Genomic DNA, 40,879 nt, shown 5'->3' with positions numbered 1-40,879 from the left:
CGGCTCTCGCTGTACGCTTACGTTTACCAGTAGTTACCGCCCTTATCTCTCCTCCGGCCCCGCTTCCCGGTGGTACAAAATGGGCATATGATAAAGCCTACCAAAGACCGAAATGGCACCTACTATACAGTGGGCACATACCGGATTGCTCAGGGCCTCCGAAAACGTCCAGTCGTGCTGCACATCCGGCCTGATTGATGGTGAAATTCCCGACAAAAACGGCTGGCTTTCCGCTGGTGTTGCCCTTTCCCTACTACAGCGGCCACTCAAGCCAGAACGGGCTTCTCATTGATGCCATTGAGCAAAAATCTGGCCTGATACTTCCGGTGATGCCCGGTGAAAGCCGTATAGTCGGCCGAGGTGTGTAGCTGCAAAAAGCGACTTCTGCTTCAGACCCCGTAACCACATTGCTACTATATTATGCATGCGTTGGCACGCATGGCAGTCAGAGGGAGTCGTTTATCAGTCTAAACAGACGCCGGTAAAGCAATTGAGAGGAATTACAATGGATGCAGCATTGCTTAACATGATGCAATCAGGTGGAAGAAATAAAGCCTGGGCGGAAACGATGGTGAATATGGAAGCCAGGAAACTGGTAAATACAGCCAACACTCTGTCGGCTTTTCATCTCAGGGATGGTCTGACTCGAATGAAGTTCATTCAGGAAATTCGGGACCTCATAGAACAGCAGTTTATGCTAGCTCGTCAGGCTAAATCAGATAAAGAATGCATGGACTGCGTTAAAATACTTAGAGAAGAAAACTATAACCTCCTGGAACAAGCTCGTTTATTACGAACGAAGGCAGCGAAGCTTTACGCGAAAGTCGAGTTCATCCGAGAGAATAACAAAATTGTTGGGTATGTTATCTCGGCAGTTAGTGTTGTCCTGGCCGGTGCTGAAATAGCCGCAGGATTTACACTGATTGGCACTATGACCCCTCTCGGAGTTCTTGCTGGTGCGATTCTGGTTACTGACGGGGCAAACAGCATCAGTAAAGAAGTGGCTCGCTACGCAACGAACAACACTACCAGTGAAGGGCTGGTCGCGAATGCCGCGATGTCTACAGCTGAGTTTATGGGCTTTAGTCGTGAGAATGGTTTAGGTGTCTACAAATCAATCTCACTGGCCGCTAATGCGTATACCATTTTTGGCTTGTTACGGCGACCTGGTACCTGGCGACTGTTTCGTTATCTACCCACAGACTATTACCGAAAGGTGAGCACATTGAGCCGCCCGCAGCTTACAATGAAAATAGCGGGTTACGGCGTGAAAGCTAAGATTATTTTTGATCTGTTGTCCGTCAGCGACCCGTCTCAGAATTAGTCAGCATTTTACGGTAACGCCATGATTTGTAGCCAAGTTTTGCTGGCGTTATATACCAGATAAAAGGTAGTAAAATCAATAACGTGAGCGCAAGTGTCAGACTTGTATCCCTGGATGCAAGTAAAAGAGTTAAAGCCAGTATGATAAAGGCAATAATAGTTATCCACTTCATTGCCTTAAAACGATTGGCCAGATCATGAGTTACGCTATCAAACGAACCACCGTAATTCTCGATATTGTTTTTTAGCTTTTGAAGATCTCGTTTACTAAAACCTGATTTTAAAAGTGCTTCTTCGCTGGTCATTCTACTAACCGTCCCATAACTCACTGAAACATGTGACGAAGTTTAACTTAATTTGACGGATAAATCGCTACCTGACGATATTTGTCAAATTTATATTTATATCAAATAGTTGAAGATATCTTACAGTGGCGGTGACCAGACTCTTCAATCGTGTCCATGACAACGTCCTTGTGTCGTTTTAGCCAGAGTAAATCCAAACCCAAAGCCAGGAAGTTATCCTCATCCAGCGTTCTCAAACCTCAGAATACCGCCCGCAATTATGCTTTTGTTCTCTCCCCAACCCAGGGATCGTTCCCACCTGCGTCCAGCAGTTTGTTTTTAAAGATAAACAAACACGCCTCGTTGAAGTTCTCCGCCCCCAGGCGTTCCGAGAGCGCCGTTCGTTTGCGATAGAGGCTTTTCACCGACGTATTCAGCTCATCGGCGATGGCTTCCATCGGCATCCCTGCCCGCAGCAACCGCAGCATGATCGCTTCGTGCGTGCTAAGACGTAAATTAAGCAGCCACTTCGTGGTCAGGCGCCGGCCCTTCATATTGAGCACCAGGTTAAATAACGACGCCATATCCGGCGCGGTCAGCGACGTGTTCATAAATAACTTCATACTGAGCAGATTCTCCTCCCGGTGTCGCATATCGAGCATAACGCAGCAGATTGTTTTTTTCGTTCTGGCCGGATGGCGTATCAGGTAATCATATAAACGGAGCGGAGAACGACTATCAATCAATACAGAATATTCATCTGCACCGTTATCAAATATGTTTCTGTCAATCGAGTCGAGCAGGATAATATCCGGGAAAAATATCCGCATCCCTCTGACAAGGTAGCGATCCTGAGTCACTAAAACAATTGAAGTTGCCACTAACCATCCCTTTTAGATTAAAGCAAGCACGATCCCTCGCAAAGAAGGCCGCCTTCGTTTTATAGCGCTGTTATATTAACGATAAATGTATTCTGGCTTTGGACATCCCTCAATACAGACATTGATGAGTAAGACTTCCTGTAGACTATCATTCAATGGCTGCCATTAATTATAAATAAAAAACAATCGCAGAAAAGTCACTTCTCTAAACATTAAGAGTTTTTGTCATGAAACTTCCCAAACATTCACCAGAAAGTACTTTAATTGAGGCTGATAAACCCCATTAAAAATATATACAAAGCTGTCACAATAAAAATAAAATACAATAATTTCAATAAGTTAAAAATAAACACCTAATTCAATAAAAACGTCACAAAGCGCTCAATCCAGAATTATCTCAAAACGACACACCGGCTTTTCAACATATTTATCCGGCAACATATCAGGTGTACATTAGCTTTCACCCAGTACACTGAGATAAGGATCCATAATTACCTTTAGGTAAGTACCCCGTAACATCACTGCATTCAGATTTAATGTTCTCATTTATGGCCTTTAACCCTGAGTTTAAAGGCGGCCGTGTTATGCAATGGATTCATGATAAACAAATGGCAAATAGATATGGAAAGTTCACTTCGCTTCAATACGTTATTCTTTTATCGCACCCCAACATTATTGTTTCTGTTATTCCTCTTTCCTGTTCTGGCTCAGGCGACTGAATCCGTTTATGAGCAACAGATTCAACAGGCGCGTAACGGTAATTACACGCCGTTTCTCGATTATCTTCAGCGTTATCAGCAGCAGCATGCCCTGACGCCTGAACAAGTTGCGGACTGGTTACAGGTTGCAGCCTGGGCAGGTCATGATGACGAGGTTATTCAGGTCTGGCAGCGTTACGGCATTTATATGCCGCTGCCCGCCCGCGGCGTTGCTGCTGTCGCGCAGTCCAGGCGAAATCAAAAAGCGTGGCAGCCGGCCCTGGCGCTCTGGAAAGAGGCGCGTAGCCTTGCACCGGATAACGACGATTATCGTATCGGCTATATCAAAACCCTGGCCGATGCCCGCATGGACACGCTTGCCCTGCAGGAAGCCAGACGGCTGGTGGCGGAAAATCCCTCTCAGGCGCATCTTCAGACGCTCTCGTATGTCTGGTTACGCCAGGGAAAAAGCTGGGATCGGCTGCTGGCAGACACCCGCGCGCTGAATGTCGCACCTGAGAATAAAGCGCTCCTCAGCGAGCTGATCGACGCGCTAACGAATAGCCGGGTGAACACACCCGCGCTCCAGGTTTCACAAAGCGTGACGCTGTCTCCCGCGGAGCGTCGCCGTCTGGAGCGTAATGCCGCTGCAGAACAGGTTCGCCTTGCCAATGTGCCTGGCAGAACAGAAAAGGAGCGCCTGCAGCTTGCGCAAACCGCGCTGAATCGTTACGACGCCCTGCTTGCTCGCTGGCAAAACGATCCGCAGGCGGCGGAAGACGTCGTCCTTGCTCGTATCGACAGGCTTGGCGCGCTGTACGCCCATGCTGATTACCCACGGGTGATTAGCGAATATCAGGATCTTACGGCAGCCCAGCATCCGGTGCCGGACTGGGCAATCGGCTGGGTCATCTCCGCGTATCTGCAGGAGCAAAACGCTGCCGCCGCCTTCTCGCTTCTGCAACGCTATCCGCAATACGCTTCCGACCCGCAGGACGAGGAGCACGCGCTTTTCTACGCCTGGCTGGATACGGGACAGTATCAGTCCGCCCGCCAGTACGTGGAGCGCCAGACCCGCAACGTCCCGTGGACCCGCTACGATTTCGGCTCCCCAACCCCTCAGCCGAACGATCGATGGCTTACCGGACGGTCGCTCCGCTTTAACTATTTGCTGGCGACGAATGCCCTGCCGGAAGCCGAAAAGCTGGCGCACCGTCTGGCGACAACGGCGCCGGGCAATCAGGGATTACAGATTGACTACGCCACGATGCTTCAGACGCGAGGCCTGCCGCGCGCGGCCGAGCAAACGCTGAAAATGGCGGAGGCGCTGGAGCCCTCAAATCTGGAGCTTGAGCAGCAGCAGGCTTACGTCGCTATGGATCTGCAGGAGTGGCGGCAGATGGATTTACTGGCTGACGACGTCGTCGCCCGTGCGCCGCGCGATCGCAGCGCCAGGCGTCTGGACAGGCTCCGCACCGTCCACCATATGTCCGAGCTGCGCCTCAACGCGAGCAAGGGTTTGCACTCCGATAACCCCGTCAGCGGGACGCACGACCTCAACTGGGACGCCACGCTCTATGGCCCGCCCGTAGCGGATAACTGGCGGCTGTTTGCCGGCACCCGCTATGCCGAGGGTAATTTCGATGAAGGCAAAGGCACCAGCCGTCACCTTTTGGGCGGCGTCGAATGGCGGCCACGCGACCTTCAGCTCGAAGCCGAGCTTTCCAGCAACCGCTATCACGGCGAAAACAAGCCGGGCGCTCGCCTCGCAACAACATACTTTGTGACCGATAGCTGGCAGGTCAGCGGCAGCCTTGAACGCCTGTCTCGCACCACGCCCCTTCGGGCGTTACGCAACGGAATTAGCGCCAACCGGGGTGAAGGCGGGGTGCGCTGGTATCAAAACGAGCGGCGTGAGTACCAGTTCAGCGCCGCCCTCAGCCGCTTCTCCGACCATAACCGCCGCCAGGAATACACCCTCACGGGCAAGGAGCGTCTCTGGCAGACCCCGTCTCTGACGCTGGATCTCGAACCGGGGATCGCCGCCAGCAAAAACAGCCTGCGGGACACGCTCTACTACAACCCGGCGCGGGATCTGTCCGTGACGGCTGCCCTCTCCGTTGACCATGAGATGGTCCGCCATTACGACACCCTCTGGAGCCAGCAGTTCGTAGCGGGAGGCGGCAGCTACTGGCAGAAAAATCAGTCCGCTGGCGCCATCGCCCTGCTGGGTTACGGACAGCGCGTTCAGTGGAACAACGTTATTGATACCGGCGTGATGCTGAACTGGGACAAGCGCCCTTATGACGGCAAACGCGAGAGCAACCTCTCCGTCACGTTTGACGCGACTTTACGCTTTTAAGGATGAATATGCTGAACACACGTTTTTCCGTGAGCCTGATACTCCTCGGCTGGCTCTGCCTCAGCGCGAGCGTCTGCGCGCAGGCGATCTCGTTCATTGCGCCCAAAGATCGGCCGCAGCTGGAGGCGAGTAAACCCTGGCCGGAGAACCAGTTTCTGGTCCTGGCCTACCACGACGTCGAAGACGATGCCGCCGATCAGCGCTATCTCTCCGTTCGCACCAGCGCGTTAAACGAGCAGATAAGCTGGCTTCTGCACAACGGCTATCACGCCATCAGCGTGCAGGACATTCTCGATGCCCATGACGGGAAAAAAACGCTGCCGCCAAAAGCCGTTCTGCTCAGCTTTGACGACGGCTACAGCAGCTTTTATACCCGCGTCTGGCCGCTGCTTCAGGCGTGGAATGTTCCTGCGCTGTGGGCGCCGGTGGGCAGCTGGGTGGATACGCCGGCAAATCAAAAAGTTAACTTCGGCGGTCTGATGACGCCCCGGGATCGCTTCGCGACGTGGGACATGGTGCGCGAGCTCAGCCGGTCCCCGCTGATTGAGATCGGATCGCACACCTGGGCCTCGCATTACGGCATTCCGGCCAACCCGCAGGGCAGCCGCGAGCCGGCCATCGCCAATCGCTTTTATGACAAAGCGACGGGTCGCTATGAAACCGACCAGCAGTTCAGCCGGAGGATCGGCGATGACGTTCGTAAAGTGACTGAAAAAATCACGCAGGTGACGGGCAAAGCGCCGCGCGCCTGGGTCTGGCCCTACGGCGCCGCCAGCGGTACGTCGCTCGCTATCGCCAGACAGCAGGGTTATCAGCTGGCCTTCACCCTTGAGGACGGGCTGGGTAACGTGCAGGATCTGGGCAACATCCCTCGCCTGCTGATCGCAGGGAATCCCTCGCTCAAGGCGTTTGCCAGCACGGTCAGCCAGGTTCAGGAGCGCGATCCCGTGCGCGTCATGCACGTCGATCTCGACTACGTTTACGATCCCGATCCTGCCCAGCAGACCCAAAATATCAACAGGCTGATCCAGCGGGTCTACGACATGAAGATCAGCCATGTTTTCCTGCAGGCGTTTGCCGACCCGCAGGGCGACGGCAGGATCAAGGCGCTCTATTTCCCCAACCGTCGTCTGCCGGTCCGGGCAGATCTTTTTAATTTTGTCGCCTGGCAGCTGCAAACCCGCGCGGGCGTGAAAGTCTTCGCGTGGATGCCGGTGCTCTCGTTCGATCTCAATCCTTCCCTGCCGCGCGTGCAGCGTCGGGATCGTCAAACCGGCGAGCTGCGCGAAGCCACCGAGCCCTACATCCGGCTTTCCCCGTGGGACCCGCAGGTGCGCCAGCAGGTGACGGACATCTATGAAGATCTGGCCCGCTATACCAGCTTCAACGGGATTTTGTTCCATGACGATGCGGCGCTGACGGACGTGGACGATGCCGGTCAGAACACCACGCGTCAGAAAAGCCAGACGCTTATCGGGTTTACCCACGCCCTGAGCCTGGCGGTGAAGCATATCCGTGGCCCGCAGATAAAAACCGCGCGCAACATGTTCGCCCTTCCCATTCTGCAGCCTGAAAGTGAAGCGTGGTTTGCACAGAATCTTGATGATTTTCTGGCGGAGTATGACTGGACGGTGCCGATGGCCATGCCGCTGATGGAGGCCGTTCCGGCAGACGAGAGCGATGCCTGGCTGACGCGTCTGGTTAAAGCGGTCGCCGCACGCCCCGGCGCGCTCGATAAAACGATTTTCGAGCTGCAGGCCAGGGACTGGGACCAGAAACCGCAGCGCGCCGTTGCCGATAGCCAGCTTGCGCAGTGGATGCGCGTGCTCCAGCTGAACGGCGTCAAAAACTACGGTTACTACCCCGACGACTTTCTCAACAACCAACCTGATATCTCGCGCATCAGGCCTGAATTTTCTTCGTACTGGTACCCTGACAATGACTGATCGCATTATCGCATTCTCTATTTTATGTCTGGTATTCGGGTTGCCGTTAGGCGTGGCCGCCCTCTTTACCGGCGAACTGATTCTGGATTTTGTGTTCTTCTGGCCGCTGTTCATGTCGGTGCTCTGGATAACCGGCGGCCTCTATTTCTGGTATCAGCTTGAACGCCACTGGTCGTGGGATAAAGACACGCCCGCCCCGACGCTCGCGGGTGAGCCGCTCATCTCCATTCTTATCCCCTGCTTCAACGAGGGAAGGAATGCCCGGGAGACCATCAGCGCTGCGCTGGATCAGCGGTATGAAAATATAGAAGTTATTGCCATCAACGACGGATCTTCTGACAACACCGCGCAGGTGCTGCAGGAGCTGGCGCAGGAACAGCCGCGCCTGCGGGTGATTAACCTCGCGGAAAACCAGGGAAAAGCGCTGGCGCTCAAAGCCGGAGCCGCGGCGGCGCGGGGCGATCTGCTGGTCTGCATTGACGGCGACGCCCTGCTTGACCGCGATACCGCCGCTTATCTGGTGGCCCCGCTGATTCAGTATCCCCACGTCGGGGCGGTTACCGGCAATCCGCGCATTCGCACGCGCTCCACGCTGATTGGCCGCATTCAGGTGGGCGAGTTCTCATCCATTATTGGGCTCATCAAGCGGACGCAGCGGATCTATGGCCGGGTCTTTACCGTCTCCGGCGTCATCGCCGCGTTTCGCCGACAGGCGCTGGCGGACGTCGGGTACTGGAGCCCGGACATGATCACCGAAGACATCGACATCAGCTGGAAGCTTCAGCTGCGCCACTGGGATATCTTTTTTGAGCCGCGGGCGCTGTGCTGGATCCTGATGCCGGAGACGCTGAGGGGCCTGTGGAAACAGCGCCTGCGCTGGGCCCAGGGGGGCGCGGAGGTGTTTCTGGTCAACCTGCGCAGGATTGTGCGCTGGGAGCATCACCGCATGTGGCCGCTGTTTCTGGAGTACGCCCTGTCAACGCTGTGGGCCTTCGCGTATGCGATGACGGTGCTGCTGTTCCTCCTCAGCCAGGTTGCGCCTGTTCCCGCCAGGCTGACCGTGGAGAGCCTTTTTCCACCGGAGTTTACCGGGCTGCTGCTGGGCGTGATGTGCCTGCTGCAGTTCCTGGTCAGCTTGTACATCGAGCGGCGGTACGAACGAAAAGTGGCCAGCTCGCTTTTCTGGGTGATCTGGTTCCCGATGGTGTACTGGATGATTGGTCTGTTCACCACCCTCGTCGCATTTCCAAAAGTCATGCTTAAACGCCAGCGCGCCCGCGCGCGCTGGATCAGTCCGGACCGGGGAAAAGGGAGCATTTAATGAACGAAAATACCTTAATTTTGACTGAGCATCGGCTCTTGCCGCGTCTTTTCGATGCCGCGCTGACGCTGGTGGCATGGGGAGGATTTCTGTTTTTCCTGTATGCCCGGCTGTGGATGCAGCTAACCGATGAGAGCGACTACCGCTGGAGCGTGATTATCGCGTCCTTTAATACGGTGTTGCTCTACCTGCTGTTCGCCGCGCTCAACGGCTGGCTGCTGATTTTGTGGTATCAGTACAACCGCCGCCGCGCCCACGTCAGGCGGCGCCAGCCGGGCTATTTTCACCAGGAAGAGCTGGCCCGCAGCTTTAATGTCTCACCGCAGATCATCTCCGAGATGAGCCAGTACAACCTGCTGACGGTGTATCACGATCAGATTGGCCGCATCATCGATCTGAAGATCAGCGAGCAGCAGGAAGAGGAAGAGCAGTAACAAAAAGCCCCCGCAGGAGACCCTGCGGGGGCTATTTCATCACGAATGTTAACTACTTATCTTTAACCACAATCAGCGGCTCGATATCGCTCTCTTTCTTCACCACCAGCGAGTCATCGCCGCGCAGGCAGGTGCCGCCGTAGTTCCCGCCCACGGTGAAGGTGCAGACCTGTATGTACTTACCGTCAACCTTCGGCAGGCACCACAGCTGCTGGTAGATATTCTTGCGGTCGACAAACTTGCCGCTGGATTTATCCAGCAGTTCGTCCTGAGCGCTGATGAGATCGATATTGCTGCCGCAGCGGCCAGCAATCGGCTTGACGGCATAGCCGGTCTGCTTCAGCAGATCGTTAACCTCAAAATCGGTGTCGAGCAGGTAACGGTGATTCGGGAACAGCTGCCACAGAACCGGGAGAATCGCCTTGTTGCCGGGAATCACGGTCCACAGCGGTTCGAAGACCAGTACCTCCGGGCGCAGCAGGACGTCAATCAGGCGCACCTCGCCCTCGGGATGCCCGGTGCGGATCGGCACGGCGGCGTATTCGGTTTCGCTGACCTCGCGGATCTGCTCTATCGCCGTTTCCCACGCCCAGGTTTTCCATACGCAGTTGACGTGGCGACCTTCGTCGTCAATCAGCTGTCCGGCGGCATCCCAGCTGAGCGCCTCCAACCCGTGCAGGATTTTGGTCTCGAACCCGGCCTGCATCAGCGAACGTTGAATAAAGAGCGCGTGATAGTCCTCTTCGACATCGTTGTCCTGCATGATGTGGACGAACGGCCGCGCGTGGCTGTGCTTCCATGCCCCGGTCAGCTCTTCCAGCAGCCCTTCCGCCGGGTTATGCCCGTTGCCGCGATAGCCTTTTTTCACCCACTCTTCGAGAATCAGCCCGCCCTCGGTATGGCAGGAGGCGGAGTCGGCGTTGTACTCGTAAACCTTAATGCCGCGCTCATCCATGCAGAAATCCATACGACCGGTGATCATATGGTGGCGACGCCACTGCCAGGAGAGGCGCAGGCGCGGCCAGAGGATTTTCGGGATGTCGAAAAGCGCCAGCAGGCTGTCGTCTTTCAGCACCTTGTCCGTCGCGTGCAGGTACATCAGGTGCAGTTCGTTGGTGGCCTTGATCAGCTCCTGCTCGGCGCTTTCGGTAATGGTGAAGTACTGGCAGGGATCTTTGTTGATCACATGGCCGTTAGCGCGGATATACGCCTGCTGCAGCGCGTCATTTTCGTTAAGCCATTTTCCGTCGAACTGACGTTTGTTTTTCAGCCGCGCACCGCTGATTTTCAGCAGTTCGCCGTCGATTTCCGGCTGGGGAATGCTGTGTTCCGTGTCGTCGGTCTGGATCATCCAGCCGAGAATCTCCGTGTCGTTGAAGGTGTCATGGATCGTGTAACACCCGTTCTCCACGCTCAGACGCAGCTCGCGCGTCCACTGCTGCCCGAGCGGCAGCGGGGAGTGAATCACGTTCTGCTCCGCAATACGCACCTTATCGTCCAGAAGCTGGGTGATCACCGCCACGTGGCCGGTCTCGTGAAACTCGCCGCCCTTTTGCCAGATCAGCAGCGCTCCGGCGCGCGGCGCGCGTTTCGAACCGTTGGCAAAGGCCTGAAGGGGCAGAATGTTATCGTTCACCACCTGACGCAAAAAGCGCAGGGAGAAGATTTCCCACGCCATGCCGACGTCGGTAAACACAAAGCCATAGTTGAGAAACAGGAAACGGCGGGCAAACTCAACGCACTGCCACTTGTGGCCCATGTATTCGTTGCCGATATAGCTGCGGAAATCCGCGTCCTGCGGGTAGCTGCGCGGGTCCAGACTGCCGTAATTTGAAGAGTAAATCGCCACGCCACCGGGCGCATAGCCTAACAACGTCCCGAATGGCGCATCACTGCTTAACTTTCCTTTACGCATGTATCCAACCTAAAACAGGCAGGCGGCAATTTTTTTAAGGGTTGTCGTCGTCTGCACGTTGTAATTAACCTGACAGAGGGACATTTATCATACACCCGCGCAGCGCATTAACTACATGTTTAACAACCAACATGCCGCGAAATGCCCTGGCGCAATCTCCCGCATGGCAGGCTCCTGCGTCTGGCAAACCGGCATCGCGTGCGGGCAGCGGCTGCAGAACTTACAGCCCGGCAGCGCGGACGTGGGGCCAGGAATGTCGCCGCGCAGGGTTGCGTCTTCGAGATTGCGGATGCGCGGATCGGGCTGGGGAACCGCCGCCAGCAGCGCGCGGGTGTAAGGGTGCGCCGGACGCTGATACAGTTCATTCGCCGGGGCCACCTCCACCAGTTTTCCGAGATACATCACCCCAATGCGGCTGGAGATATGGCGCACCATGGAGAGATCGTGGGCGATGAACAGATAGGTCAGCCCCAGCTCCTGCTGCAGATCCTGCAGAATATTCACCACCTGCGCCTGCACCGAGACGTCCAGCGCCGAGAGCGGCTCATCGCACAGCACAAATTCAGGATCCACGGACAACGCGCGGGCGATACTGATGCGCTGACGCTGCCCGCCGCTGAACTCATGCGGGAATCGTTCAAGATGTTCGTGCTTGAGCCCCACTTTGTAGAGCAGCGTTTCCGTGCGTTCCCGCTGTTCTTCGCGGCTGTAGCCGTGGATCTGCATCGGCTCGGCCACCAGCTGTCGCACCGTCATGCCGGGGTTGAGCGAGGAGTAAGGATCCTGAAAAATCGCCTGCATCCGTTTACGCAGCGGCTTAAGCTCTCTTTCGCGGGCGTGGGCGATCGCCTGCCCGGCAAAGTGGATCTCGCCTGAGGTGATATCGAAAAGGCGTAGGATGGCGCGCCCGAGGGTGGATTTTCCGCAGCCGGACTCCCCCACCAGGCCAAACGTCTCGCCGGGCTGGATATCAAAGCTCACGCCATCAACCGCCTTCACGGCCACGCCTTTACGCAGCAAACCGCCGTTAAGCGGATAGTGTTTGCGCAGATCGCGCACGCTCACTAATGGCGCCTGTTGTTCATTCATGCCTGAATCTCCTTGTCGGCCCATAGCCAGCAGGCGGCGCGATGGCCCTCTCCGGCGGCGTAAAAGACGGGCTGTCGTTCACACTGGGGCATGCGCTTCGGGCAGCGTTCCGCGAACGGACACCCCGGCGGCGGGTTAAGCAGGCCGGGCGGCGAACCTTCAATGGGCGATAAACGCTGATTCACCTCATCCGGGCGCGGCAGCGAGGCCAGCAGCCCCTGGGTGTAAGGATGCGCAGGGCGATAAAAAATGTCCTCCACGCTGCCCTCCTCCATTACCAGCCCGCCGTACATCACCACCACGCGGCTGCAGACCTGCGCCACGACGCCGAGATCGTGAGTGATCAGCAAAATCGCGGTCCGGGTCTGCTGTTGTAGACTTTTCAGCAGGCGCAGGATTTGCGCCTGAATGGTCACGTCCAGCGCGGTGGTCGGCTCATCGGCGATCAGCAGCTTAGGGTTGCAGGAGAGCGCAATGGCGATCATCACCCTCTGGCGCATGCCGCCGCTGAACTCGTGGGGATACTGGTCGTATCGGCGTTCCGCCCCGGCAATGCCCACCTGTTCCAGCATGGCGATGGCCGCCGCTTTGGCCGCTTTTTTGGTCAGCCCTTTGTTGCGCATCAGGATCTCAGCCATCTGCTTGCCGATGGTCAGCACCGGGTTCAGGGTGGTCATCGGATCCTGAAAAATCATCGCGATCTCGTTGCCGCGAATGGCGCGCATCTGCGCGGGCGTTTTCTGCGCCAGATCCTCATTCTGGAAGCGGATGCTGCCGCCGGTTATCCGTCCGTTGCTCCCCAGAAGCTGGATAATTGACTTACAGGTGACGCTTTTCCCGCAGCCCGACTCGCCGACGATGCCGACGACTTCCCCCGGCTTAACCTGAAAGCTCACGCCACGCACCGCGTGAACCTCGCCCTCGCGGGTGCGGAACGAGGTTTGCAGGTTCTCAAGCGCTAATAAGTTACTCATCGCGATTCGCTCCCGGCTCAAAGGCGGTACGGAACACATCGCCCAGCACGTTAAAGCTGAACACCGTCAGCAGGATCAGAATGCCGGGGAAAATCGCCAGCCACGACGCTTCGCCAATATAAGACTGGGCGTTGTTAAGCATGCTTCCCCACGACGCCACGGGCGCCTGCACGCCCAGCCCTAAGAAGCTGAGCGTTGACTCCATCAGAATGGCCGAGGCGATATTGAGCGTGGCGGCCACGATAATGGTCGGCAGCACGCCGGGAATAATGTGGCGCACGATAATGCGCAGCGGATGCTCTCCCGACGCGCGGGCGTAAAGCACGTACTCGCGCTCTTTCACGGACAGGGTTTCTGCACGCACCAGCCGCGACATGTTCATCCACGTCAGCAGGCTGATGATCAGAATGATGTTATCCACGCCCGGCTTGAGGTAAGCATTCACCACCAGCAGCAGGAAGAAGGCCGGAATGGCCATCAGGATATCCACGGCGCGCATCATCAGGTTATCCAGCCAGCCGCCAAAATAGCCGCTCACCGTTCCCACCACCGTGCCGATAAGCGTGGAAAAGAGCATGGCGAGAAAACCGACCATCAGGGAGATCTGGCCGCCATACAGCGCGCGGGTAAAGTAGTCGCGGCCGTATTCGTCGGTGCCGAACCAGTGCGCGGCATCCGGTGGCAACGTGCGTGCGCCGAGCGCCATTCGATCCGGGTCGTACGGGCTTAAGCCCGCACAGAGCGCGGCGACAACGAAAATAAAAAGCACAAACAGAGAGAACTGCGCCGGACGGTTGCGGCGCAGCTGGTGACGAACCTGCTGCCAGCGTCTGCTCATCCGGGTTACCTCAGCGTACGAATGCGGGGATCGGCGAAGCGATAAAGCACGTCGGCGATCAGGTTTCCGACGATCAGCATCATCGACGAGAGCATGATGATCGCCATGATCAGCGGGTAGTCCAGCGAGGCGATCGACTGGATCCCGAGCAGCCCCATCCCCGGCCAGGAGAAGACGCTTTCCGTCACATAGGCCCCCACAATCAGCTCTCCGAACGACAGGCCGAACAGGGTAATCACCGGCAGCAGCACGTTTTTCAGCACGTGGCGGAACAGAATGCTGGAACGCGTGGCGCCGTAGGCAAGCTGGGTCTGCACGTAGTCGGCCGAGAGCTGCGAGATGGTGTTAGAGCGGATGTATCGCACGTAGCTGGAGAGGTTGTAGAACGTGAGGGCAATACACGGCAGCACGCCGTGGCGCAACACGTCCAGCCCGTTGTCCTCCACGCCGATGGTGCGCATCCCCATGCTGGGGAACCAGTTAAGCTGCACGGCAAAAACGGTGATGAGCAAAATGCCGAACCAGAAAATCGGCACCGAGATGCCGATATAGGCGAACAGGTTCAGGAGGTGATCCAGCCAGCGGTGCTTAAATGCTCCCGCCAGCAGGCCCAGCGGAATAGCAAGTACGATCGCCATCAGCAGCGACGCGCCCATCAGCCCCAGCGTGGCCGGAATGCGTTCGCCGATCATCTCCAGCACCGGGCGGTGGTAAATCAGCGAATAGCCGAGATCGCCCTGCAGGACGTTTTTCAGCCACAGCACGTACTGCGTGACCAGCGGCTTATCCAGCCCCAGGCTCTGGCGAATACGTTCGATATCTTCCGGGGCCATACGCGGCGTAATGTACGCCGCCACCGGATCGCCGGGCGCGAGCTTGACCAGCAGAAACGCAACCAGTGAAATAAAGAACAGCATCGGCAGCAGCTGCAGCAGCCGACGCGTGAGGAGTGTGTTCAGGACGTGCCCTTACCAAAGCCCCGACCTGTCGGCCGGAGCAATCACTTATTTCTGATAGATTTTTGACAGATCCTGGAACAGATAGACCGGTTTCGGCTCTGCCTCCTGGGTGCCGCCGAATCGCTTGTCCACCGCGACGGTCGCATTGGTGTAGGCGATCGGGTAGTACGTCATGTCGTTTGCCACGGTCTGCTGAATTTGCTTATAGATATCGGCACGTTTCGCGGCGTCGGTTTCCACTGCACCTTTATCCCACAGGGCATCAAACTGCGGATTTTTGTAATGCGCGTAGTTATAGGCTTCGTTGCTCATGAACAGCGATTTGTAACCGTCCGGCTCGGAGCCCATGATGTAGCCGCCCAGGTTCAGCTCCCACGCGGTGTTGTTCATATCGAGGCTGCGCTGAGACATGGCGTTGGAGTCCAGCGGCATCAGCTCCACGTTCACCCCAATGCCCTTCAGCGCCTGCTGAATGTAGAGCGCCATGCTCTCCTGGGTTTTGTTGGTGTTCACATACGCCAGGCGCAGCTTGAGGTTGTCCGGCGCGCCGGACGTCTTCAGCAGGTCTTTGGCTTTTTGCAGATCGAACTTGTACTGCTCGACGTCATCCGTCTTGTAAAGCGTATCTGGCGTCAGGAACGAGGTCGCCGGTTTAGCGTAGTCCAGCGAGGTAAACGCGGTCTGGGTGAGCTCGTCTTTGTTGATGGCATACGCGATGGCCTGGCGCAGCGCTTTGCTCTTCATCACCGGCACGTTCTGGTTGAACGTCATATAGGCCAGACGGCCTTCCGGATAGACCACGAAGTCAAACTTACCGGTATTTTTCAGGCGGTTCACGTCCTGCGGGTCAACCATCTTGAGGTTGATTTCTCCGTTTTGCAGCGCAAGGTTGGCGGCGTTGCTGTCTTTGGCGAAACGGTAGGTGACCGAATCAAGCTTCGCTTTGCCGTTCCAGTAATCGTCAAAACGGGTCAGGGCGTAATACTGCCCGGCGCGATACTCTTTGAATTTGAACGGCCCGGAGCCTATCGGCGCATCGTTTTTGCTGCTCTTTTCCAGGTCGCCTTCACCGGCGAACACGTGCTGCGGAATCGGGTAGATCTGTACCAGGGTGCCGGCAAAGGCTGCGCTGACCTGCGGTAGGGTGAACTTAACGGTACGGTCGTCAACCTTACTCACCTCAACAGGCTTGCCGCCGTAGGTGAACATGCTGCGGAAGAAGCTGTGCTGTTTGGCATCCAGCAGCTTGTTGAAGGTGAAGACCACGTCATCCGCCGTCAGCGGCTGTCCGTCCTGCCATTTGAGGTTGGGTTTTAACGTCAGGGTATAGCTCAGGTTGTCGGCGGAAGGCGTCAGGCTTTCCGCCAGACCCCACTCAATGTTGCCGTTATTAAAGCTGTACAGCGGGGCATAGAGCGCCTGCATGATCGTTAACGTCGTACGGTCACTGGCATAGAGCGGATTAACGGCTAGCGGGTCGCCGGAGGTAATTCCAATAATTAGCGAACCGCCCTCTTTTGGCGCGTCGTTTTTTGCCGCTGAGGGCGTATTTGTCTCTTTATTTTTCGCATCATCACAGCCAGCCAGGCCTAACGCGAGCGAAACCACCACTGCCGATAACAGAAGCTTGCGCATCTCACTAACTCCTTGCCTTATAAAGTGTTTATTACTGCATCTTTTATTTATGTTGAAGCATCATATTCAGCTTTATCGGTTTACGCATTAATTATGAAAATGCGATTTTCGATTAAGCTTATGCCGGATTTGTTATATATAAGCGCCAGAAGGAATAGCGGTTAATTGATTGCGCTCGCAACGTTAAACGCTTCACAAATCTCCTGCTACACTGCCTCAACACATCACTCAAAAGGCAGGCCAACATGTCAGACAACACGTATCAGCCACCAAAAGTGTGGGAATGGAAAAAGAACGGCGGCGGCGCGTTCGCCAATATTAACCGCCCGATTTCCGGCGCGACCCATGAGAAAGATCTGCCCGTGGGCTCCCACCCGCTGCAGCTTTACTCTCTCGGGACACCGAACGGCCAGAAAGTGACGATCATGCTCGAAGAGCTGCTGGCGCTGGGCGTGACGGGCGCGGAATATGACGCCTGGTTAATTCGCATCGGCGAGGGCGATCAGTTCTCCAGCGGGTTTGTTGAGGTGAACCCGAACTCGAAAATACCGGCACTTCGCGACCACTCCACGAACCCGCCAACGCGCGTATTTGAATCCGGCAATATCCTGCTCTACCTGGCAGAGAAATTCGGTCACTTCCTGCCGAAAGATCCGGCGGGACGCACCGAGACGCTGAACTGGCTGTTCTGGCTGCAGGGTGCGGCGCCGTTCCTCGGCGGCGGTTTTGGTCACTTCTATAACTATGCGCCGGTGAAGATTGAGTATGCGATTGACCGCTTCACCATGGAAGCCAAACGCCTGTTCGACGTGCTGGATAAACAGCTGGCGCGCGGTCGCTACGTGGCGGGCGAGGAGTACACCATCGCGGATATCGCCATCTGGCCGTGGTTCGGCTGCGTGGCGCTGGGCAGCGTATACAACGCCGCCGAGTTCCTGGACGCCGGGAAGTACACCAACGTCCAGCGCTGGGCGAATGACGTGGCGAATCGCCATGCCGTTAAGCGCGGCCGTATCGTTAACCGCACCAGCGGCGAGCTGAACGAGCAGCTCCACGAGCGCCACGCGGCGAGCGACTTCGATACCAATACGGAAGATAAGCGTCAGGCGTAATGTTCCGCCGGGCGGATCCCCGCCCGGCAACTGAGATCCCTGCCCAGGGCATGATTAGCTTAAAGGTTGAGCCGGTATTGCTGGCACTATCTGGACGTTTTTCTCGCGTCTGAGAGTGAGAAATGACGTCTCAACCGACAGCAGTCACAAAGGATCTGTTATGAAACTTATTAAAACAACGCTGGTTATCAGCGCCCTCATATTTTCCACCTCGGGAATGGCCATCGACAAAACCGCCGCTGGCGCGGTAGCAGGCGCGGCCATTGGCGCGGCCACTGGCAAAGATCTGAAATCGACCGTTGGCGGCGCCGTCGTTGGCGCAGGCACCGGTGCCATGTTCAAAAACGGCGGCAAAGGTAAAGCCGCGCGTAAGGGCGGCGCGGTAGGAGCTGCCGTAGGCGCAGGTGCCGCAGCGGTTACCGGCAAGAGCGTGCTGAAAGGTGCAGCCGTTGGTGCTGGCACGGGCGCGCTGATTGGTGAAGCGACGCACTAAGGTCGTGTGCCACCTTGTGAACAGGCATGAATAATAAACCCAGCGATCGCGCTGGGTTTTTTGTGTTTTTGAATCAGATACAAGCCCGTTCGAACAACCGACGCGCGGCTGGCGTTAACCCTGACATATGAATGCAGGCATGCACCATTCCCGGCAACCGTTCACAGCGTACTGGCACCCCCGCCTTCTCAAGCCGCCGCGCATACGCTTCAGCCTCATCGCGCAGGGGATCGTATTCACAACTCAGGATGGTTGCTGGCGGTAACTCCCTCAGCGAGGCCATATGCAGCGGCTCGGCATAAGGATGACGACATTCTCCCAGATAGTTCTCCCAGCAAAACGCCATCGCATCACGCGTTAAATAATAACCTTCAGCAAATTCACAATAGCTTTGGGACGACATTTCGCGACTTAATGCCGGGTAGAGCAGCAACTGATGCTCAATGTGAGGTCCGCCGCGATCCCGGGCCAGCAGAGCTGTCGCGGCAGCAAGATTGCCGCCTGCACTGTCGCCGCCCACCGCCAGACGGGTCGCATCTATCCCCAAAAGCGCGGCCTGTTCACTGGCCCAGCACAGTGCCTGATAAACATCCTCTAACGGCCCTGGGAAGGGGAACTCCGGTGCCAGACGGTAATCAACGGAGAGTATTTTCCGACCAGTAGCATTGGCCAGTGCCTGACAGGGCCGATCGTACAGCGACAGCGAGCCCAGACACCATCCACCGCCGTGAGCAAAAAGCATTGCAGGCTGTGCGATTTCAGCGTTTGAGACTGCAGGCGTATACACGCGAAGACCGATAGCGTAACCATCATCAGCGATAACAACGTAATGTTGAATGCCGCCACCTGCTTCCTCCTCACCCTGTAGCCGCAATAAGTCCACTTCGGTGGCGGCACGCAGGTCGGCTAACGACGCCGGTTGCGGCGCGCCCGATGACGCAGCCAAAAAGTCAGCGATATGTTTATCAAGCGGCACGATCGGTGTCCTCTGAGAGAAAGGGTACGATTAGCCCAATAAACGCCTCATGACACTCTTCGGTAATAAAATGCCCGCAGTCCGCCACCGTCTCGCCACGCAAATCAAGGGCATTGCCCTGCAGGGTTATCAGCGGAGCATCGCGCGTCGCATGTTCGGCCCCCACCGTTAACACCGGCATGGTTAAAGGCGTTAGCGCACGGCGCTGGTTCTGCCGGATGGTTTCCGGGATAGCGCGATAATAGTCGAAACCCGCACGCAGCCCGCCGGGTGTTGAATAGGCGGCGATATACACCTCTGCGGCAACCCGTTCACGTCGATGAGACCAGCGGTCGAAAATATAGCTGAGATACTGTGATTCGCGCCCGCTGGTCAGGGTTTCGGGTAGATCCGCCAGCTGATTGAACATGAAGTGCCAGAGAAAGATGTTCTCTTCCGGTGCGACAAAAATCGGCGGTGGTGGGGCCAGTCCAGGGATAACCGCTTCTGTCAGCACAAGTCGTTCTATCGCCTGAGGAAAATCGCTCGCCATGGCGTATCCAACCCACATGCCAATATCGTGGCCTACTATGCTATAACGCGCATGACCCAACTGCGCCATCATGTTATGCAGCATGGCACCGACACGTCCGGTGTCATAGCCGTCGCGCGGTTTATCTGACTCACCAATGCCCGGAGGGTCGACCGCTATCGCCTGAAGACCCGCCGCCGCCAGCGCCTGAAGGATATAGCGCCAAGTATACCAGGTCTGTGGCCAACCCGGTATCAGCAATACCGGTTGACCTTTTCCCGCCACGACGCAGTGGATGCGCTGTCCGTTCACTTTCGTATAGACGTGTTCTGCCCTGAGATCCGCGTGCGCGATCTCACCGTATTGTTGTTCCATGGGGACTCCCTGTGATGTCGTTGCTTAGCGAATGCCGAGTAATGCGTTGATTTGCTGAGGGTTAACTGGCGCACCGGCGAAATCATCGAAGACTTTATCGGTGATGTGAATAATGTGGTCGAGGATGAACGCTGCCCCTTCTCTGGCACCATCCAGCGGGTTTTTCAGACAGCACTCCCACTCCAGGGTTGCCCAGCCAGCATAATCGTATTGGGTCAGCTTCGAGAAAATAGCCCTGAAATCAACCTGGCCGTCACCCAATGAGCGAAAACGTCCTGCACGATCGACCCAGGACTGATAGCCACCATAAATACCCTGACGCCCGGTCGGATTAAATTCAGCGTCTTTGACGTGGAACATGTTGATCTTGTCATTATAAATATCAATAAAATCCAGATAGTTAAGCTGCTGTAATACCATGTGGCTGGGGTCGAAAAGTATCCGGCAGCGGGGATGCTCTTTCACCCTTTGATAAAACATTTCAAACGTCACCCCATCATGCAGATCTTCGCTCGGGTGGATCTCATAGCAGAGGTTAATACCCTGCTCGTCACAGGCGTTGAGCACCGGCATCCAGCGCCTGGCCAGCTCGTCAAAGGCGGCTTCAATTAACCCTTCCGGGCGCTGCGGAAACGGGAACAGATAGGGCCATGCCAGCGAGCCAGAGAAGGTACCCAGATCGCTGAGCCCAAGCCTGGCGGAGGCCTTGACCGCCATCAGCAGCTGTTGCTGTGCCCATTCGCCGCGGGCCTGTGGGTTGCCGTGTACTTCCGGTGGCGCAAAGCTGTCGCATAAGCTGTCGTAAGCAGGATGTACCGCCATCAGCTGGCCGAAGATGTGGCTGGTCAGCTCACTCACCACCAGGCCATGCTCCGCCAGCATACCGGTCAGATCGTCGCAGTAGGTCTGGCTTTCTGCCGCCGTCGCCACGTCGAACAGCCGACGGTCCCAGGCCGGGATTTGTAATGCCTTGAAGCCGGTTTCCGCGGCCCACCGGGCTATTGCAGGCAAATTATTGAATGGGGCCACATCATCGCTGAACTGAGCCAGATGGAGAGAGGGACCTTTGAGGGTTTTCATCGTATACTCCTATTGTTTGTCGATTGACAAACAATAGGAGTAAAGCCGGATAACCGCAAGCGAAAATTATAAATTCGTTGGTAATCCAGATGATTTAGGCGATCCTGTTTCACTGAATTCAGGACCAACCGGAGCAACAAAATGGCAGGCAGACCGCGCCAGTTCGATCGCGATCAGGCGCTTATCAAAGCGCGCAACCTGTTCTGGCGACAGGGTTATGAAGGAACCTCAATGTCGGATCTGGTGGCGGAGCTGGGGATTGCATCGGCACGGATTTACAAGGCGTTCGGTTCAAAAGAGCAGCTCTTTCGGGAAGCTATCGCCGATTACGAAAAACAGGAAGGCGGTTTTGCGGATCGGGCCTTATCCGCAGGGGGCAACGTGCGGGATACCATCCAGACGCTGTTAATGGATGCGGTTCACCTGTACTGCCATCCGGATTTGCCGCAAGGATGTATGGTGGTGGCCTCTGCAGCCAGCGTCAGTGCGGAAAATGAAACGCTCAAAACCTGGCTGGCACAGCATCGCCTGCAGCGTACGCAGCAGATCATCGACCGTCTCCATCAGGCAGTGCATAACGGTGAACTGCCGGATACGACCGATGCAGAGAGTCTGGGAGACTATTTTGCCGTCTTTTTACATGGTTTGTCGGTGCAGGCCAGGGACGGTGTTCCGGAGTCGCGTTTGCAGGCGGCGGTTAAGCAAGCGCTTAGCCTGCTGCCGCATTGCTGAGTGCGATGTTGAGAAAGGCCGAACACAACGGTCTCGTATTTTTGCGATCCGCTTTCAGAAATCACATCTTCCCATGTGTCACAACCCAGTGAACAGTTGCCTGTCGTAGCCTGAAGATTACAATGCATTTGCTTATCGTAAACTACAGGCTACAATAATGGCTAAGGTCAAACACTACATCACAGCAGACGGGTACGACCCTTTTGATGCATATCTGAGAAGTGTGAACGATCCCATAGCAAAAGCCATGATTGCTACACGTGTCGCCAGAATGTCTACGGGTAACTATGGTGATTGCAAGCCATGCAGAGAGAGCGTTTCAGAACTCAGGATTGACCAGGGGCCGGGTTACCGCGTCTATTTGAGCGAAGTCTTCGATCAGGCAGATGGCGCAGTGAGTCTGATGCTATTGACTGGAACGAAAAAAAACAAAATGCAGATATTGACAGGGCCGTTGAGTATCTCAACGACTACAAGCGCAGGATATAAGAGGAAATCGGAATGGCTAAATCAGTACTTCATGATGACGCAATGGTACAGCTCCTGAAAGATTCTCCGGATTTCGCGCCCGTATATCTTCATCAGGCTTTCATTGAAATTGACGAGCCCGGAGGCTATGAGGCGTTCATGCTGGCTTTACGACATGTGATTGAAGCCTCTGGCGGGATGACTGTCATTGCTAAACGTGCAGGCATTTCTCGCGAATCACTCTATAAATCACTCTCACCAAACGGTAACCCCTCATTTAAGCGTATCGCAGAAGTGGCATCTGCAACGGGATACCCGATTTCCCGAATTGCAGCTGCAGGGTTAAACGCACCAGCGTGGGACGCACGTCAAAATACGCCCGAAAGTGCTAGCCGGGCGAAGCATCAATGACGATCGTCATACTGAAACGCTACTGGAAAAGGCGGTAAGAGGCATGCCTGCATGCCGCCTCACCTGTTGCATTAATACTTAATGTCCCGCGCTTTTTGTCTTCCGGACTGTTTCATCTGACGCTTGTCCTGACGGCAGTCGTGATTGCTCTGGTTATTGTTCGCCACGCAGGTCTGCTTCACCTGCCGCGACGCGTCACGGGTTTCCTGCCTGACATCACGCGCCACGCGCCGCTCCTGCGCCTGCTGGGTCGCACTGGCAGAAACCGAGAACAGCATCAGAAGAATGCAAGAAAGGACAGGAATGACAGATAACGATCTGTTCATAGCAACACCTCGAAGAAGAGAGCCCAGAACGTCAGGGGGGTTAGCAAAAGAATAGCAGTTCCAGAAGGGGCTGAATGGGGAAGGCGTTAATAATACAAGGCCGCACAAGGCGGCCTTATACGCTGCGTTATGCCGTCAGGCGGAACTTCTGCACCGAGCGCTGAAGATCTTCGGTCTGGCGCTCCAGCGCCGCCGCCGCGGCAGAAACCTCTTCAACCAGCGAGGCGTTCTGCTGGGTAACGCCATCCATCTGGGTAATGGCAATCCCGACCTGCGAAATGCCCTTGCTTTGCTCCTCAGAAGCGGAAGCGATTTGCTTCATGATGGTTGTCACTTCCGTCACGTCGCGCAAAATCGCATCCATGGTGGTGCCGGTGTCGCTGACCAGCTGCGCCCCCTGCTCTACGCGGGAAACGGAATCGGTAATCAGCCCTTCAATCTCTTTAGCCGCGTTGGCGCTGCGGCTTGCCAGGTTGCGCACTTCGCCTGCCACCACCGCGAAACCACGCCCCTGTTCACCCGCGCGCGCCGCTTCAACCGCCGCATTGAGTGCCAGAATATTGGTCTGGAAGGCAATGCTGTTGATCACGTTGGTGATTTCAGCAATTTTCTTCGAGCTTTCCGAAATACCGCTCATGGTGGTCACCACCTCTTCCACCAGCGAGCCGCCGCGGCTGGCGGTAGTTGAGGCCACATCGGCCAGCTGGCTGGCCTGACGCGCGCTTTCCGCGTTCAGTTTCACCGTGGCGGTCAGCTGTTCCATGCTGGCTGCCGTCTCTTCCAGCGCAGCCGCCTGCTCTTCGGTACGGGAAGAGAGGTCGTTGTTACCGCTGGAGATTTCCGTCGCGCCGCGCCAGATGTTTTCACTGCCGGAGCGAATCGTACTGACCGCTTCGCGCAGGCTGTCCTGCATAGCGCTCAGCAGCGGCACCAGCTGCCCCACGCAGTTACGACCGAACGGCTCAATGGGCTGGCTGAGATCGCCCTGGGCAATCTGGCGGAACTGCTGGCGAATGCGAGCCAGCGGTTTGACCAGCATCGCCACCAGGTAACGGTCGGTGAAGAGCAGGATCAGCAGGCCGATAATTGTGGCGACGATAATCACCGTGCGGGTCATGCTTGTCAGGCCGTCCACCACCACGCGGGTGCTGTCGAGCGACTTCGCGGCGGCATTGTTGAACTCCTCAGCGGCCGCGCCGAACGCACGGCTCAGCGGCGGCGTGACGTTGTTGGCCTGCTGGCGATACCCCTCCAGAGCCCCCTGCTTCGCCTGCTGCATTTGCGGCGTGACGCCCTGTTCGAGCAGCGCCTGCCAGGAGCCTATCACCCGGGAAGAGATCTGCTCATCCATCGGGCCTGGTGAGATCGCTTTCATCTCGGCCAGTTTCTTGCCCATGTTATCCAGCGCCTGTTGGGCAGAGGACAGATCCGGCGTGCCGCCTGCGGCTTTGACTTCCATTGCGCGGCTCAGACGGGTCACAAAGCGGAAATATTGATCGTTACCCTGGCTGAGTACCGTCATCTGTTTAACCAGCTGGCGGTCGACTTCATTGCCATCTGATACGCGAGAAAGGGACCAGGTGCTGTACAACCCAACGCCCGCCCACATTAAACAAAAGATCCCGAGAATCGTCAGCATGACGAAACGGATCGTGAAATTACGGAGCATATTCATAAGTCTTCCTTGCCGTGAGGGTGAGTTCGCCCAGAGGCGAGTACTACTCTCGTTATCGGCAGGAAAGAGGGAAATTATAACGTTTTGTGATCATTTTTAATTAGCGTGGCTTCACTAGTCGCACAGCATTCGTTAATCATTGGGCCCGCGCTTAGGGATGTCATTTGCGATGTGTTAAGTTCAGAATGAAAACGTTGTTTCGAAAAATTCATCAATAAGAAAGGAGACATCATGTCCTGGCACCCTTACCCCGGCCGCTATGAGAGTATGCAATATCGTTATTGCGGTAAAAGTGGCCTGCGCCTGCCCGCGCTGTCGCTGGGACTGTGGCATAGTTTCGGCCACGTCCAGCCTCTTGACGCCCAGCGCGCGCTGCTGCGAAAAGCCTTCGACCTCGGCATCACCCATTTCGATCTCGCCAATAACTATGGCCCGCCGCCGGGCAGCGCGGAGGAGAATTTCGGCCGACTGCTGCGTGAGGACTTTGCCGCGTACCGAGACGAGCTGATTATCTCCACCAAGGCGGGTTACGACATGTGGCCGGGGCCGTACGGTTCGGGCGGTTCACGCAAATATCTGCTAGCCAGCCTCGACCAGAGCCTGCAGCGTCTGGGCGTCGACTACGTGGATATTTTCTACTCCCACCGCGTGGATGAAAACACGCCGATGGAAGAGACGGCCTCTGCGCTGGCCCACGCCGTGCAGAGTGGGAAAGCGCTGTATGTCGGCATTTCCTCCTACTCGACCGATCGCACCCAGAAAATGGCCGAGCTGCTGCGCGAGTGGAAGATCCCGCTGCTGATCCACCAGCCGTCCTATAACCTGCTTAACCGCTGGGTCGATAAGACCGGCCTGCTGGATGCGCTGGAAGCAAACGGTACGGGGTGTATCGCCTTTACCCCGCTGGCGCAGGGGCTGCTGACCGGAAAATACCTGAACGGTATTCCTGAAGGTTCACGCATGCAGCGCGAAGGGAATAAAGCGCGCGGCCTGACGCAGAAGATGCTGACCGACGCCAACCTGAGCAGCCTTCGCCTGCTGAATGAGATGGCGCAGGCGCGCGGACAAACGATGGCGCAGATGGCGCTAAGCTGGCTGCTGAAAGATGCGCGCGTGACGTCCGTGCTGATTGGCGCAAGCCGCCCGGAACAGCTGGAAGAGAATGTTCAGGCGCTGGAAAACCTGCGCTTTACGGAGGACGAACTCAAGCGGATTGACCAGCATGTTGCGGATGGGGAGTTGAATCTGTGGCAGGCGTCGTCGGATAAATAGTGCGGTCTGATGCCCTCACCCTAACCCTCTCCCCAAAGGGGAGAGGGTGGGGTGAGGGGTATTAGATGTACTTTACTTCTTACTGATCTTATCCAGATACCCCATCACAAACGCAGACAGCACAAACGTCAGGTGGATGATGACGTACCACATCAGTTTGTTATCCGGCACGTTCTTCGCGTCCATAAACACGCGTAGCAGGTGGATAGAGGAGATTGCCACAATCGACGCGGCCACTTTATTCTTCAGCGACGAAGCATCCATTTTGCCCAGCCAGCTGAGCTTCTCTTTACGCTCGTCGATATCGAGCTGGGAGACAAAATTCTCGTAGCCGGAGAACATCACCATCACCAGCAGCCCGCCCACCAGGGTCATATCCACCAGCGACAGCAGAACCAGAATCAAATCCGCTTCGGCAATAGAAAAAATGTTCGGCAAAACATGCCAGATTTCCTGAAAGAACTTAATCGTCAGTGCGATAAGTGCCAGCGAGAGGCCAAAATAGACGGGGGCCAGTATCCAGCGAGAGGCGTACATGGCATTTTCAAAAAAGCGTTCCATAAAGTCCTGTTTGCAAAAGAAACCAGCGCCCAGTATATCTCAACGGCGCTGGCTGTTTGCAATAACTCAACGGTACGTCACTCAGACGTTGTCTGGGTTAACCTCGGGACGTGCGTACTCCGGCCAGACAAGCGCCACCAGTTCAGGATAGGCTTCCAGACTGAACTCTCGAAAACACTGGCGCAAATTTAATACGTCCAGATCGGAATAAGAGACCTTCTCGCCGTTAAGGCAGCGCTTTTTAATATTGTCATAATATTTATAGACTGCTGAATTCAGATCGCTACAGCGACGCTGTGCCTCAAACAGTCCGGGCGTATCATTAATTTCCGACATTTTCATGCGCTTAATTGTCGCGTGTAAAAAGTCGATATATTCGTGGTTCACTCGCCAGTACCAGACAGGCGTAACGGAGTTCATCAATACAGAGAAATGGTCTTCCCCTTCCTCTTTTGTCATCAGTTCAGGTTGCGGGGGTTCACTGGTGTCTTTCGACACTTTCGTTTTATTGAACTCCTGCATCAATAAAAGCACACCAGCGGTCAGTAATAGTAATGTGATGACCGTAAAAAAGATGCTGTTCATGGGTAGGCTCCATTTTTTTTGATTTTAAATTTGCCTCATGATATTGTCAACGAATCTCACGCCTTTACCAACCCCACCCTGTTGAAAATAAAGGAAATTAAAAATGCTGCCCGACTATCTCGTCCCGGCTAAGTACCACATTACGCCTGTGGAACAGCAACCGACGGAAGCAGAAAAAGAGGCCAGTTTCACTCAGGGGAAAAGAAAGCTCTCTGATTTCGAGCCCGATATATTAATTGGTGTTTCCCGAACTGGCAAATCCCGAAATATGTTGCTGGAAGAGCACGATCGCCATATAAAAGACCGCTTATTTCGCGCCATAAAAATTGAAGCCTTTGTCCACCTGCTGAATGACCTGCAGGCCGAGGGTGAAATAGATGCCCAGAAACTAAGTCAAATAATGGCCGAGAAAACCGAAGAAATTAATGAAGCGGGCAATGAAATTTGGCTTAATTTAATTACGCGCGAAAAAAACAACCCAATTTTTTATAGCCTGGGGGAAGATTAACGTGAAAGAAGTTAAAAACAACGACGTTTATTTGACTTTAGAAGATAAAAAAAGTGATGAATTTATCTTAAAGCAAAATCTCGACGCGCTGAGAAACACAAAAAATGACGAGATGACGCGTATTACACAAGACCTGGTATCGATCCCGGCGACGCTGGTTCGTCTGAAATGGCAGAATCGCCGTGAAATTTATCCGCTACAGGTCAAAGAAGAAATTTACGGTGCCGTGATGAACGCCGTCATAGAGCAGCGCCCCGAGCTGAAAGAGAAGCTTCTGGGACGTCTTGAGGCCAATTATCAGTATCTGCTTGCCAGAGAAATCGCCACCCTGCGTCTGACGCGCAAGCTGTCCGACGGTGATTACCGTACCTCAAACGTCACCTGCGTTGCGCTTGATGAGGATGCACTGGCAACCCCCTCTACCGCACCGACGGATAATAAAAACGCATAAACCGACAGGCATAAAAAAAGCCGGCTTTCGCCAGCTTCTTTATCACTTCGAGGCCGCTTTCTCTTCGCCGACCAGTCCAATCTTCAGGTAACCCGCCTGATGCAGCGTGTCCATTACCTTCATCATGGTTTCATAATCAACCGTTTTATCCGCGCGGAAGAAGACCGTGGTGTCTTTCTTACCGCCCGTAAGCTGCTCCAGCGCCGGGATGACCGAGTCGGCCGTCACCGGGTCGTTCCCGAGGAACATGGATTTATCCGCCTTCACCGACAGGTAGATAGGCTTCTCCGGGCGCGGCTGGGGCTGGCTGGAAGAGGCAGGCAGATTGACCTTCACATCCACCGTCGCCAGCGGCGCGGCCACCATGAAGATAATCAGCAGAACCAGCATAACGTCGATAAACGGCGTCACGTTGATTTCATGCATTTCGCCGTTATCGTCCAGATTTTCGTTTAGACGCATCGCCATACTCTTAACCTGCGCGCAGTTTAGACGCCGCGTGCACCGGCTTAACCGAGCTGGCGTTCAGGTCGAGATCGCGGCTTTGCAGCAGCAGAACCTGCGCGGCAACGTCACCCAGCGTGGCTTTGTAGCTGCCAATCATACGCGCGAAGATGTTGTAGATGACCACCGCCGGGATAGCGGCAACCAGACCGATTGCCGTCGCCAGCAGCGCTTCGGCGATACCCGGCGCAACGACCGCCAGGTTGGTGGTTTGGGTCTGCGCGATACCGATAAAGCTGTTCATGATGCCCCAGACCGTACCGAAAAGACCGATGAACGGTGAGATCGCGCCGATGGTCGCCAGATAACCATTGCCGCGTCCCATGTGTCGGCCAACGGCCGCAACGCGACGCTCCAGGCGGAAACCGGTACGTTCTTTGATGCCTTCGTTATCTTCACTGCCAGCGGAGAGTTCCAGCTCGTTCTGCGCTTCGTTCACTAACAGGGTGGTCAGGCTTTTCGCGTGGAAGGATGAGGTCATATCTGAAGCCTGATCGAGAGAGCGGGCTTCGGCCAGCTGCTGCTGTTCCCGCTTAAGGCGACGCTTCTGCGAAAGCAGCTCGGCGCTTTTGCTGAAGAAAATAGCCCAGGTGACAACGGACGCCAGAATCAGGCCGACCATGACAATCTTAACCACGATGTCAGCATGCTGATACATGCCCCAAACGGAGAGATCCGTCTGCATCAAATTATTACCCACTCTGTATCTCCAGGACGCAAATCACAAAATCTGAGCGTAATAATATCAAAACGTCGTCGAATTGATAGTAGTTCTCATTAGTATTTGCATGGTGCCGTAATTTTCGCTCACTTTCCTTGCGCTTACGCAGTAAAAATTTCTTATGCGAATTTTTGCTAATATTTTCTGCTTATTCGATAAGCCTCGGGGTGCAGTTTTTTCCAATCGTGGTAGTCTGGACGTCCAGACGTATAAAAACAGGGTTAGCGAACATGACAAAGAAGCATCTTGATACCACGCTGGTACAGGCAGGACGCAGCAAAAAATATACGCAGGGATCGGTCAACAGCGTGATTCAACGAGCCTCCTCGCTGGTGTTTGATACCGTTGAGGAGAAAAAAATTGCCACGCGCAACCGCGCGAAAGGCGGATTGTTTTATGGCCGTCGCGGCACGCTAACCCATTTTTCGCTGCAGGAGGCGATGTGCGAGCTGGAAGGCGGCGCGGGGTGCGCGCTGTTCCCGTGCGGGGCGGCGGCGGTCGCCAACACCATTCTGGCGTTTGTGGAACAGGGCGACCATATCCTGATGACCAACACCGCCTACGAGCCCAGCCAGGACTTCTGCACCAAAATCCTCAGCAAGCTCGGCGTAACGACCGGCTGGTTCGACCCGCTGATTGGCGAAGGCATTGCCGAACTTATTCAGCCAAACACGCGCATTGTGTTCCTGGAATCTCCGGGATCGCTCACCATGGAAGTTCACGACGTGCCGGCTATCGTGAAGGCCGTGCGCAGCAAAGCCCCAGAGGCGATCGTGATGATCGACAACACCTGGGCGGCGGGCGTGCTGTTTAAAGCGCTGGAATTCGACATTGATATCTCTATTCAGGCGGCGACGAAATACCTGATAGGCCACTCTGACGGCATGATTGGCACCGCGGTCTCCAACGCGCGCTGCTGGGATCAGCTGCGTGAAAATGCCTACCTGATGGGCCAGATGGTGGATGCAGATACGGCCTACATGACCAGCCGCGGACTCCGCACGCTGGGCGTTCGCCTGCGTCAGCACCATGAAAGCAGCCTGAAGGTGGCCGAATGGCTGGCGCAGCATCCGCAGGTTGAGCGCGTGAATCATCCCGCGCTACCGGGCAGTAAAGGCCACGAATTCTGGCAGCGTGACTTTACGGGCAGCAGCGGTTTGTTCTCATTCGTGCTGAAAAAGCGGCTGAATAACGACGAGCTGGCGAGCTATCTGGATAATTTTACCCTCTTCAGCATGGCCTACTCCTGGGGCGGTTTTGAATCCCTGATCCTGCCTAATCAGCCGGAACAGGTTGCGGCTCTTCGTCCCGGCGGTGAAGTGGACTTCAGCGGTACCCTGATTCGACTGCATATCGGTTTAGAAAATGTTGACGATCTGATTGCCGATTTAGCAGCAGGGTTCGAGCGTATCGTGTAGAGTGCTGGCTGAAAATGTACTCTCTGGACGCTTTTGTGGACACGGCAATGAGAAAAGTCTGCATGAGTTGCGCCCAGGATCAAACCCGACGGGCGAATAAGGGAGTACAATAGCGCTATATCTGCTGTTCCACAGGAAAGTCCATGGCTGTTATTCAAGATATTATCGCGGCGCTTTGGCATCACGACTTTGCCGCGCTGGCGGATCCTCACATCGTTGGTATCGTTTACCTCGTGATGTTCGCAACTCTGTTTCTGGAAAATGGATTACTGCCAGCCTCGTTTTTACCCGGTGACAGCCTGCTTTTACTTGCCGGGGCATTAATCGGGAAAGACGTCATGGACTTCACGCCAACGATGGTTATTCTCACCTCCGCAGCCAGCCTGGGCTGCTGGTTGAGCTATCTGCAGGGCCGCTGGCTTGGGAATACCCGCGTCGTAAAAGGCTGGCTGGCGCAATTACCGCATAAATATCATCAGCGTGCGACCTGCATGTTCGACAGGCATGGCCTGCTGGCCCTGCTGGCAGGGCGTTTCCTCGCGTTTGTTCGCACGCTTCTGCCTACGATGGCGGGCATTTCCGGTCTGTCAAACCGCCGCTTCCAGTTCTTCAACTGGCTGAGCGCTCTGCTGTGGGTGGGTGTGGTCACCACGCTCGGCTATGCGCTGAATATGATCCCCTTTGTGAAACACCATGAAGATCAGGTGATGACCTTCCTGATGGTGCTGCCGATGTTCCTGCTGGTGGCGGGACTGGTGGGAACCATCGCGGTGGTGATTAAGAAGAAGTACTGCAGCGCCTGATCCCCTCCCCCTCTCCCCATAGGGGAGAGGGGAAAAAGCTTAAGCTCCCTGCATGGTTCGGATGCGTGACGCATCCTCTCCCGGCGTGACGCCGAAATAGCGCTTAAACTCACGACTGAACTGCGACGCGCTTTCGTAACCCACCCGCATTGCCGCCGCGCTGGCCTTCATGCCGTCGTGGATCATCAGCATCCGCGCCTTATGCAGCCGATAGGTTTTAAGGTACTGCAGCGGCGAGGTGCTGGTCACCGACTTGAAGTTATGATGAAACGCCGAAACGCTCATGTTCGCTTCCGCCGCCAGCTGGTCGACGCTGAGGTTTTCCGTGTACTGGCTTTCAATACGCTTGAGCACGCGGCTTATCAGGCTGAAGTGGGTCTGCCGGCTCACAAGAGCCAGCAACGCCCCGCCCCCCGGCCCCAGCAGCACATGGTAGAGAATTTCGCGGACGATCTGCTTGCCCAGAATACGCGCGTCCAGCGGCCTTTCCATCACGTCCAGCAGACGTTCAATGGCGCAGAGGATCTCTTCCGACAGCGTCGCCGAGTTAATCCCGCTCGACGCCATAGACGGCTGGAAGAACTCATCTTCGCCAATCTCCATTAGCAGCTCCTGCAGCTGAAGAATATCGACGTTGACGCGAATACCGGCCAGCGGAACGGCCTCTGTCGCGAAGGTTTCACATTCGAAGGGTAAAGGTACCGTCAGGAGCAGATATTCATTAGTGTCGTAGCGGAACACGCGCTCGTTGATATAGCCAATTTTATGGCCCGAGAAGAGAAAAACGATGCCCGGCTGGTACATGACCGGCGTGCGCGTCCCGGGCTGCGTGCCATAAAGCAGGCGAATGTCAGGAAGCAGATCGCTGACGCCATTTTCTTTATCTATCAGTCTTTTAATCTGCGCAGTGAGCTGATGGCAGATCGCTTCACGGTTCATATTACGTTACTCCGGGTACGGTTTCCGACGTTGACAGTGTGCGTGCTTTTCCGCGCTTTCTCCAGCGCTCTGTAGAAATGGGCAAGACATCGGCAGGAATGTGCATTGAGAGGATAGCCCCGGACGGCCACAATGTGCAGCATCAGGTCGCCCTCTGCGCCACCACGGTTTTTCACCCACTAAAGGGAACGAGCAATGAACAACTTTAATCTTCACACCCCAACCCGCATTCTGTTTGGTAAAGACGCTATCGCCGATCTGCGCGCCCAGATCCCCGCTGACGCCCGCGTACTGATCACCTACGGTGGCGGCAGCGTGAAAAATACCGGCGTGCTGGATCAGGTTTACAGCGCCCTGGACGGTCTGGACGTGCGTGAGTTCGGCGGCATCGAGCCAAACCCGTCTTACGAAACGCTGATGAACGCGGTGAAAATCGCCCGCGAAGAAAACATTACCTTCCTGCTGGCCGTCGGCGGCGGCTCCGTGCTGGACGGCACCAAATTCATCGCGGCGGCAGCGCACTATGCTGACGGCATCGATCCGTGGCACATCCTGGAAACTCGCGGCAGCGACATTAAAAGCGCCATCCCGATGGGCTCCGTGCTGACCCTGCCGGCCACCGGATCTGAATCCAACAAGGGCGCGGTGATCTCCCGTAAAACCACCGGCGACAAACAGGCCTTCATGAACGAACACGTTCAACCTGTGTTCGCGATCCTGGACCCGGTTTACACCTACACCCTGCCTGCGCGTCAGGTGGCGAACGGCGTGGTCGATGCCTTTGTTCATACCGTTGAGCAGTACGTCACATATCCGGTGAATGCCAAAATTCAGGATCGCTTCGCGGAAGGCATTCTGCTGACGCTCGTCGAAGAAGGTCCGAAAGCGCTGAAAGAGCCGGAAAATTACGACGTGCGTGCCAACGTCATGTGGGCGGCAACGCAGGCGTTGAACGGCCTGATCGGCGCTGGCGTACCGCAGGACTGGGCAACCCACATGCTGGGCCACGAGCTGACGGCGATGCACGGTCTGGACCACGCGCAAACGCTGGCCGTTGTGCTGCCTGCTCTGTGGAACGAAAAGCGGGACACCAAGCGTGCCAAACTGCTGCAGTACGCAGAACGCGTGTGGAACATCACCGAGGGTTCTGACGATGCGCGTATTGATGCCGCCATCGAAGCGACCCGCAGCTTCTTTGAAGGTCTGGGCGTGCCAACGCGTCTGTCCGGCTACGGTCTGGACGGCAGCTCCATCCCTGCCCTGCTGGCGAAACTCGAAGAACACGGCATGACCCACCTGGGCGAGCACGGCGACATTACGCTGGACGTCAGCCGTCGCATCTACGAAGCGGCACGCTAAGCGTTTTTGCCCTCCCGACTTTCGTTTTTTGACATTTCGTCCAGACTTAATGCACAACCCATCGCCGAAGGAGCCCTCCGGCGATGCGCACCTGAAGGAGGAAAAATGGCAAACCAAACCGTAATCAAGCTGCAGGACGGCAACGTGATGCCCCAGCTGGGGCTAGGTGTATGGAAAGCCGGTAACGACGAGGTCGTCTCCGCCATTCATAAAGCCCTGGAAGTCGGCTATCGGTCCATTGATACCGCTGCCGCATACAAAAACGAGGACGGCGTGGGCAAGGCACTGGCCAGCGCTGGCGTCCCCCGCGATGAGTTATTCATCACCACGAAACTGTGGAACGACGATCAAAAACGCCCCCGCGAAGCGCTGGAAGAGAGTCTGGAGAAACTCCAGCTCGATTTCGTCGATCTCTGGCTGATGCACTGGCCGGTTCCGGCTATCGATCACTACGTTGAGGCCTGGAAAGGGATGATTGAACTGCAAAAAGAGGGGCTGGTGAAAAGCATCGGCGTCTGTAATTTCCAGGTTCATCACCTGCAGCGGCTGATTGACGAGACTGGCGTTGCGCCAGTGATTAACCAGATCGAGCTGCACCCGCTGATGCAGCAGCGCCAGCTACACGCCTGGAACGCTACGCATAAAATCCAGACCGAGTCCTGGAGCCCGCTGGCGCAGGGCGGCGAAGGGGTGTTTGATCAAAAGATTATCCGTGAGCTGGCGGATAAATACGGTAAAACCCCGGCGCAAATCGTCATTCGCTGGCATCTGGACAACGGCCTGGTGGTGATCCCGAAATCGGTCACGCCATCGCGCATCGCCGAGAACTTCGACGTCTGGGATTTCCGTCTGGACAAAGAAGAGCTGGGCGAGATTGCGAAGCTGGATAAGGGTAAACGTTTAGGCCCGGACCCTGATCAGTTTGGCGGGTAGTCGCGTAAAAAAGCCGGGTGGCGGCTTCGCCTTACCCGGCCTACGTGTTGACCTGTAGGCCCGGTAAGCGCAGCGCCACCGGGCTTTGTTACATGTTTAACCCATCTTACGTTTTACGTTCTTCTTCGTTCCCGCTCCACCGTTCGAACGCTGGTGCACAATCGGCGTGTGCTTGGTCAGCGCCGGGCGCGTATTGCGATTCTGGCGACGCACTTCGCGCATCTCCTCCAGCGTCGGGGCCGGTACCAGACAGTCGCGGCGCGAGCCGATCAGGTGCTTTTTACCCATCTCTTCCAGCGCCTGGCGGATCAGCGGCCAGTTTTTCGGATCGTGGTAACGCAGCAGCGCTTTATGCAAACGACGCTGTTTATCCCCTTTCGGCACCACCACCTCTTCACTCTTATAACCAATCTTACTCAGCGGGTTCTTGCCGGTGTAATACATGGTCGTCGAGTTGGCGAGCGGTGACGGATAGAAGTTCTGCACCTGATCCAGGCGGAAGCGGCGCTGCTTCAGCCACAGCGCCAGGTTCACCATGTCTTCATCGCGCGTGCCCGGGTGGGCGGAGATGAAGTATGGGATCAGATACTGCTCTTTACCCGCCTGCTTCGAATAGGTATCGAACAGCTCTTTAAAGCGATCGTAGCTGCCCATGCCCGGCTTCATCATTTTCGACAGCGGGCCTTCCTCGGTGTGCTCCGGCGCAATCTTCAGATAGCCGCCGACGTGGTGCGTCGCCAGCTCTTTGATGTAGCGCGGATCTTCCACGGCAATGTCGTAACGTACCCCGGACGCGATCAGGATCTTCTTGATGCCCTTCAGGTCGCGCGCGCGGCGGTAGAGGTTGATCGTCGGCTCGTGGTTAGTGTCCATATGCTCGCAAATGCTCGGATAGACGCACGAGAGGCGACGGCAGGTTTGCTCCGCGCGCGGCGATTTGCAGCGCAGCATGTACATGTTCGCGGTTGGGCCGCCAAGGTCGGAAATCACACCGGTAAAGCCCGGCACCGAGTCGCGAATCGCTTCGATCTCATTGATGATCGAATCTTCAGAGCGGCTCTGGATAATACGCCCTTCGTGTTCGGTAATGGAGCAGAAGGAACAGCCGCCGAAGCAGCCGCGCATGATGTTGATCGAGAAGCGGATCATCTCATACGCCGGGATACGGGCGTTGCCGTACGCCGGGTGCGGAACGCGTTTGTACGGCAGCGCAAAGACGCTGTCCATCTCTTCGGTGGAGAGCGGGATCGCCGGCGGGTTAATCCAGATAAAGCGCTCGCCGTGCTTCTGCATCAGCGCGCGGGCGCAGCCCGGGTTGGTTTCATGGTGCAGAATACGGGACGCGTGCGCGTAGAGCACCTTGTCGGCTTTCACCTTCTCGTAGGACGGCAGCAGCACGTAGGTCTTTTCCCATGGTTTCGGGCGCGGCGGCTGCACAACGATAGCCTTCGCTTCCGCTTTTTTCGGCTCAACCGGCTTGTTATCGGCACACGGCAGGTCTTCACCGTACGGGTGCGGGATCGGGTCGATTTTGCCCGGCATATCAATGATGCGGGAATCCACCCCGCTCCAGCCCGGCAGCGCCTCTTTCACCATAATGGCGGTATTGCGCACGTCGCGGATGCTGCTCACCGGCTCACCCTGCGACAGACGGTGCGCCACTTCCACCAGCGGACGCTCGCCGTTACCGTAAATCAGCATATCGGCTTTGGAATCCACCAGCACCGAGCGGCGAACGGTATCTGACCAGTAGTCGTAGTGCGCGGTGCGGCGAAGGCTCGCCTCGATGCCGCCCAGGATCACCGGCACGTCTTTCCAGGCTTCTTTACAGCGCTGGGTATAGACCAGGGTTGCGCGGTCGGGGCGTTTACCCGCCACGTTATCCGGCGTGTAGGCGTCGTCATGACGCAGCTTGCGGTCGGCTGTATAGCGGTTGATCATCGAGTCCATGTTGCCTGCGGTCACGCCGAAGAACAGGTTCGGTTTGCCCAGACGCATAAAGTCGTCTTTGCTGTTCCAGTCAGGCTGGGAGATGATCCCCACGCGGAAGCCCTGCGCCTCAAGCATACGGCCACAGATGGCCATGCCGAAGCTCGGATGGTCAACGTAGGCATCGCCCGTGACCAGAATGATGTCGCAGCTGTCCCAGCCCAGTTGGTCCATCTCTTCCCGGGACATCGGCAGGAATGGCGCCGGTCCAAAGCAGGCCGCCCAGTACTGGGGCCAGGAGAAGAGGTCACGATCCGGCTGGATCAGGGAAATTGCGCTCATAATGCTTCCGAAGAAAAAATAGACAAAAGGAGCGGGATTATACGCTGTTCATCCGCCAGATTTGAAGAAAAGGATGCATGAAGCAGGCAGATATTCGGGGAAGTCGTTAAAATACGGCGTCCTGATAATTTTGAATCATAATATTCACTATATTTTCCGGTGATTTGCCCCGGAACGTGTTATTGCGCGGAGCTCTGTCGTGAAGCCCAACGATTCGTTACATGTATCCCAGCTGCGGGTTGTCCTTCACCTCTGCGGTTTTCTGGTTCTGCTCTACAGTCTTTCTATGCTGCCGCCGATGGTGATCGCCCTTCTGAATAAAGAGCGGACCTACTTTGCCTTCCTGACCACCTTTTTAACCTTTTTTACTCTCGGAGGTTTGACCTGGCGGGCAACCCGTCACGCCGGCATTCAGTTGCGTACCCGCGACGGGTTTGTGATTATCGTGCTGTTCTGGCTGCTGTTTTCATTCATTAGCGCCATGCCGCTCTGGATGGATGACGGGCTACAGCTCTCCTTTGCCGACGCGCTCTTTGAAGGGGTTTCCGGGATCACCACCACCGGGGCAACGGTGATCGGGGACGTCAGCGCCCTGCCTAAGTCGTACCTTTATTACCGCGCACAGCTGAATTTCATTGGCGGGTTAGGCGTCATCGTGCTGGCCGTCGCGGTCCTGCCGCTGCTGGGCATTGGTGGCATGAAGCTCTATCAGTCAGAGATGCCGGGGCCGTTCAAGGAGGAGCGTCTGACTCCCCGCCTTGCCGATACCGCGCGCACGCTGTGGGTGACCTACTTCGCGCTGGGCGTGGCCTGCACCCTGGCCTACTGGCTGGCGGGAATGTCATTTTTTGACGCCCTCTGTCACGGGCTGTCGACCGTGTCGCTGGGCGGGTTCTCCACCCGCAGCGAGAGCATTGGGTTTTATGACAGCCACGCGATTGAGCTGGTCGCCGGGGTGTTTTCACTGCTCTCCGCGTTCAACTTCACCCTCTGGTACGTCGCCATTGTCAGACGCACCCTAAAACCGATTCGCCGCAGCCCGGAGGTTAAATTCTTTCTGAGCGCCGCCGCGGTGATTATTGCCATCACCGCCTGGCAGGTCTGGCATGCCGGGATGTACAACGCTACGGATAGCCTGGTGCACGCCTTCTTCCTTGCCAGTTCGATGATGACCGATAACGGCCTTTCGACAGCCGACTATGCCCAATGGCCCGCACACACCATTTTCCTGCTGTTGAGCGCCAGCTTTTTTGGCGGCTGCGTAGGCTCGACCTGCGGCGGGATCAAAGCCCTGCGTTTTCTCATTATGTTCAAGCAGAGTATTCAGGAGATGAACCAGCTGGCGCATCCGAGAGCGCTGCTGAGCATTAAGGTGGGCAAAAGCGTGGTGAATGAACGCGTCCTGCGCTCGGTATGGAGCTTCTTTTTTCTCTACGTCATGATCACGGGCTTTTTTGTCTGGTCGCTCAATCTGATGGGCTACGACCTGTTTACCTCATTCGCAACGGTTGCCGCCTGCATCAACAACATGGGGCTGGGGTTTGGCGAGACGGCGTCGACGTTTGGCACGTTAACAGAGGGGGCAAAACTGCTGATGTGCGCGGCGATGATTCTGGGGCGTCTGGAAATTTACCCGGTGCTGATTCTGTTCTCGCGCTTTTTCTGGCGGGCATAAAACATTCCCGGCGAACCGGGAATGTCAGGATTATGACGCAGGGTTGATCAGCATCTGCCCCACGGAGCCCCTGTCCATCATCTCCAGCGTCTGGCTGTGGAACAGGAACGGGAAGTGCGGCCACGAAGGCTGACCATAGTAGACAAGCAGTTCAACCTGACCGTCCACCCAGACGGTATCTTTCCAGCCGCGATCTTCCGGGAACGGCATCGCACCGTTGACGTTGCGGATCAGGAATGCCACCCCTTCAATATGGAACGACTGCGGCATATCTGAACGGACCGTCCAGCGCTCCCAGGTGCCCTGCTGCGCGGTAATGTCGATGCGGTTGACGTCCCACAGCGCGCCGTTGATCCCCGGATCGTCGCCCAGGCTGATATCACGGCTGCGCACCGGCGAGCCGCTCATGATCTCCTGCGGCAGCAGGCGCATTGGCAGGCTATCGGTCACCAGCGGCAGCAGACCGGTTGGGCGCAGGGTTAGCACCAGGGTCGAGACAAGAATGCTCGACGGTTCAAAGAACCCGCGAATGCGGTCCACAATGCTGGCCGCTTCACCGCAGGTGACAGACACTTCATCCCCATTGGTCATATCAATGAGAACCTCGCGACGTTCGCCCGGCGAGAGCGCCAGCTGTTTGACGGACACCGGGGCCGGTAAAAAGCCCTGGTCGCCGGAAATCACGTGCAGCGGACGGCCATCGCTCATTTGCAGCTGATAGCGGCGCGAGTTGGACGCGTTGAGCAGGCGCAGGCGCACCCAGCCGCGCGAGACCTCGACATACGGGCTTTGCGCGCCGTTGACCAGCAGCGTATCGCCGACGAAGCCACCGCTGCCCGGCTCGCTGTATTCCGGCGTACCGAAATTATCCAGACGTTTGTCCTGGATGATAATCGGGAAGTCATCCACGCCGTAGTGGTTTGGGATCGGCAGGGATTTGCTGACCTCATCTTCCACCAGCCACATTCCGGCCAGGCCGTTATAGACCTGCTGCGCCGTACGGTTAGGCGTATTGGCGTGATACCACAGGGTGGCCGCGCTCTGGCGAATCGGCAGAACCGGCGCCCAGTCGGCGCTGGGTGACATCATTCGCGCCGCGCCGCCAATCAAGGGGCCGGGCACCTGTAGGCCGCTGATGGTCATGGCGACATTTTCAGGGGTGCGGTTACTGTAGATGAGCTTTACGTCATCGCCATTCCACACGCGTATGGTCGGCCCAAGGTAACGTCCGTTAATGCCCCAGACCGGCGCGCGCGTCCCCTGGGTGAAGGACCAGTGGCTGCGCTGCAGCGTCAGGAAAAGCGGCTGACCGCGACGGGATTCAATTAATGGCGGAATAGGCAGCGGCTGTTGCTGCCCGGCGGCGCTGGCTGTCAGCGGCATCGCACCCGCACAAAGGGCGATCCCGGAAGCCTGAATAAACTGACGCCGACTGAGTGACATATAAGCTCCATCTGAAACGACTAACAACGCGGGAATTCGTTTTCCCTTCAACGCCGGATTAAATCTTACCGGCGGCTTCTCTCTCTGCGACTTCTTTGTCGAGCTGCGCAATATGCTGAGCCATCAGCTCACGGCAGTGCGCTGCCAGCTCGCGCACCTGGTCTTTACCGTATTTGCTGGTATCGACAGGTGGCAGCATTTCGACAATCACCAGCCCGTTATTCAGGCGGTTAAGATTAATCTTATTCGAAGTATTGGAAACGCACACAGGAATAATTGGAACACCTGCCGCAATTGCGGCATGAAACGCCCCGGTTTTAAACGGCAGCAGGCCGCGGCCGCGGCTGCGCGTTCCTTCCGGGAACATCCAGATTGAGATTTTGCGCTTTTTAAAATGATTCACCACTTCCGCAATGGTGCTGTGCGCTTTCGCGCGGTTGTTACGGTCGATCAGCAGGTTACCGGTCAGCCAGTACAGCTGGCCAAAAAACGGGATCCACAGCAGGCTTTTTTTTCCCACCGTCACGGTCGGTGGAAGCACGATATTTGCGGCGGTCACCATATCGTAATTGTTCTGATGGTTGGCGATATAGATGGCGTTACCGAAATTCTCCGCCC

At 56.2% G+C, this 40,879-nt stretch carries 38 protein-coding genes and 1 pseudogene (1 of these 39 cut by a window edge); 18 read left to right on the top strand and 21 right to left on the bottom strand.

The genetic code is table 11. From position 1 onward, the window contains the following. Positions 1 to 505 precede the first annotated feature (505 nt). Positions 506 to 1,324, top strand: a complete 819-nt coding sequence (locus tag UTM25_RS19560) for a DUF4225 domain-containing protein (protein WP_194401766.1) — start codon at positions 506 to 508, stop codon at positions 1,322 to 1,324. Here the strand turns inward: UTM25_RS19560 and UTM25_RS19555 are convergent. Then, on the bottom strand, positions 1,302 to 1,628 hold the full coding sequence (locus tag UTM25_RS19555; protein ID WP_047072784.1) for a hypothetical protein: 327 nt from the start codon (positions 1,626 to 1,628) through the stop codon (positions 1,302 to 1,304). The two genes, UTM25_RS19560 and UTM25_RS19555, sit on opposite strands and share 23 nt — an antisense overlap. Positions 1,629 to 1,885: 257 nt before the next feature. Continuing rightward, positions 1,886 to 2,437 carry a helix-turn-helix domain-containing protein gene (locus UTM25_RS19550; RefSeq protein ID WP_194401786.1) on the bottom strand — a complete coding sequence of 184 codons (552 nt, stop codon included), beginning with the start codon at positions 2,435 to 2,437 and terminating at the stop codon, positions 1,886 to 1,888. Positions 2,438 to 3,109: 672 nt separating this feature from the next. Between UTM25_RS19550 and pgaA the strand changes: the two genes are divergently transcribed. From pgaA to pgaD, 4 genes are read left to right on the top strand one after another with little or no spacing between them, the layout of a single operon-like run. Beyond that, positions 3,110 to 5,548, top strand: a complete 2,439-nt coding sequence (gene pgaA / locus UTM25_RS19545; RefSeq protein WP_194401765.1) for a poly-beta-1,6 N-acetyl-D-glucosamine export porin PgaA — start codon at positions 3,110 to 3,112, stop codon at positions 5,546 to 5,548. Between the two features lie 8 nt (positions 5,549 to 5,556). Next, positions 5,557 to 7,494 carry a poly-beta-1,6-N-acetyl-D-glucosamine N-deacetylase PgaB gene (gene pgaB, locus UTM25_RS19540; RefSeq protein ID WP_194401764.1) on the top strand — a complete coding sequence of 646 codons (1,938 nt, stop codon included), beginning with the start codon at positions 5,557 to 5,559 and terminating at the stop codon, positions 7,492 to 7,494. Next, a complete protein-coding gene (gene pgaC / locus UTM25_RS19535) occupies positions 7,487 to 8,815 on the top strand; it encodes a poly-beta-1,6-N-acetyl-D-glucosamine synthase (RefSeq protein WP_058841931.1) in 1,329 nt (442 codons plus the stop codon). Before pgaB ends, pgaC begins: the two co-directional genes overlap by 8 nt. Continuing rightward, positions 8,815 to 9,249: a poly-beta-1,6-N-acetyl-D-glucosamine biosynthesis protein PgaD gene (gene pgaD, locus UTM25_RS19530; protein ID WP_194401763.1), complete on the top strand. Its 435-nt coding sequence runs from the start codon at positions 8,815 to 8,817 to the stop codon at positions 9,247 to 9,249. Before pgaC ends, pgaD begins: the two co-directional genes overlap by 1 nt. Positions 9,250 to 9,301: 52 nt before the next feature. On the opposite strand, the gene gss is transcribed toward pgaD, so the two are convergent. The 6 genes from gss to UTM25_RS19500 all read right to left on the bottom strand — a co-directional run bounded on the left by gss (position 9,302) and on the right by UTM25_RS19500 (position 16,659). Next, positions 9,302 to 11,164, bottom strand: a complete 1,863-nt coding sequence (gss, locus tag UTM25_RS19525) for a bifunctional glutathionylspermidine amidase/synthase (protein WP_194401762.1) — start codon at positions 11,162 to 11,164, stop codon at positions 9,302 to 9,304. A 111-nt stretch (positions 11,165 to 11,275) separates the two neighbouring features. Further along, positions 11,276 to 12,253: an ABC transporter ATP-binding protein gene (locus tag UTM25_RS19520; RefSeq protein WP_194401761.1), complete on the bottom strand. Its 978-nt coding sequence runs from the start codon at positions 12,251 to 12,253 to the stop codon at positions 11,276 to 11,278. After that, entirely contained in the window at positions 12,250 to 13,227 is a 978-nt protein-coding gene (locus UTM25_RS19515) for an ABC transporter ATP-binding protein (RefSeq protein ID WP_194401760.1), read from the bottom strand. The genes UTM25_RS19520 and UTM25_RS19515 overlap by 4 nt, the downstream gene beginning before the upstream one ends. Beyond that, positions 13,220 to 14,065: an ABC transporter permease gene (locus tag UTM25_RS19510; RefSeq protein ID WP_320715216.1), complete on the bottom strand. Its 846-nt coding sequence runs from the start codon at positions 14,063 to 14,065 to the stop codon at positions 13,220 to 13,222. The genes UTM25_RS19515 and UTM25_RS19510 overlap by 8 nt, the downstream gene beginning before the upstream one ends. A 5-nt stretch (positions 14,066 to 14,070) precedes the next feature. Then, positions 14,071 to 15,024 (bottom strand): ABC transporter permease, encoded by a 954-nt coding sequence (locus tag UTM25_RS19505; protein ID WP_080471866.1) that lies wholly within the window; start codon positions 15,022 to 15,024, stop codon positions 14,071 to 14,073. Between the two features lie 45 nt (positions 15,025 to 15,069). Then, a complete protein-coding gene (locus UTM25_RS19500) occupies positions 15,070 to 16,659 on the bottom strand; it encodes an ABC transporter substrate-binding protein (RefSeq protein WP_194401758.1) in 1,590 nt (529 codons plus the stop codon). Positions 16,660 to 16,904: 245 nt separating this feature from the next. Between UTM25_RS19500 and yghU the strand changes: the two genes are divergently transcribed. Together yghU and UTM25_RS19490 are read left to right on the top strand one after the other, a co-directional pair. Then, positions 16,905 to 17,771 carry a glutathione-dependent disulfide-bond oxidoreductase gene (gene yghU / locus UTM25_RS19495; RefSeq protein ID WP_194401757.1) on the top strand — a complete coding sequence of 289 codons (867 nt, stop codon included), beginning with the start codon at positions 16,905 to 16,907 and terminating at the stop codon, positions 17,769 to 17,771. 160 nt (positions 17,772 to 17,931) lie between these two features. Next, positions 17,932 to 18,264 carry a hypothetical protein gene (locus tag UTM25_RS19490; RefSeq protein WP_029740720.1) on the top strand — a complete coding sequence of 111 codons (333 nt, stop codon included), beginning with the start codon at positions 17,932 to 17,934 and terminating at the stop codon, positions 18,262 to 18,264. Between the two features lie 73 nt (positions 18,265 to 18,337). Here the strand turns inward: UTM25_RS19490 and UTM25_RS19485 are convergent, their stop codons facing one another. The 3 genes from UTM25_RS19485 to UTM25_RS19475 are packed head-to-tail and all read right to left on the bottom strand — an operon-like array spanning position 18,338 to position 21,206. Then, positions 18,338 to 19,240, bottom strand: a complete 903-nt coding sequence (locus UTM25_RS19485) for an alpha/beta hydrolase fold domain-containing protein (protein WP_194401756.1) — start codon at positions 19,238 to 19,240, stop codon at positions 18,338 to 18,340. Further along, a complete protein-coding gene (locus UTM25_RS19480) occupies positions 19,230 to 20,126 on the bottom strand; it encodes an alpha/beta fold hydrolase (RefSeq protein WP_194401755.1) in 897 nt (298 codons plus the stop codon). The genes UTM25_RS19485 and UTM25_RS19480 overlap by 11 nt, the downstream gene beginning before the upstream one ends. Before the next feature lie 24 nt (positions 20,127 to 20,150). Beyond that, the gene (locus UTM25_RS19475) at positions 20,151 to 21,206 is read right to left on the bottom strand and encodes a sugar phosphate isomerase/epimerase family protein (protein ID WP_194401754.1); all 1,056 of its coding nucleotides are present in this window, start codon (positions 21,204 to 21,206) and stop codon (positions 20,151 to 20,153) included. Between the two features lie 141 nt (positions 21,207 to 21,347). Here UTM25_RS19475 and UTM25_RS19470 point away from each other — a divergent pair, with 141 nt between their 5' ends. From UTM25_RS19470 to UTM25_RS19460, 3 genes and pseudogenes are all read left to right on the top strand, one after another. After that, entirely contained in the window at positions 21,348 to 21,938 is a 591-nt protein-coding gene (locus UTM25_RS19470; RefSeq protein ID WP_023333391.1) for a TetR/AcrR family transcriptional regulator, read from the top strand. Positions 21,939 to 22,095: 157 nt separating this feature from the next. Further along, positions 22,096 to 22,427 (top strand): annotated as a pseudogene (locus tag UTM25_RS19465) (type II toxin-antitoxin system RelE/ParE family toxin). Positions 22,428 to 22,439: 12 nt separating this feature from the next. Further along, positions 22,440 to 22,817: a DNA-binding protein gene (locus tag UTM25_RS19460; RefSeq protein WP_194401753.1), complete on the top strand. Its 378-nt coding sequence runs from the start codon at positions 22,440 to 22,442 to the stop codon at positions 22,815 to 22,817. 71 nt (positions 22,818 to 22,888) lie between these two features. On the opposite strand, the gene UTM25_RS19455 is transcribed toward UTM25_RS19460, so the two are convergent. Both UTM25_RS19455 and UTM25_RS19450 read right to left on the bottom strand, forming a co-directional pair. Continuing rightward, on the bottom strand, positions 22,889 to 23,143 hold the full coding sequence (locus UTM25_RS19455; protein WP_023309166.1) for a hypothetical protein: 255 nt from the start codon (positions 23,141 to 23,143) through the stop codon (positions 22,889 to 22,891). Between the two features lie 127 nt (positions 23,144 to 23,270). Next, a complete protein-coding gene (locus tag UTM25_RS19450) occupies positions 23,271 to 24,818 on the bottom strand; it encodes a methyl-accepting chemotaxis protein (RefSeq protein ID WP_023309167.1) in 1,548 nt (515 codons plus the stop codon). Between the two features lie 231 nt (positions 24,819 to 25,049). Here UTM25_RS19450 and UTM25_RS19445 point away from each other — a divergent pair, with 231 nt between their 5' ends. Beyond that, positions 25,050 to 26,090, top strand: a complete 1,041-nt coding sequence (locus UTM25_RS19445) for an aldo/keto reductase (RefSeq protein WP_059445408.1) — start codon at positions 25,050 to 25,052, stop codon at positions 26,088 to 26,090. 72 nt (positions 26,091 to 26,162) lie between these two features. On the opposite strand, the gene UTM25_RS19440 is transcribed toward UTM25_RS19445, so the two are convergent. Continuing rightward, complete coding sequence (locus UTM25_RS19440) at positions 26,163 to 26,651, bottom strand: TIGR00645 family protein (RefSeq protein ID WP_023309169.1); 489 nt, start codon at positions 26,649 to 26,651, stop codon at positions 26,163 to 26,165. 81 nt (positions 26,652 to 26,732) lie between these two features. Beyond that, positions 26,733 to 27,236, bottom strand: coding sequence for an ESA_00282 family adhesion-associated protein (locus UTM25_RS19435; RefSeq protein WP_023309170.1), 504 nt, complete (start codon positions 27,234 to 27,236; stop codon positions 26,733 to 26,735). Positions 27,237 to 27,339: 103 nt separating this feature from the next. Here UTM25_RS19435 and UTM25_RS19430 point away from each other — a divergent pair, with 103 nt between their 5' ends. Beyond that, a complete protein-coding gene (locus UTM25_RS19430; protein WP_023309171.1) occupies positions 27,340 to 27,744 on the top strand; it encodes a hypothetical protein in 405 nt (134 codons plus the stop codon). A 1-nt stretch (position 27,745) separates the two neighbouring features. After that, the gene (locus UTM25_RS19425; protein WP_194401752.1) at positions 27,746 to 28,195 is read left to right on the top strand and encodes a cytoplasmic protein; all 450 of its coding nucleotides are present in this window, start codon (positions 27,746 to 27,748) and stop codon (positions 28,193 to 28,195) included. Between the two features lie 42 nt (positions 28,196 to 28,237). On the opposite strand, the gene exbD is transcribed toward UTM25_RS19425, so the two are convergent. Continuing rightward, entirely contained in the window at positions 28,238 to 28,663 is a 426-nt protein-coding gene (exbD, locus tag UTM25_RS19420; protein WP_023309173.1) for a TonB system transport protein ExbD, read from the bottom strand. A 4-nt stretch (positions 28,664 to 28,667) separates the two neighbouring features. Further along, positions 28,668 to 29,399, bottom strand: a complete 732-nt coding sequence (gene exbB / locus UTM25_RS19415) for a tol-pal system-associated acyl-CoA thioesterase (protein WP_032640587.1) — start codon at positions 29,397 to 29,399, stop codon at positions 28,668 to 28,670. A 251-nt stretch (positions 29,400 to 29,650) separates the two neighbouring features. Here exbB and metC point away from each other — a divergent pair, with 251 nt between their 5' ends. Further along, on the top strand, positions 29,651 to 30,838 hold the full coding sequence (gene metC, locus UTM25_RS19410) for a cystathionine beta-lyase (RefSeq protein WP_045403978.1): 1,188 nt from the start codon (positions 29,651 to 29,653) through the stop codon (positions 30,836 to 30,838). A 143-nt stretch (positions 30,839 to 30,981) separates the two neighbouring features. Then, positions 30,982 to 31,641, top strand: coding sequence for a DedA family general envelope maintenance protein YghB (yghB, locus tag UTM25_RS19405; protein WP_194401751.1), 660 nt, complete (start codon positions 30,982 to 30,984; stop codon positions 31,639 to 31,641). 39 nt (positions 31,642 to 31,680) lie between these two features. Here yghB and UTM25_RS19400 read toward each other — a convergent pair whose 3' ends face one another. Continuing rightward, positions 31,681 to 32,580 carry an AraC family transcriptional regulator gene (locus tag UTM25_RS19400; protein WP_023309177.1) on the bottom strand — a complete coding sequence of 300 codons (900 nt, stop codon included), beginning with the start codon at positions 32,578 to 32,580 and terminating at the stop codon, positions 31,681 to 31,683. 195 nt (positions 32,581 to 32,775) lie between these two features. Here UTM25_RS19400 and yqhD point away from each other — a divergent pair, with 195 nt between their 5' ends. Both yqhD and dkgA read left to right on the top strand, forming a co-directional pair. Beyond that, positions 32,776 to 33,939, top strand: coding sequence for an alcohol dehydrogenase (gene yqhD / locus UTM25_RS19395; RefSeq protein WP_194401750.1), 1,164 nt, complete (start codon positions 32,776 to 32,778; stop codon positions 33,937 to 33,939). Between the two features lie 105 nt (positions 33,940 to 34,044). Beyond that, positions 34,045 to 34,872: a 2,5-didehydrogluconate reductase DkgA gene (gene dkgA, locus UTM25_RS19390; RefSeq protein ID WP_194401749.1), complete on the top strand. Its 828-nt coding sequence runs from the start codon at positions 34,045 to 34,047 to the stop codon at positions 34,870 to 34,872. A gap of 96 nt (positions 34,873 to 34,968) precedes the next feature. On the opposite strand, the gene UTM25_RS19385 is transcribed toward dkgA, so the two are convergent. Beyond that, the gene (locus tag UTM25_RS19385) at positions 34,969 to 37,143 is read right to left on the bottom strand and encodes a YgiQ family radical SAM protein (protein WP_194401748.1); all 2,175 of its coding nucleotides are present in this window, start codon (positions 37,141 to 37,143) and stop codon (positions 34,969 to 34,971) included. Between the two features lie 199 nt (positions 37,144 to 37,342). Between UTM25_RS19385 and UTM25_RS19380 the strand changes: the two genes are divergently transcribed. After that, the gene (locus UTM25_RS19380; RefSeq protein WP_194401747.1) at positions 37,343 to 38,818 is read left to right on the top strand and encodes a TrkH family potassium uptake protein; all 1,476 of its coding nucleotides are present in this window, start codon (positions 37,343 to 37,345) and stop codon (positions 38,816 to 38,818) included. A gap of 30 nt (positions 38,819 to 38,848) precedes the next feature. Here the strand turns inward: UTM25_RS19380 and ftsP are convergent, their stop codons facing one another. Both ftsP and plsC read right to left on the bottom strand, forming a co-directional pair. Next, positions 38,849 to 40,261 (bottom strand): cell division protein FtsP, encoded by a 1,413-nt coding sequence (gene ftsP, locus UTM25_RS19375; RefSeq protein WP_194401746.1) that lies wholly within the window; start codon positions 40,259 to 40,261, stop codon positions 38,849 to 38,851. A gap of 58 nt (positions 40,262 to 40,319) precedes the next feature. After that, positions 40,320 to 40,879 carry the 3' portion of a 1-acylglycerol-3-phosphate O-acyltransferase gene (gene plsC / locus UTM25_RS19370; RefSeq protein ID WP_023309187.1) on the bottom strand. 178 nt of this gene lie beyond the right edge of the window, so only the last 560 of its 738 coding nucleotides appear in the window; its start codon lies beyond the right edge, outside the window; it ends in the stop codon at positions 40,320 to 40,322.

The sequence above is a fragment of the Enterobacter sp. 61D5 genome (assembly GCF_034107965.1).
Classification (GTDB): domain Bacteria; phylum Pseudomonadota; class Gammaproteobacteria; order Enterobacterales; family Enterobacteriaceae; genus Enterobacter; species Enterobacter cloacae_M.
This window is presented reverse-complemented; position numbering and strand designations above follow the sequence as displayed.

Coding starts and splice junctions, on each gene's coding strand:
- UTM25_RS19460 (WP_194401753.1), top strand. CDS start 22,440: ATGGCTAAATCAGTACTTCATGATGACGCAATGGTACAGCTCCTGAAA.
- UTM25_RS19470 (WP_023333391.1), top strand. CDS start 21,348: ATGGCAGGCAGACCGCGCCAGTTCGATCGCGATCAGGCGCTTATCAAA.
- metC (WP_045403978.1), top strand. CDS start 29,651: ATGACAAAGAAGCATCTTGATACCACGCTGGTACAGGCAGGACGCAGC.
- pgaD (WP_194401763.1), top strand. CDS start 8,815: ATGAACGAAAATACCTTAATTTTGACTGAGCATCGGCTCTTGCCGCGT.
- UTM25_RS19490 (WP_029740720.1), top strand. CDS start 17,932: ATGAAACTTATTAAAACAACGCTGGTTATCAGCGCCCTCATATTTTCC.
- ftsP (WP_194401746.1), bottom strand. CDS start 40,261: ATGTCACTCAGTCGGCGTCAGTTTATTCAGGCTTCCGGGATCGCCCTT.
- UTM25_RS19560 (WP_194401766.1), top strand. CDS start 506: ATGGATGCAGCATTGCTTAACATGATGCAATCAGGTGGAAGAAATAAA.
- dkgA (WP_194401749.1), top strand. CDS start 34,045: ATGGCAAACCAAACCGTAATCAAGCTGCAGGACGGCAACGTGATGCCC.
- UTM25_RS19500 (WP_194401758.1), bottom strand. CDS start 16,659: ATGCGCAAGCTTCTGTTATCGGCAGTGGTGGTTTCGCTCGCGTTAGGC.
- UTM25_RS19400 (WP_023309177.1), bottom strand. CDS start 32,580: ATGAACCGTGAAGCGATCTGCCATCAGCTCACTGCGCAGATTAAAAGA.
- UTM25_RS19480 (WP_194401755.1), bottom strand. CDS start 20,126: ATGGAACAACAATACGGTGAGATCGCGCACGCGGATCTCAGGGCAGAA.
- pgaC (WP_058841931.1), top strand. CDS start 7,487: ATGACTGATCGCATTATCGCATTCTCTATTTTATGTCTGGTATTCGGG.
- UTM25_RS19430 (WP_023309171.1), top strand. CDS start 27,340: ATGCTGCCCGACTATCTCGTCCCGGCTAAGTACCACATTACGCCTGTG.
- yghU (WP_194401757.1), top strand. CDS start 16,905: ATGTCAGACAACACGTATCAGCCACCAAAAGTGTGGGAATGGAAAAAG.
- pgaA (WP_194401765.1), top strand. CDS start 3,110: ATGGAAAGTTCACTTCGCTTCAATACGTTATTCTTTTATCGCACCCCA.
- UTM25_RS19550 (WP_194401786.1), bottom strand. CDS start 2,437: ATGCGGATATTTTTCCCGGATATTATCCTGCTCGACTCGATTGACAGA.
- UTM25_RS19435 (WP_023309170.1), bottom strand. CDS start 27,236: ATGAACAGCATCTTTTTTACGGTCATCACATTACTATTACTGACCGCT.
- pgaB (WP_194401764.1), top strand. CDS start 5,557: ATGCTGAACACACGTTTTTCCGTGAGCCTGATACTCCTCGGCTGGCTC.
- UTM25_RS19520 (WP_194401761.1), bottom strand. CDS start 12,253: ATGAATGAACAACAGGCGCCATTAGTGAGCGTGCGCGATCTGCGCAAA.
- UTM25_RS19475 (WP_194401754.1), bottom strand. CDS start 21,206: ATGAAAACCCTCAAAGGTCCCTCTCTCCATCTGGCTCAGTTCAGCGAT.
- exbD (WP_023309173.1), bottom strand. CDS start 28,663: ATGGCGATGCGTCTAAACGAAAATCTGGACGATAACGGCGAAATGCAT.
- UTM25_RS19455 (WP_023309166.1), bottom strand. CDS start 23,143: ATGAACAGATCGTTATCTGTCATTCCTGTCCTTTCTTGCATTCTTCTG.
- UTM25_RS19515 (WP_194401760.1), bottom strand. CDS start 13,227: ATGAGTAACTTATTAGCGCTTGAGAACCTGCAAACCTCGTTCCGCACC.
- yqhD (WP_194401750.1), top strand. CDS start 32,776: ATGAACAACTTTAATCTTCACACCCCAACCCGCATTCTGTTTGGTAAA.
- UTM25_RS19385 (WP_194401748.1), bottom strand. CDS start 37,143: ATGAGCGCAATTTCCCTGATCCAGCCGGATCGTGACCTCTTCTCCTGG.
- yghB (WP_194401751.1), top strand. CDS start 30,982: ATGGCTGTTATTCAAGATATTATCGCGGCGCTTTGGCATCACGACTTT.
- UTM25_RS19555 (WP_047072784.1), bottom strand. CDS start 1,628: ATGACCAGCGAAGAAGCACTTTTAAAATCAGGTTTTAGTAAACGAGAT.
- UTM25_RS19440 (WP_023309169.1), bottom strand. CDS start 26,651: ATGGAACGCTTTTTTGAAAATGCCATGTACGCCTCTCGCTGGATACTG.
- UTM25_RS19445 (WP_059445408.1), top strand. CDS start 25,050: ATGTCCTGGCACCCTTACCCCGGCCGCTATGAGAGTATGCAATATCGT.
- UTM25_RS19510 (WP_320715216.1), bottom strand. CDS start 14,065: ATGAGCAGACGCTGGCAGCAGGTTCGTCACCAGCTGCGCCGCAACCGT.
- UTM25_RS19450 (WP_023309167.1), bottom strand. CDS start 24,818: ATGAATATGCTCCGTAATTTCACGATCCGTTTCGTCATGCTGACGATT.
- gss (WP_194401762.1), bottom strand. CDS start 11,164: ATGCGTAAAGGAAAGTTAAGCAGTGATGCGCCATTCGGGACGTTGTTA.